At 74.2% G+C, this 50,165-nt stretch carries 40 protein-coding genes and 1 tRNA gene; 13 read left to right on the top strand and 28 right to left on the bottom strand.

Annotated features, from left to right (window positions below):
• Window positions 1-54: 54 nt before the first annotated feature.
• The 7 genes from rho to ACFCX4_RS06195 all read right to left on the bottom strand — a co-directional run bounded on the left by rho (window position 55) and on the right by ACFCX4_RS06195 (window position 10,233).
• Window positions 55-2,166 carry a transcription termination factor Rho gene (rho, locus tag ACFCX4_RS06225; protein WP_376139310.1) on the bottom strand — a complete coding sequence of 704 codons (2,112 nt, stop codon included), beginning with the start codon at window positions 2,164-2,166 and terminating at the stop codon, window positions 55-57.
• Between the two features lie 600 nt (window positions 2,167-2,766).
• Window positions 2,767-3,702 (bottom strand): homoserine kinase, encoded by a 936-nt coding sequence (thrB, locus tag ACFCX4_RS06220; protein WP_376139309.1) that lies wholly within the window; start codon window positions 3,700-3,702, stop codon window positions 2,767-2,769.
• 342 nt (window positions 3,703-4,044) lie between these two features.
• Window positions 4,045-5,142, bottom strand: coding sequence for a threonine synthase (gene thrC / locus ACFCX4_RS06215; RefSeq protein ID WP_376139308.1), 1,098 nt, complete (start codon window positions 5,140-5,142; stop codon window positions 4,045-4,047).
• Window positions 5,143-5,151: 9 nt separating this feature from the next.
• Window positions 5,152-6,444 (bottom strand): homoserine dehydrogenase, encoded by a 1,293-nt coding sequence (locus ACFCX4_RS06210; protein ID WP_376139306.1) that lies wholly within the window; start codon window positions 6,442-6,444, stop codon window positions 5,152-5,154.
• Between the two features lie 139 nt (window positions 6,445-6,583).
• On the bottom strand, window positions 6,584-7,978 hold the full coding sequence (lysA, locus tag ACFCX4_RS06205) for a diaminopimelate decarboxylase (protein WP_376139305.1): 1,395 nt from the start codon (window positions 7,976-7,978) through the stop codon (window positions 6,584-6,586).
• Between the two features lie 87 nt (window positions 7,979-8,065).
• Complete coding sequence (gene argS / locus ACFCX4_RS06200; RefSeq protein WP_376139304.1) at window positions 8,066-9,721, bottom strand: arginine--tRNA ligase; 1,656 nt, start codon at window positions 9,719-9,721, stop codon at window positions 8,066-8,068.
• A gap of 74 nt (window positions 9,722-9,795) precedes the next feature.
• The gene (locus tag ACFCX4_RS06195; RefSeq protein WP_376139302.1) at window positions 9,796-10,233 is read right to left on the bottom strand and encodes a response regulator; all 438 of its coding nucleotides are present in this window, start codon (window positions 10,231-10,233) and stop codon (window positions 9,796-9,798) included.
• 217 nt (window positions 10,234-10,450) lie between these two features.
• Here ACFCX4_RS06195 and ACFCX4_RS06190 point away from each other — a divergent pair.
• A tRNA-Arg gene (locus ACFCX4_RS06190) sits at window positions 10,451-10,522 on the top strand.
• 128 nt (window positions 10,523-10,650) lie between these two features.
• On the opposite strand, the gene ACFCX4_RS06185 is transcribed toward ACFCX4_RS06190, so the two are convergent.
• The 4 genes from ACFCX4_RS06185 to ACFCX4_RS06170 form a co-directional block, all read right to left on the bottom strand.
• Entirely contained in the window at window positions 10,651-11,628 is a 978-nt protein-coding gene (locus tag ACFCX4_RS06185; protein WP_376139300.1) for a trypsin-like serine peptidase, read from the bottom strand.
• A gap of 163 nt (window positions 11,629-11,791) precedes the next feature.
• A complete protein-coding gene (locus tag ACFCX4_RS06180; RefSeq protein ID WP_376139313.1) occupies window positions 11,792-13,303 on the bottom strand; it encodes an MFS transporter in 1,512 nt (503 codons plus the stop codon).
• A gap of 286 nt (window positions 13,304-13,589) precedes the next feature.
• Window positions 13,590-15,314, bottom strand: coding sequence for a DUF885 domain-containing protein (locus tag ACFCX4_RS06175; protein ID WP_376139299.1), 1,725 nt, complete (start codon window positions 15,312-15,314; stop codon window positions 13,590-13,592).
• Between the two features lie 63 nt (window positions 15,315-15,377).
• Window positions 15,378-16,097, bottom strand: coding sequence for a rhomboid-like protein (locus ACFCX4_RS06170; RefSeq protein WP_376139298.1), 720 nt, complete (start codon window positions 16,095-16,097; stop codon window positions 15,378-15,380).
• 179 nt (window positions 16,098-16,276) lie between these two features.
• Between ACFCX4_RS06170 and ACFCX4_RS06165 the strand changes: the two genes are divergently transcribed.
• The gene (locus tag ACFCX4_RS06165; RefSeq protein ID WP_376139296.1) at window positions 16,277-17,041 is read left to right on the top strand and encodes a TetR/AcrR family transcriptional regulator; all 765 of its coding nucleotides are present in this window, start codon (window positions 16,277-16,279) and stop codon (window positions 17,039-17,041) included.
• 120 nt (window positions 17,042-17,161) lie between these two features.
• Window positions 17,162-17,863, top strand: a complete 702-nt coding sequence (locus ACFCX4_RS06160; RefSeq protein ID WP_376139294.1) for an MBL fold metallo-hydrolase — start codon at window positions 17,162-17,164, stop codon at window positions 17,861-17,863.
• On the opposite strand, the gene ACFCX4_RS06155 is transcribed toward ACFCX4_RS06160, so the two are convergent.
• The 7 genes from ACFCX4_RS06155 to ACFCX4_RS06125 all read right to left on the bottom strand — a co-directional run bounded on the left by ACFCX4_RS06155 (window position 17,819) and on the right by ACFCX4_RS06125 (window position 24,765).
• Window positions 17,819-19,018: a serine/threonine-protein kinase gene (locus tag ACFCX4_RS06155; RefSeq protein WP_376139292.1), complete on the bottom strand. Its 1,200-nt coding sequence runs from the start codon at window positions 19,016-19,018 to the stop codon at window positions 17,819-17,821. The two genes, ACFCX4_RS06160 and ACFCX4_RS06155, sit on opposite strands and share 45 nt — an antisense overlap.
• 117 nt (window positions 19,019-19,135) lie before the next feature.
• Entirely contained in the window at window positions 19,136-20,119 is a 984-nt protein-coding gene (locus ACFCX4_RS06150; protein ID WP_376139290.1) for an ABC transporter substrate-binding protein, read from the bottom strand.
• A gap of 36 nt (window positions 20,120-20,155) precedes the next feature.
• Entirely contained in the window at window positions 20,156-20,908 is a 753-nt protein-coding gene (locus ACFCX4_RS06145) for an amino acid ABC transporter ATP-binding protein (RefSeq protein ID WP_376139312.1), read from the bottom strand.
• A 53-nt stretch (window positions 20,909-20,961) separates the two neighbouring features.
• The gene (locus ACFCX4_RS06140) at window positions 20,962-21,972 is read right to left on the bottom strand and encodes an amino acid ABC transporter permease (RefSeq protein WP_376139289.1); all 1,011 of its coding nucleotides are present in this window, start codon (window positions 21,970-21,972) and stop codon (window positions 20,962-20,964) included.
• Between the two features lie 34 nt (window positions 21,973-22,006).
• Entirely contained in the window at window positions 22,007-22,957 is a 951-nt protein-coding gene (locus tag ACFCX4_RS06135) for an ABC transporter substrate-binding protein (protein WP_376139288.1), read from the bottom strand.
• Window positions 22,958-23,089: 132 nt separating this feature from the next.
• Window positions 23,090-23,602, bottom strand: coding sequence for a GNAT family N-acetyltransferase (locus tag ACFCX4_RS06130; RefSeq protein ID WP_376139286.1), 513 nt, complete (start codon window positions 23,600-23,602; stop codon window positions 23,090-23,092).
• Window positions 23,599-24,765, bottom strand: coding sequence for an LLM class flavin-dependent oxidoreductase (locus ACFCX4_RS06125; protein WP_376139284.1), 1,167 nt, complete (start codon window positions 24,763-24,765; stop codon window positions 23,599-23,601). The genes ACFCX4_RS06130 and ACFCX4_RS06125 overlap by 4 nt, the downstream gene beginning before the upstream one ends.
• Window positions 24,766-25,483: 718 nt before the next feature.
• Between ACFCX4_RS06125 and ACFCX4_RS06120 the strand changes: the two genes are divergently transcribed.
• Together ACFCX4_RS06120 and ACFCX4_RS06115 are read left to right on the top strand one after the other, a co-directional pair.
• Window positions 25,484-26,566, top strand: coding sequence for an amino acid ABC transporter permease (locus tag ACFCX4_RS06120; protein ID WP_376139283.1), 1,083 nt, complete (start codon window positions 25,484-25,486; stop codon window positions 26,564-26,566).
• Window positions 26,563-28,497, top strand: coding sequence for an FAD/NAD(P)-binding protein (locus tag ACFCX4_RS06115; protein ID WP_376139281.1), 1,935 nt, complete (start codon window positions 26,563-26,565; stop codon window positions 28,495-28,497). The genes ACFCX4_RS06120 and ACFCX4_RS06115 overlap by 4 nt, the downstream gene beginning before the upstream one ends.
• A 137-nt stretch (window positions 28,498-28,634) precedes the next feature.
• Here ACFCX4_RS06115 and ACFCX4_RS06110 read toward each other — a convergent pair whose 3' ends face one another.
• Window positions 28,635-30,404, bottom strand: coding sequence for a protein kinase (locus ACFCX4_RS06110; RefSeq protein WP_376139280.1), 1,770 nt, complete (start codon window positions 30,402-30,404; stop codon window positions 28,635-28,637).
• 187 nt (window positions 30,405-30,591) lie between these two features.
• On the opposite strand from ACFCX4_RS06110, the gene ACFCX4_RS06105 reads away from it, so the two are divergent.
• Both ACFCX4_RS06105 and ACFCX4_RS06100 read left to right on the top strand, forming a co-directional pair.
• On the top strand, window positions 30,592-32,838 hold the full coding sequence (locus ACFCX4_RS06105) for an FdhF/YdeP family oxidoreductase (RefSeq protein ID WP_376139279.1): 2,247 nt from the start codon (window positions 30,592-30,594) through the stop codon (window positions 32,836-32,838).
• A gap of 31 nt (window positions 32,839-32,869) precedes the next feature.
• Window positions 32,870-33,475, top strand: coding sequence for a CatB-related O-acetyltransferase (locus tag ACFCX4_RS06100; protein WP_376139278.1), 606 nt, complete (start codon window positions 32,870-32,872; stop codon window positions 33,473-33,475).
• 16 nt (window positions 33,476-33,491) lie between these two features.
• Here ACFCX4_RS06100 and ACFCX4_RS06095 read toward each other — a convergent pair whose 3' ends face one another.
• The 3 genes from ACFCX4_RS06095 to ACFCX4_RS06085 form a co-directional block, all read right to left on the bottom strand.
• Window positions 33,492-33,977: a DUF6879 family protein gene (locus tag ACFCX4_RS06095; RefSeq protein WP_376139277.1), complete on the bottom strand. Its 486-nt coding sequence runs from the start codon at window positions 33,975-33,977 to the stop codon at window positions 33,492-33,494.
• Between the two features lie 185 nt (window positions 33,978-34,162).
• On the bottom strand, window positions 34,163-34,747 hold the full coding sequence (locus ACFCX4_RS06090; protein ID WP_376139276.1) for a hypothetical protein: 585 nt from the start codon (window positions 34,745-34,747) through the stop codon (window positions 34,163-34,165).
• 48 nt (window positions 34,748-34,795) lie between these two features.
• Entirely contained in the window at window positions 34,796-36,559 is a 1,764-nt protein-coding gene (locus tag ACFCX4_RS06085; RefSeq protein WP_376139275.1) for a C40 family peptidase, read from the bottom strand.
• 336 nt (window positions 36,560-36,895) lie between these two features.
• Here ACFCX4_RS06085 and ACFCX4_RS06080 point away from each other — a divergent pair, with 336 nt between their 5' ends.
• Together ACFCX4_RS06080 and ACFCX4_RS06075 are read left to right on the top strand one after the other, a co-directional pair.
• Window positions 36,896-38,086 carry an anion permease gene (locus ACFCX4_RS06080; RefSeq protein WP_376139274.1) on the top strand — a complete coding sequence of 397 codons (1,191 nt, stop codon included), beginning with the start codon at window positions 36,896-36,898 and terminating at the stop codon, window positions 38,084-38,086.
• Window positions 38,087-38,115: 29 nt separating this feature from the next.
• Window positions 38,116-38,370: a hypothetical protein gene (locus tag ACFCX4_RS06075; protein WP_376139273.1), complete on the top strand. Its 255-nt coding sequence runs from the start codon at window positions 38,116-38,118 to the stop codon at window positions 38,368-38,370.
• Window positions 38,371-38,449: 79 nt separating this feature from the next.
• On the opposite strand, the gene ACFCX4_RS06070 is transcribed toward ACFCX4_RS06075, so the two are convergent.
• Both ACFCX4_RS06070 and ACFCX4_RS06065 read right to left on the bottom strand, forming a co-directional pair.
• Window positions 38,450-39,997: an MDR family MFS transporter gene (locus tag ACFCX4_RS06070; protein ID WP_376139272.1), complete on the bottom strand. Its 1,548-nt coding sequence runs from the start codon at window positions 39,995-39,997 to the stop codon at window positions 38,450-38,452.
• 146 nt (window positions 39,998-40,143) lie between these two features.
• The gene (locus ACFCX4_RS06065) at window positions 40,144-40,617 is read right to left on the bottom strand and encodes a MarR family winged helix-turn-helix transcriptional regulator (protein ID WP_376139271.1); all 474 of its coding nucleotides are present in this window, start codon (window positions 40,615-40,617) and stop codon (window positions 40,144-40,146) included.
• Between the two features lie 111 nt (window positions 40,618-40,728).
• Here ACFCX4_RS06065 and ACFCX4_RS06060 point away from each other — a divergent pair, with 111 nt between their 5' ends.
• Window positions 40,729-41,820 carry an ABC transporter permease gene (locus tag ACFCX4_RS06060; protein WP_376139270.1) on the top strand — a complete coding sequence of 364 codons (1,092 nt, stop codon included), beginning with the start codon at window positions 40,729-40,731 and terminating at the stop codon, window positions 41,818-41,820.
• A 36-nt stretch (window positions 41,821-41,856) separates the two neighbouring features.
• Here ACFCX4_RS06060 and ACFCX4_RS06055 read toward each other — a convergent pair whose 3' ends face one another.
• The 4 genes from ACFCX4_RS06055 to ACFCX4_RS06040 all read right to left on the bottom strand — a co-directional run bounded on the left by ACFCX4_RS06055 (window position 41,857) and on the right by ACFCX4_RS06040 (window position 47,022).
• Complete coding sequence (locus tag ACFCX4_RS06055) at window positions 41,857-43,077, bottom strand: ROK family protein (RefSeq protein WP_376139268.1); 1,221 nt, start codon at window positions 43,075-43,077, stop codon at window positions 41,857-41,859.
• Complete coding sequence (locus ACFCX4_RS06050; protein ID WP_376139267.1) at window positions 43,070-43,630, bottom strand: GtrA family protein; 561 nt, start codon at window positions 43,628-43,630, stop codon at window positions 43,070-43,072. The genes ACFCX4_RS06055 and ACFCX4_RS06050 overlap by 8 nt, the downstream gene beginning before the upstream one ends.
• A gap of 64 nt (window positions 43,631-43,694) precedes the next feature.
• Entirely contained in the window at window positions 43,695-46,094 is a 2,400-nt protein-coding gene (gene lon, locus ACFCX4_RS06045; protein ID WP_376139265.1) for an endopeptidase La, read from the bottom strand.
• A 148-nt stretch (window positions 46,095-46,242) separates the two neighbouring features.
• Entirely contained in the window at window positions 46,243-47,022 is a 780-nt protein-coding gene (locus ACFCX4_RS06040; RefSeq protein WP_376139264.1) for a rhomboid-like protein, read from the bottom strand.
• Between the two features lie 547 nt (window positions 47,023-47,569).
• Between ACFCX4_RS06040 and ACFCX4_RS06035 the strand changes: the two genes are divergently transcribed.
• The 3 genes from ACFCX4_RS06035 to ACFCX4_RS06025 form a co-directional block, all read left to right on the top strand.
• A complete protein-coding gene (locus ACFCX4_RS06035; RefSeq protein WP_376139262.1) occupies window positions 47,570-48,307 on the top strand; it encodes a response regulator transcription factor in 738 nt (245 codons plus the stop codon).
• An 84-nt stretch (window positions 48,308-48,391) separates the two neighbouring features.
• Entirely contained in the window at window positions 48,392-49,522 is a 1,131-nt protein-coding gene (locus ACFCX4_RS06030; protein ID WP_376139261.1) for a sensor histidine kinase, read from the top strand.
• 300 nt (window positions 49,523-49,822) lie between these two features.
• Window positions 49,823-50,165, top strand: a 343-nt coding sequence (locus ACFCX4_RS06025) for a hypothetical protein (RefSeq protein WP_376139260.1), incomplete at its 3' end; no start/stop codon positions are given.

Raw genomic sequence — 50,165 nt, 5'->3', positions numbered from 1 at the left:
CGCTCGCGCGGGCCGGGGCTCGGATGCCGTCGGCGTCTCCCTGCGGGAGGACGCTCAGTCGCCGGACCCGGGGGTCGTCTTGGCGATCTGCATCAGGAACTCGGCGTTGCTCTTGGTCTGCTTCATCTTGTCCAGCAGCAGCTCGATCGCCTGCTGCGAGTCGAGGGCGTGCAGCACCCGGCGCAGCTTCCAGACGATGGCGAGCTCCTCGCTGCCGAGCAGGATCTCCTCCTTGCGGGTGCTGGAGGCGTCCACGTCGACGGCCGGGAAGATGCGCTTGTCCGAGAGCTTCCGGTCGAGCTTGAGCTCCATGTTGCCGGTGCCCTTGAACTCCTCGAAGATCACCTCGTCCATCCGCGAGCCGGTCTCGACCAGCGCGGTGGCCAGGATGGTCAGCGAGCCGCCGTTCTCGATGTTGCGCGCGGCGCCGAAGAACTTCTTCGGCGGGTACAGCGCGGTCGAGTCGACACCACCGGACAGGATGCGGCCGGAGGCGGGCGCCGCCAGGTTGTAGGCACGGCCCAGACGGGTGATCGAGTCCAGCAGGATCACCACGTCGTGGCCCAGCTCCACCAGGCGCTTGGCGCGCTCGATGGCCAGCTCCGCGACGGTGGTGTGGTCCTCCGCCGGGCGGTCGAAGGTCGAGGAGATGACCTCGCCCTTCACCGACCGCTGCATGTCGGTGACCTCTTCCGGACGCTCGTCGACCAGGACGACCATCAGGTGGCACTCGGGGTTGTTGTGGGTGATCGCGTTGGCGACCGCCTGCAGCACCATCGTCTTGCCGGTCTTCGGCGGCGCGACGATCAGACCGCGCTGGCCCTTGCCGATCGGCGACACCAGGTCGATGATCCGGGTGGTCAGCACGCCCGGGTCGGTCTCCAGGCGCAGCCGCTCCTGCGGGTAGAGCGGGGTCAGCTTGTTGAACTCGGGACGGCCGCGGCCGCTCTCCGGGTCCATGCCGTTGACGGAGTCCAGCCGCACCATGGCGTTGAACTTCTCGCGGCGCTCGCCCTCGCGCGGCTGGCGCACCGCACCGGTGATGGCGTCACCCTTGCGCAGGCCGTTCTTGCGGACCTGGGCGAGCGAGACGTAGACGTCGTTCTGGCCCGGCAGGTAGCCGGAGGTGCGCACGAACGCGTAGTTGTCGAGGATGTCGAGGATGCCCGCGACCGGGATCAGGACGTCGTCCTCGCCGATCTGCGGCTCGGTGCCGGTGGTCTCGAAGCCCTCGCGGCGGCCGCGGCCGCGGCGGTCGCGGTAACGGCCCCGGCGGCCGCGGCGGCCGTCACCGTACTCGTCGTCGTCGAAGCCGCCCTGCTGCTGCGCCTGCGGCTGGGCCTGCTGCTGGCCGCCGCTCTGCCGGGCCGGCTGGCCCTCGCCCTGGGCGCCGGCCTGCTGGGGCTGGCGCTCGGTGCGCTCGGTGCGCTCGGGGCGGTCAGCGCGGTCCCGGCGGTTGCGGCGGTCCCGGCGCGACTCGCGGCCGTCGCCGTCCTGGGCCTCGGGGGCCTCCTGGCGGCCCTCGCGCTCGCCGCCCTCGCGGCGGTCGCGGCGCTCCCGGCGGTCGCGGCGGGTGGTCTCGGCGCGGCCCTCCTCGCGGTTCTCGAAGGCGCGGGCGCCCTCGGGACGGGCCTCGGCCTGCTTGGCCTCGGTCACCACGGCGGCGGGCGCCTCGGCAGCGGTCTCGGCGGCCGGGGCGCCGGCGGCCGAGGTGGCCCGACGGCGGGTGCGCTCGGTGCGGGCGGGCGCGGCGGTCTCGGCGGCGGCCTGGACCGGGATCTCGATCTGGGCCTGCGCCTCGGCGGCGGCGGGGGCCTCGGCCCGGGCCGCGGCGGCCTTGGTGGTGCGGCGGGCCGGCTTCTCGGCCGGCTCGGCGGCCTCGGCCTTGGCGGCGCTGCGCTTGGCGGCCGGAGCGGCCGCGGTGCCGGCGAGCAGCGGGTCCCCGCCGCTCTTCTCCTTGATGGTCTCGATCAGCTGGCTCTTGCGCATGCGTCCGGTACCGGTGATGCCAAGGTCCGCGGCGAGCTTCTGCAGCTCCGCCAGGACCATGCCGTCCAGGCCCGCGGCGGCGGTACGGCGGCGCCGCGCCGGGGCCGCGGGGGCGGCGGCTGCGTCCGGCGCCTCGGCGTCCGGGCGCGCGCCCATCAGATCGGTGGTGTCGCTCACTAAGGGTCCTTCCCTGGAGCGGACGTCGGCCTGTCTGGCTCGGCGACCGGTTGTGCTGTCCTGACCAACGCTCGACTGCGTCGGTCCGAGGCGGTGATCCCCCGAATGGCGCTGTGCCAGTCGGGAGAGAGCTACGAGGTGCGGTGCGTGAAGCACGGTGGTGCTGAGTGGCGTGGCGGGACGGTCGTCCACCGACCCTCCCCCGGCCGCCGGCCGGAGGTCGCCCCCACGCTGCCTGCGAATCCCGGGCCCCCGGCGCGTGATGGCGGCCCGTGCTCCGCCCGTCCTGGCCTCAAGGTGGGAGGCCGCGGGTGGGAGTCAGGTGCCGTCACGGCTTCGGGATGCGGCCGCAAGTCGCGCAGGCAGGCTGCGTACGCGCTGCGGTGGGCTCCCGGAGAATCGTCGCCCCGTGCATCGCCGGGACTCCGCTGGTGCGGAGTGCTGGGATCGGGACGCGGCGCACCGGGCCCCGGAGGGCACCTGGTGCAGCAATGAGGTTAACACTACCGACCCCCTCAGACATTCCCCGGCCTTGCCCTTGCCAATCGTGTCCGGGCGGGCCGGGCCGGCGGGCCCGCCCGGGCACCACGGACGGAACGGTCAGACGTCCAGCGGGAGCACGGTGGCGCCGGTCCGGTCGAGTTCGAGCCGGTGGGCGGCGAACACCGGGCCGCCGGTGCCGTGGTCGCCGGCGAAGTCCAGGACCTTCTGCACGCCCGCCTCGTCGGTGAGCGCGAGCACGGTCGGACCGGCCCCGGAGATCACGGCCGGCACGCCCTCGGCGCGCAGGGCGGCCACCAGCGCGGCGCTGTCCGGCATCGCGGAGGCCCGGTAGTCCTGGTGGATCCGGTCCTCGGTGGCGGTCAGCAGCAGCTCCGGCCGCCGGGTCAGCGCCTCGACCAGCAGCGCGGACCGGCCCGCGTTGGCGGCGGCGTCGGCCAGCGGAACGGTTCTCGGCAGCAGGCCCCGGGCGGTCTCGGTGAGCACCTCGACGGCCGGGACGAACACCACCGGGACGACCTCGGCGGACGGCTCCAGGGCGATCGCCCGGGCGGTGTCCTCCTCGGTCCACGCCACGGTGAAGTTGCCGCGCAGACAGGCCGCCACGTTGTCCGGGTGGCCCTCCAGCTCGGAGGCGAGGGCCAGCAGGGCGTCGTCGTCCAGGGCGGTCGGACCGCCGATGGTGACGGCGCGGGCGGCGACGATCCCGGCACAGATCGCGGCGGACGAGGAGCCCAGGCCGCGGCCGTGCGGTATGCGGTTGGCGCAGACCACCTCAAGGCCGCGCGGCTGGCCGCCGAGGCGGTCGAAGGCGGCCCGCATCGAGCGGACCAGCAGGTGGCGCTCGTCGCGGGGCAGCGTGTCGGCACCCTCGCCGGCGATGTCGACGGAGAGCCCGGAGTCGGAGACCCGGACGACCACGTCGTCGTACAGACCCAGCGCGAGTCCGAAGGCGTCGAACCCCGGGCCGAGGTTGGCGCTGGTCGCGGGAACCCGGACCCGGACGGCGGCGGCACGGAACGCAGGACCGGCCATGCGGTGGACTCTCCTGGGGAAATCGGGCGGCGCGAAGCGCGTCGGTGCGAGGGGGTGGGGAGCGGGCCGCGGGCCCCGGCCGGGGCGGACGGTCACAGTCGGTGGTGCGGTCCGCGACGGGACCGGACCCGGGGCATGTGCCACACGGCCGCACCCAGAGTATCGAAGAGAGGTTCCACAGCGGTACACCCCGTGGGGCTTCGATCTGGTGTGTTGCCGCTTCTGGCCGGAATCCATGCCGGAATCGGTTCGGAATACGCGGCGGAATTGACACAAAAGTGTCAGTCGAGAACGCGACCGGGCCGACCCCCGAAAGGGGGGGTCGGCCCGGTCGAGGGGGCGTCAGTCCAGCAGTCCGAGGCGCTCGGCGGCGGCCTCCGGGTCGATCGGGACGATCTGCGGCTGCGGCGCGCCGGCCACCGCCCAGTCCGGGTCCTTCAGGCCGTTGCCGGTCACGGTGCAGACGATCCGCTGGCCGGGGTCGACCAGGCCTGCCTCCGCCTTGGCCAGCAGGCCGGCCACCGAGGCGGCCGAGGCGGGCTCCACGAAGACGCCCTCCTGGGAGGCCAACAGCCGGTAGGCGGAGAGGATCTGACGGTCGGTCACCTTGTCGATCAGGCCACCCGACTCGTCCCGCGCGGCGAGCGCGTAGTCCCAGGAGGCCGGGTTGCCGATCCGGATCGCGGTGGCGATGGTCTGCGGCTTGAGCACCGGGGCGCCGTCGACGATCGGGGCCGAGCCGGAGGCCTGGAAGCCCCACATCCGCGGCGTGCGGGTGGCCAGGCCGTCGGTGGCGTACTCGCGGTAGCCCTTCCAGTACGCGGTGATGTTGCCCGCGTTGCCGACCGGGAGCACGTGGATGTCGGGCGCGTCGCCGAGCATGTCGACGATCTCGAAGGCGGCGGTCTTCTGACCCTCGATGCGGACCGGGTTCACCGAGTTGACCAGCGCCACCGGGTACTTCTCGGACAGTTCACGCGCAAGGGTGAGGCAGTCGTCGAAGTTCCCGTCCACCTGGAGGATCTTCGCGCCGTGCACCAGCGCCTGGCCCATCTTGCCGAGGGCGATCTTGCCCTGCGGGACGAGCACCGCCGACACCATCCCGGCCCGCACCGCGTAGGCGGCGGCCGAGGCCGAGGTGTTGCCGGTGGAGGCGCAGATGACGGCCTGGGCGCCGTCCTCCTTCGCCTTGGAGATGGCCATCGTCATGCCGCGGTCCTTGAAGGACCCGGTCGGGTTGGCGCCCTCGACCTTGAGGTAGACCTCGCAGCCGGTGCGCTCGGAGAGCACCTGGGCGGGGACCAGCGGGGTGCCGCCCTCCAGCAGGGTGACCACGGGGGTCGCCGCGCTGACCGGCAGGCGGTCCCGGTACTCCTCGATCAGGCCCCGCCATTGGTGGGTGTGGGTGCCTCGGGCGGCGTTCTCGGCAACGCTGCTCATCATCTGTTCCTATTCCCCTTCGACCCGCATGATGCTGGCCACGTCGCGCACGCTGTCGAGTGCGCGGAGCTTGTCCACCGTCGCCGACAGCGCGGCGTCGGTGGCGCGGTGGGTGACCACGACGAGCGAGGCGTCGCCGTCGCGGCCCTGCTGGCGCACGGTGTCGATGGAGACGCCGTGCTCGGCGAAGACGGAGGCGACCTGGGCGAGCACGCCCGCGCGGTCGTCGACGTCGAGGCTGACGTGGTAGCGGGTGACGACCTCGTCCATCGGCTTGGCCGGCAGCTGGGTGTAGACCGAGTCACCGGGGCCGGTGGCTCCGGCGAGCTTGTTGCGACAGACCGCGACGAGGTCGCCGAGGACCGCGGAGGCGGTGGGCGCGCCGCCCGCGCCGGGGCCGTAGAACATCAGCCGGCCGGCCGCGGCGGCCTCCACGAACACCGCGTTGTACGCCTCGCGGACCGAGGCCAGCGGGTGCGACAGCGGGATCATCGCCGGGTGGACGCGCGCGGTGACCGACTCGCCGTCGGCCGCCCGCTCGCAGATCGCCAGCAGCTTCACCACGCAGCCCATCGCCTTGGCGGAGGCGATGTCGGCGGCGGTCACCTCGGTGATGCCCTCGCGGTAGACGTCCGCCGCGGTCACCTCGGTGTGGAAGGCGATGCCGGCCAGGATCGCGGCCTTGGCGGCGGCGTCGAAGCCCTCCACGTCCGCGGTCGGGTCGGCCTCGGCGTAGCCGAGCGCGGTGGCCTCCTCCAGCGCCTCCGAGTAACCGGCGCCGGTGGTGTCCATCTTGTCGAGGATGAAGTTGGTGGTGCCGTTGACGATGCCCAGCACCCGGTTGACCCGGTCGCCGGCCAGCGACTCGCGCAGCGGGCGCAGCAGCGGGATCGCGCCGGCCACCGCGGCCTCGTAGTAGAGGTCGACGCCGGCCGCGGCGGCGGCCGCGTGCAGTTCGGTGCCGTCCTTGGCGAGCAGCGCCTTGTTGGCGCTGACCACCGAGGCACCCTGCCGGAAGGCCGACAGGATGAGGTGTTTGGACGGCTCGATGCCGCCCACGACCTCGATCACCACGTCGATGTCGCCCCGGTTGACCAGAGCCTCGGCATCGGTGGTGAGCAGGTGCTCGGGCACGCCCGGGCGGACCCGCCCGGGCCGCCGGACCGCGATGCCGGCGAGCTCGACCGGCGCGCCGATGCGCGCGGCGAGGTCGGCGGCGTCTGTCGTCATGATGCGCGCCACCTCGGAGCCCACCACACCACAGCCCAGCAACGCCACCTTCAGCGGCCGCGTACGCATCATCCGACTCCGCTCTGCATTCATCGTGCTTCGGTCGTTCCGGCGGGATTTTCGGGGGCCCGCCGGACTTTCGGTTCCCACCAGTCTCCGGGACTTTCCGTACGGATCTACGGTCGTTCCATGATCTGAGACGAGGATTTCGTCATCCGATATCCAGACGCAGGAGATCCTCCTCCGTCTCGCGCCGGACGATCACCCGGGCCGCGCTGTCGGCGACGGCGAGCACGGGGGGCTTGAGGGCGTGGTTGTAGTTGCTCGCCATCGAACGGCAGTAGGCGCCGGTGGCGGGCACCGCGATCAGGTCGCCGGGGGCCAGGTCGGCGGGCAGGAAGGCGTCCCGCACGACGATGTCGCCGGACTCGCAGTGCTTGCCGACCACCCTGACCAGCATCGGCTCGGCGCCGCTGGTGCGCGACACCAGGGCCACCGAGTACTCGGCGTCGTACAGCGCGGTGCGGATGTTGTCGGACATCCCGCCGTCCACGCTGACGTAGGTGCGCAGGCCCGCCAGCGCCTTGACGGTGCCGACCTCGTACAGGGTGAACGCGGTCGGGCCGACGATCGCCCGGCCGGGCTCCACGCTCAGCCGGGGGGCGGTCAGGCCCGCGCCGGCGCACTCCCGGCGCACGATCCCGGCCAGCGCGGCGGCGATCTCGGCCGGCTCGCGCGGGTCGTCCTCGCTGGTGTACGCGATGCCGAGGCCGCCGCCGAGGTCGATCTCGGGCAGCTCGACGCCGTGCTCGTCGCGGATCTCCGCCAGCAGGCCGACCACCCGGCGGGCGGCCACCTCGAAGCCGGCGGTGTCGAAGATCTGCGAGCCGATGTGCGAGTGGATGCCGCGCAGTTCGAGGGTCCCGCCGTGCGCCAGCACCCGGCGGACGGCCTCGGCGGCCGCTCCCCCGGTGAGCGAGAGGCCGAACTTCTGGTCCTCGTGCGCGGTGGCGATGAACTCGTGGGTGTGCGCCTCGACGCCGACCGTGATCCGGATCAGCACCGGCTGGCGGACGCCCTGGCGGCCGGCGATCGCCGCGAGCCGCTCGATCTCCTCGAAGGAGTCGACCACGATGTGCCCGACCCCGGTCTTCACCGCGTGTTCCAGCTCGTCCACCGACTTGTTGTTGCCGTGCAGCGCGATCCGCTCCGCCGGCATCCCCGCGGCCAGCGCCACGGCCAGCTCGCCGGGGCTGCACACGTCGAGGTTGAGGCCCTCCTCGTGCAGCCAGCGCACGACCGCCTTGGAGAGGAACGCCTTGCCCGCGTAGAAGACGTCGGCCTCCGTGCCGAACGCCTCGCGCCAGGCCCGGGCCCGGGCCCGGAAGTCGGCCTCGTCCATGACGTACGCCGGGGTGCCGAACTCGGCGGCCAGCCGCTTGACGTCGACGCCGCCGACGGTGACCACGCCCTCCTCGTCACGCGCGACGGTGCGGGACCAGACCTTGGGGTCGAGCGCGTTCAGGTCGCTGGGCGGCGCCTGGTAGTGGCCCTCGGGCAGGACGTCGCCGTGCCGGGGGCCTGCGGGGTGTGCGGAGCGAGACATGTCGTTGGTTTCCTCGACCTATGGCGAGGGGCGGCGACGGTCCGCGTTGACCGTCCGCCGCCCCCGCTGTGCACATGGGGGTGGTGCCTACATCCGCTCGGGCGCCGAGACGCCCAGCAGCGTCAGGCCGTTCGCGATCACCGTGCGTGTCGCGTCGGCGAGCCAGAGCCGGGCGTGCGTGAGGTCGGTGACCTCCTCGTCGCCCTTCGGCAGGATCTGGCAGTTGTCGTAGAAGCGGTGGTACGTGCCCGCCAGCTCCTCCAGGTAGCGCGCGACCCGGTGCGGCTCGCGCAGCTCGCCCGCGGTCGCCAGGACCCGCGGGAACTCGCCGAGCTGGCCGAGCAGGTCGGACTCCCACTCGGTGGCGAGCAGCTCGGGTTTGAAGTCGGCGGAGCGGGTGATGCCCAGCTCGCCGGCCTTGCGCTGCACCGAGCACATCCGGGCGTGCGCGTACTGGACGTAGAAGACCGGGTTCTCGTTGGTCTGGCTGGTCAGCACGTTGATGTCGAGCGTGATGGTGGAGTCGGTGGAGGACCGCGCCAGGGTGTAGCGGGCCGCGTCCACGCCGATCCACTCGACGACGTCGTCGATCGTGATGATGTTGCCGGCCCGCTTGGACATGCGGACCTCCTCGCCGTCGCGCAGCATCTTCACGAACTGGCCGATCCGGACCTCGATGTTGCGGTCCATGTCGTCGCCCGCGCAGGCGGCGATGGCCTTGAGGCGGTTGACGTAGCCGTGGTGGTCCGCGCCCAGCATGTAGACCGACACCTCGGCGCCGCGGTCCCGCTTGGAGAGGTAGTAGGCGGCGTCGGCGGCGAAGTAGGTGGTGTCGCCGTCGGCCTTGACCAGGACGCGGTCCTTGTCGTCGCCGAAGTCGGTGGTGCGCAGCCAGATGGCGCCGTCCTGCTCGAAGACGTGGCCCTGCTCGCGCAGCCGCTCGATGGCCTGCCCGACGGCGCCGGAGTCGTGCAGCGACTTCTCCGAGAACCACACGTCGAAGTGGGTGCCGAACTCGTCCATCGAGCGCTGGATCTCGGCGACCATCAGGCGCAGGCCCTCGGTGCGGAAGACCCGGAGCTGCTCGTCCTCGTCCTTCTCCAGCAGGCCCGGGACGGCGGCGGTGATCGCCTCGGCGATGTCGGCGATGTACTCGCCGACGTAGCCGCCCTCCGGCACCTCGCGGCCGTTCGCGGCGGCCTGCAGCGAGGCGGCGAACTTGGTGATCTGCACGCCGGCGTCGTTGAGGTAGTACTCGGTGGTGACGTCGGCGCCGGAGGCGCGCAGCACCCGGGCCAGCGAGTCGCCGACCGCGGCCCAGCGGACGCCGCCGATGTGGATCGGGCCGGTGGGGTTCGCGGAGACGAACTCCAGGTTGATCTTCAGGCCCTTGAGCGCCTCGTTGCGGCCGTACGCGGCGCCCGCCTCGACGACGGTGCGGGCCAGCTCGCCCTGGGTGGCGGTGTCCAGGGTGATGTTCAGGAAGCCCGGGCCGGCGATGTCGACCCCGGTGACGCCGGTGATCCCGCGCAGGCGGGCGGCCAGGACGTCCGCCACGGCTCGCGGCGGCCGGCCGGCCGGCTTCGCGAGCTGGAGGGCCACGTTCGTCGCGTAGTCGCCGTGGTCCCTGTTCTTGGGCCGCTCGATCGTCACGTGCTCGGGCACGGCGACGGCCAGCTCGCCCGCCTCGACGGCGGCGCTCACTGCGGCCTGGACTGCCTGGGAAAGCTCTGCGGGGGTCACGACGCCAAGCGTAGGCGAGAGGGGGAGGGCGCCCGCCACCCGGTTTGCCGGTTGAGACGTCCGGGGCGCCGCGCTCAGCCCCGATCGCCGCCGTCTGTTCGCTGAGGGCGAAACCTGTTCGCCGCTCCGTCGCCCCGGCCGGGACGCACCAGCCGCCGCACCAGCGCGACCAGGTCCGCCGGGTCGAAGGGCTTGCCGAGGTAGCCGTCCACCCCGACCGACTCCCCCAGATCGAGGTCGGCGGGCGTGCACGCGCTCACTATCGCGATCGGCAGCCGCCTGGTCCCGGGCGCCGCCCGCAGCCGGGCCGCCGTCCGCAGGCCGTCCAGCCGCGGCATCATCACGTCCAGCGTCACCAGGTCGGGCTTCACCAGGCGGACCACCTCCAGGCACTCGGCACCGTCGGCGGCGGTCACCACCTCGAAGCCCTCAAGCTCCAGGTTGACCCTGATCAGCTGGCGGATCACCTCGCTGTCGTCCACCACGAGGACCCGCCCGGACACTCCCGACACCTCACCGAGGGTATCGGCGCCCCCGCCGCCCCGTCCGGCCTTTGCCGACTTCCGCCCCGCCGCCGGGCCGTGCCGCCCGTCACGCCGCGCCCCGCGGGGCCGGCCGCGGGGCGGCCCGCACGGCCCGGCGGACCACCCGGAAACCCGTGCACGGAGCACGCCCGGAGCCTGGTAGTGTTCTCCACGTCGAAGCGAACGCGACGACAACACCGAGCAAGCCCCCGTAGCTCAGGGGATAGAGCACCGCCCTCCGGAGGCGGGTGCGTAGGTTCGAATCCTACCGGGGGCACTTCGCAGGAAGTGCCGAAGAGGCCCAGGCCAGTGGCGATTTGCCACCGGACTGGGCCTGTTTCGTTCTCCGGACTCCCCCGCCTCCTCCCCCGTGCCCGCGCTCCGGCCCTCCCGCCCGGCGCCCCGTCAGGACGCGGCGGCGACCGCGTCGGCGTAGAGCTCGGCGATGGTGTGGTCGAACAGGGCGCTGTAGGAGGTGTCCGGGGTGTCGCCGCCCTCCTGGTGGCCGCCGACGACGCCGACGACGCGGCCGGTGGCGGTGGAGATCCAGGGCCCGCCGCTGGTGCCGCCCGGGTAGCCGGGGCAGTCGATGACGCGCTGGCGGGCGCTCTGCCGGCCGGTGGCGTTGGTGCACAGCAGGGGCTGCTCGGTGCCGGCGGGGTAGCCGTAGAGGCGGACGGCGGTGCCGAACGGCTCGTCGGTGCCGAGGGTGTTGCCGCCGACCACGTCCTCGATCCGGCGGCCCTCGCCGTCGGCGGCGGTCTCCAGGATCGCGAAGTCCTCGTCCTGGTCGCCCTCCCGGGACCAGCCCTCGGTGGTGTGCACGGCGGTGACCCGCCAGGTGCCGTACGGGGCGAGGCCGTCGCGGTAGCCGGGGACGAAGGTGACGCCGGCCGGGTCGTCGAGGCAGTGCGCGGCGGTGAGCAGCAGGTTGCCGGCGGGGCTGTGCAGCACGCCGGCGGTGCAGAAGTGGTGGCCGGCGCCGACCGCGCCGCTGAACAGGGCGCCGACGGTGGCCGCTTCGGGGGTGGCCGGGGCGACGGCGGTGGTGCCCGGAGGGCCGTCGGCCCGGGCGGAGGCGGAGGCGGCCCCGGAGGCGGCCCCGGAGGCGGACGGGGACGCGGCGGCGGCGGCGGTGGTGGCGGGGCCGACGACGGCGGTGGCCGCGGGCTCCGGAGCGGCCGGAACGGCCGGGGCCGCCGCGGGGCTCTGCGCGGGGGCGGTCGCGGGAGCCGTCCCCGGGGAGGCGACGGCCGTGGCGCGGGGGGTCATGCTGTGGCTGCCGACGACGACCGCCGCCACGGTGAGCGCGGAGAGGGTCGTGGTGACCAGGGTCGGGCCCAGCAGACGGCGTCGTCGGGTGCGGCGGCGGTGCTGGCCCATGCCTGATCGGCTCCTGCCCTGGTCGGCGGCGGTGCGGGGACGGTTCCGACTATGGCGTTCGGAGCTGGGAGGGCCGTGATGCGCGGCTGGGAACGGCATGAGAATTCAGCCGGTCGCCCCCGCCCCGGACGTCACGGGGGCGGGGGCGGCCCGGCGGCGCCCGTCAGGTGGCCCGCTGCCGCTGGTGGGCGGGCGCCTCCTGCGGCGCGGGCGCCGGGGCGCCGGCCCCCTGCGCCCCGGACCCAGCGGCGCCCGCCTCCGCCGGCCCCGCCTGGGCGGCTCCGCCGACGGCCCCGGTGGCCTCCGCCGGCCCCGGCCGGTGGTCGATCATCACGAAGGCGACCAGCGCGGCCAGCAGCAGGATGCCCATGGCCACCCAGGTGGCCACCACGTATCCGTGCACCGCGCCCTGGGCCTGGACGGCGGGATCGCCCGCCCCGGCGGCCCGGGCGGCCAGCCAGGTCGCGGTGGCGCTCGCCGCGATGGTGTTGAGCAGCGCCGTGCCGAAGGAGCCGCCGACCTGCTGCGCCGAGTTGATGGTGGCCGAGGCGGCGCCGGCCTCGTTCGGCGCGACGCCGAGGGTGGCCAGGCTCATCGACGGCATGAAGATCAGGCCCATGCCGAAGCCGAGCAGCAGCTCGGCGGGCAGCACCATGCCGGCCCAGGGGCTGTCCACCTTCATCTGGGTCAGCCAGGCCATGCCGGCGGCGGCCAGCAGCAGCCCGGGCCCGATGAGGTTGCGGGACGGCACGCGGGTCATCAGCCGGGCCGCGAAGCCGGTCGAGCTGATGACGATGGCCGCGGTCATCGGCAGGAAGGAGACCCCGGACATGACCGGCGAGAAGTGCTTGATGACCTGGAGGTAGTAGGTCAGGAACAGGAACAGGCCGAACATGCCGATCATCGCCAGGCCGACCGAGAGCGCGCCGCCGCCCCGGTTCCGCTCGGCGACGATGTGCAGCGGCAGCAGCGCGTGCGGGGTGCGCTTCTCGACCAGGACGAACACCGCGAGCAGCAGCACGCCGAGCCCCAGCGAACCCAGCACCAGCCAGTCGACCCAGCCCCGGGTGACCGCCTCGGACATGCCGAACACGATGGCGAGCAGACCGCCGCAGCCGAGCAGCGCGCCCGGCAGGTCGAGTCTGGTCCTGGTGCCCTTGGCGATGTGGTCGCGGGTCAGCACGGAGAACGCCGCGAAGGCGGTCACCACCGCGATCGGGGTGTTCACGAACAGGCACCAGCGCCAGTTCAGGTACTCGGTGAGCAGGCCGCCGAGGAGCAGGCCGATCGCGGCGCCGCCGCCGGCGATCGCGCCGAAGATGCCGAAGGCGGTGCTCCGCTCCTTCGGGTCGGAGAAGGTCGTGGAGAGCAGACCCAGCGCGGAGGGGGCGAGCAGCGCGCCGAAGGCGCCCTGGAGGGCGCGGGCGGCGAAGAGCATGGTCGGACCGCCGGCGGCGCCGCCGAGCGCCGAGGCGAGGGCGAAGCCGAGCAGGCCGACCGTGAAGACGCGTTTGCGGCCGAAGAGGTCGCCCAGGCGGCCGCCCAGCAGCAGGAGTCCGCCGAAGGCCAGCGTGTAGGCGGTGATCACCCACTGCCGGTCGGCGTCGGATATCCCCAGGTCCTTCTGGGCCGACGGGAGGGCGATGTTCACGATGGTGATGTCGAGGACGATCATCAGCTGGGCGATGGCGATGACCGCCAGGGCCCACCAGCGACGGGGGTCCGCCGTTCCGTGAGCGGTGGCGGCTTGGGCTTGGACAGACACTGGGGGCGCCTTTCCGGAAGGGTGCGGAGAGGTCACGCAGTCGCCTTCAAGCCAAACGCGCGGTACCGCGAATGGCAAGGAAAAAGCTCGCCAAATCGGTTGAAATGGGACCAAAGAACCAGGACGGCCGGGACCGGGGCCCGAGGCCCCGGGACCACGTCCCCGGAACCCCGGGCCGCCCGGCCCGGCCTCCGCGCTACAGGGCCGACAGCTCCGCGACCAGGTCGTCCAGGCCCAGTGAGCCCTGCGACAGCGCCGCCATGTGCCAGGCCTTGAGGTCGAAGACCCGGCCCCGCGCCTCGTGCGCGGCCCGGGCCGCGGCCCGCCCGCGCAGCCAGGCCCGCTCGCCCAGCTTGTAGCCGATCGCCTGGCCGGGCAGGCCCAGGTAACGGACCAGCTCGCTGTCCAGGAAGTCGGCGGAGAGCCCGCAGTAGAGGCCGAAGAACTCGCGCGCGGCCTCCGGCGAGACCGGCGCGCCCGGGCGGTACGGCGAGTCGGCCGGGAACTCCAGGCCGGCGTGCATGCCGATGTCGACGATCACCCGCAGCGCCCGCATCATCTGGGCGTTGAGGTAGCCGAGCCGGTGGCCCGGGTCGGTGAGGTAGCCGAGCTCGTCCATCAGGCGCTCGGCGTACAGCGCCCAGCCCTCCAGGTTGGCGCTGACCCCGCCGAGGCTCACCTGGTAGGTGGAGAGCCGGTCGGCGACGTAGTTCCACTGCGCGAGCTGCAGGTGGTGGCCGGGGACGCCCTCGTGGTACCAGGTCGAGACGAGGTCCCACTCCGGGAACCGCTCGCGGCCCAGGGTGGGCAGCCAGGTCCGGCCCGGGCGGGTGAAGTCCAGCGAGGGGGCGGTGTAGTACGGCGCGGCGGCGCTGCCGGCCGGGGCGATCCGCGACTCGACCCGGGTGATCGGCTCGGCCAGGTCGAAGTGGACGCCCTGGAGGTCGGCGATCGCGCCGTCCATCAGGCCCTGGAGGAACTCACGGGCGGCCTCGGCGCCGGTGCGCGCGGGACCGTCGGTCTCCAGCCACTTCATCGCCTCCATCGGGTCGGCGCCGGGCAGCACCTTCCCGGCCTCGGTGCGCATCTGCGCGAGCAGGTCGTGGAACTCCTGCCAGGCCCAGGTGTAGGCCTCGTCGAGGTCGAGGTCGGCACCGGTCCAGTAGCGCACCCAGCGGGCGTAGCGCTCGCGGCCGACCGGGTCGGGGGTGCCGGCGGCGGCCGGGCCGTAGACGTCGCGCAACCAGTCCCGGAGTCCGGCCAGCGCGTCGGCGGCGGCCACCGCGTGACCGGCCAGCTCGGCGCGCACCGCCTCGGGGGCCTCCCGGACCAGCTCGCCGAACCAGCCGCCCGGGGTGTCCCCGGTCAGCCACTCGCCGAGCTGACCGGTCACCGTGGTGACCTGGCGCGGGCCGGAGAGCAGGCCGCGCCCGATGCCCTCGGCGAGGGTCTCGCGGTAACCGGCGAGCGCCTGCGGCACCCGGGCGAGGCGGCGGCCGAGGATCCGCCACTGCTCCTCGGTGTCGGTGGGCATGAGGGTGAAGACGTCGCGGACGTTGTGCAACGGGGAGCCCAGGTTGTGGACGGCCCGGTAACGCTCGCCCGCGTCGTGGACGGCGAGTTCGGCGGTGAGCCGCTCGCGCAGCAGGCGGGCGCAGCGCCGCTCGGCCTCGTCCCGGGCGGTGCCGGCCGCCTCGGCCGCGTCCAGCGCGGCCTCGGCCGAGTCGAGCCGGGCCAGCGTGGCGCGGCCGAGCTCCGCGATCGCCCCGGCGCCGGCCGGGGAGAGGTCGGGGAGCCGGTCGTCCTCGGGGTTCAGACCCAGGTACACCGCGGTCAGCGGGTCGAGTTCGGCGAGGTCCCGTACATAGGCGTCGGCGACACTGCGGGGTGTGGTGCCGTCGGAGCTGATCAGTTCAACCATCCGGACATCATTGCGTGGCCCGCGCCGTTTGCAAGCCCCTATCCGATGGCATGGACCGGCCAATCAGCGGGCGGCCGGCCCCGGTCGGCCGCCCGGGCGCCGGACCCGCCGGCGGCGCAGCGCACGGCCCGGGTCCCAGCGCGGCCGTCCGTGTGCGAAGTGGAAGAAGGAGAGGCCGATCAGCGCGGCGCTGAAGTGCCCGAGGTCCGTGAAGGTGTGCGAGAACACCAGCGGAACCAGGTAGAACACCACCACCCCGCCGCCGTAGAGCCACCGCCAGCCGCCGGCGAACCGGTGGGTGAGCACCGCCGCCACCCCGGCCAGGGCGTAGGAGACCCCGACGTCCACCGTCTCGGCCATGCTCCGGTGCAGCACGCCGCGGACGATCCCCCAGGCCACCACGCCCTCGCTCACCAGGGTCGCCAGCACGTGCGCGGTCGCGGCCACGACGAACCACCGCGCGGTGCCGAGCCAGCGCTCGGCGTTCGCGTGGAACAGCGTGAACAGCACCGCGTACAGCGGCCAGCTCGACGTCCCGGTCCACAGCGCGCTCGCCACCAGGGCGTGCACCGGGCGCGAGCGCAGCTGCTCCAGATTGGTCGAGCGGGCGGCCAGGAACCAGTCGAGGGTGCGCGGGTCCATCCGGGCCACCAGGAAGCTGGTGACCGCCAGGACCAGCAGCCACAGGTAGGTCCCGGGTGCCGAGCGGATCCACGCCCACAGCGCGCGCGGCGCCCCGCGCAGCCGGCGCGCCCGGGGCGGCCGGTCCAGCGTCTGCGCCATCCGGCGGGCCTCCTCGGTGCGGCGGCGTGGTGCGTCCCATCCTCGGGCGGGGCCCCGCGGGCCGCCTCCGGGGCGGGTCGCCCGGGGGTCGCGCGGCCCCGGGACGGGCGCAAACGCCCGTTCGGAAGATCGGTGCAGACCCGGCACCGATCCGGCCGGGGGCCACTACGCTGACCGCCATGGAAGCCAGCTCAGTGCCCGTCCCGCCCGCCCCGGAACCGGCCCGGCCGCGGCGCGCCGGGTACCGGCGGCTGCCGGTGCAGCAACGGCGCGAGCAGCTGATCGCGGTGGCCCTGGAGCTGTTCGCGCACCGGCCGCCCGAGGAGGTCGGGCTGGACGACGTGGCGGAGGCCGCCGGGGCCTCCCGGCCGCTGGTGTACCGCTACTTCGCCGGCGGCAAGCAGCAGCTGTACGAGGCGGCGCTGCGCAGCGCCGCCGAGGAGCTCACCGGCCGCTTCACGGTGCCGGCCGCCGGGACCCCGACCCAGCAGCTGTCCGCCGTGCTGGAGCGGTACTTCTCCTTCGTGGCCGAGCACGACGCCGGGTACTCGGCGCTGCTGCGCGGCGGCTCGGTGGTGGAGACGGCCCGCACCTCGGCGATCGTGGACGACGTCCGGCGGGCGGCACTGCGGCGCACGCTGGGCCACCTCGGGGTGCGGCAGGCCGGGCCGCGGCTGACGCTGCTGGTGCGCTCGTGGATCGCGGTGGTCGAGGGGGCCTCGCTGAGCTGGCTCGACGAGGGCCGGACGCTGCCGGTGGACGAGCTGCGCGAGTGGCTGGTGGACCAGTTCGTGGCGATGGCGGCGGCGACGGCGCTGCACGACCGGCAGACCGCCGGGGTGCTGGCCCTGTTCCTGGCGCTGGAGGGCGCCGACTCGCCGCGTACGGCGCGGCTGCGGGCCGTCCTGGCGGCGGCGCCGCCGCCGGAACCGGCCGACGGGTAGCGGACGGGCGGCCGACGGACGCAGGGGGCCGCGGGCCGGAGCAGTCAGCCCCGGGCGAACACCGTCACGCCCCGGGCGAACAGGCGCGTGACCGGCCGCCGGGCGGCGCAGGATCCGGTCATGGAGATCACCCGGATACGCCCCGAACTGACCGCCGTCACCCTGGCCTTCGGCACCGCCTACCTCTGGCGCGACGACGACGGCACGCTCACCCTCGTCGACACCGGCATCGCCGGGCAGGCCGACGCGATCGAGGAGGCGATCCGCGCCGTCGGCGCCGACCCGGCCGCGCTGCGCTCCGTCGTGCTCACCCACCACCACGAGGACCACGCCGGCTCGGCCGCCGAGATCGCCCGCCGGCTGGACGCCGAGGTGACCGCCCACCGGCTGGAGGCCCCGGTGGTGCGCGGCGAGCGGGAGCCGGCGCCGTTCGTGCTGAGCCCCTTCGAGGAGGAGCTGCGCGCCGCCCTGCCGCCGCTGCCGCCCGCCCCGCCCTGCCGGGTCGACCGCGAGGTGACGGACGGCGAGGTGCTCGGCTTCGGCGGCGGCGCGGTGGTGGTGCACGTGCCCGGCCACACCGACGGCTCGATCGCCCTGCACCTGCCGGCGGCGGGCGTGCTGTTCACCGGCGACCTCGCCGCCAACGTCGGGCACCGGACCACGCCCGGCGTGTTCAACACCGATCCGGCGCTGGCCCTAAAGTCCTTCCGGCGGCTGGCCGCGCTGGAGGCCGGCACCGTGCTGTTCGGGCACGGCGAGCCGATCGCCGAGGGCGGCTCAGCCGCCCTGCGCCGGGCCGTCGAGCAGCTCGGCGAGGAGTAGCGGGCGGTCCGGTTCGGGCCCGGCCCCGGCGTTCCCGCGCTCCCAGCGCTCCAGGTCGCGCCCGACGTCCTCGCGGGCCCGCGGGTGGCCGTCCAGCGCGGGCAGCAGCTCGCGCAGCAGTGCCACGGCCGCCCCGGGCCGGCCCGAGCGGGCCAGCCAGAGGGCCAGGTCGTGGCAGGTGCGCAGGGTCCGCGGGTCGGTCGGACCGAAGGCCCGGGCGAACTGCGGGATCAGCGCGACCAGCTGCTCGACGGCCCGCTCGGGCGAGCCGGCCGCGCCGCGCCGCCAGGCGTCGTCGGCCTTCTGCCGCAGCGCCTCCGGGTCGGGCCCCGTCCTGAGGTCGCGCCGCAGCCGGCGGCGGACCTCGGCGGCGTCGGCGGGCCGGTCGTCCGGCTCCTTGGCGAGCATCTGCAGGATCAGCCGGTCCAGCGCCGGGTCGGGGGTGCCCGGGGCCTGCGGCTGTTCGTTGAGGTGCGCGAACATCATGCTGTAGGGCGAGTCCGCGGTGAACGGGCGCCGGCCGGTGCACAGCTGGTAGAGCACCACGCCGAGCGCGTAGAGGTCGGCCCGGCCGTCGATGGCCGCCCCGGACCAGCACTCGGGCGCCAGGTAGGCCGGGGTGCCGACGACCACCCCGGTGGAGGTGAGTTCGCCGGCGCCCTGGGTGAGCAGCCGGGCGATGCCGAAGTCCAGCACCTTGGCCTCGCCGCTCTCGCTGATCATGATGTTCTCGGGCTTGATGTCCCGGTGCACCACGCCGTTGCGGTGCGCGGCGTCCAGCGCCTTGCAGACCTGCCGGACCCACCGCAGGGCGACGGACAGCTCCGGGGTCCCCCGATCGCGCAGCAGCGCGGCGAGGGAGGTGCCCCGGACCAGCTCCATCACCAGGTAGTGGGTCCAGCGGGAGCCGTCCATCACCCGCCCGTAGTCGAACAGCGTGACGATGTGCGGGTGGGAGAGGGCGCCGGCGGTCCTGGCCTCGCGGATGAACCGTCCGACCGCCTCCTCGTCACCGGCCTTCTCGTCGGAGAGCACCTTGAGCGCGACCCGGCGCCCGATGGTGTCGTCGTGGGCGGCCCAGACCACGCCGAACCCGCCCTGGCCCAACTGCCGCTCCAGCCGGTAGCGGCCGCCCACGACGTCGCCCGCCTTCATGCGCCTTCCCCCAAGTCCGCCGGATCCGAGCACCGTTCATGCCGACCGGGTCAGGTTAGCGGCGGGTGGCGGCGTTCGGGTGAACGCCCCCGGTCCCGGGCGGCCCGGGGGCGCGGCTCAGGTCTTGGGCAGACCGACCGGGTTGATCTCGGAGCTCTGCACGGCCTCCGCGTCCAGCCCCCAGCGCTTCAGGACCTGGGCGTAGGTGCCGTTCCTGATCACCTCGTTGATCGCCCCGTTCAGCGCCGGGACCAGGCCGGCGCCCTTCTTCGTGGTGGCCGCGATCTTGCCGAGCACCTCGGCGCCGCCGCCCGAGTAGGTGCCGATCACCTCGGTCTCGCCGGTCTGCACGGCGTGGAAGGCGAGTACCGGGTTGGGGCCGACGTAGATGTCGATCCGGCCGGAGGAGAGCGCCAGGTAGTAGTCCGAGGACGACTGGAAGTACTTGATGTCGGCCGGCTTCAGACCGTTCCTGACGTTCTCCTCGTTCCAGGCGACGATCAGCTTCTCCTGGTTGGTGCCGGAGGAGACGGCGACGGTCCTCCCCGCGATGTCCTTGGCTCCGGTGACCTTCCAGCCGGTGCCCTTCTTGGCCTCGAAACCGAGGATGTCCAGGCGGTAGGTGGCGAAGTCGTACTTCTCCTTGCGGGCCTCGGTCACGGTGATGTTGGAGATGCCGACGTCGTACTTGCCGCTGTCCAGGCCGACGAAGATGTTCTCCCAGGACACCGGGTTGAACTCGACCTTGAGGCCGAGCACGTTGGCGATCAGGGAGGCGAGGTCCGGCTCCACGCCGATGATCGTCTTGTCGTCGTTGGCGTAGAAGTCCAGCGGCGGTGTGGTGCCGAGCGAGTCGACCACCGTGAGTGTGCCGCGCTTTCTGATCTCCTCCGGCACGAGTGCCGCGATGGCGTCCACCTTGGGCGTGGTCACCCGGTTCTGCTCGGGCGTCAGGTTCACCGTGGCGCCGTTCGGCGCGGTGCTGCCCTTGGCGGGGGCCAGCTCCGCCGCGGCGTCGGAGGATCCTCCGCAGGAGGCCAGGGTGAGGACGGCGGCGAGCGCGGCGGCGGCGGTCACGAGGGCGCGACGGGGTAGGGACATGGCGGGACTCCTGCCGGTGGGAGGGGGTTCGGTGGGTCAGAGGACCTTGGCCAGGAAGGCCTTGGTCCGCTCGTGCTGCGGCGCGTCGAGGACCGCCTGCGGCGTGCCCTGCTCGACGACGGCGCCGCCGTCCATGAAGACCACGGTGTCGGCGACCTCGCGGGCGAAGCCGATCTCGTGGGTGACCACGATCATCGTGGTGCCGGCCCGGGCGAGGTCCTTGACGACGTCGAGCACCTCGCCGACCAGCTCCGGGTCGAGCGCCGAGGTCGGCTCGTCGAACAGCAGCACCTTCGGGTCCAGCGCCAGCGCCCGGGCGATCGCCACCCGCTGCTGCTGGCCGCCGGACAGCTGGCGCGGGTAGACGTCCGCCTTCTCGGCCAGCCCCACCCGCTCCAGCAGCTCCAGGGCGCGGGCCCGGGCCTCGGCCTTCGGCCGGCCCAGCGCGCTGACCGGCGCCTCGACCAGGTTCTCCAGCACGGTCAGGTGCGGGAAGAGGTTGAAGTTCTGGAAGACGAAGCCGATGTTGGTCCGCTGCCGCAGGACCTCGCGCTCCCTGAGTTCGTGCAGCCGGTCCCCGGCGCGGCGGTAGCCGATCAGCTCGCCGTCGATCGCGACGAAGCCCCGGTCGACCTTCTCCAGGTGGTTGATCGAGCGCAGCAGGGTCGACTTGCCGGACCCGGACGGACCGAGCACCACGGTCACCGAGCCGGCCGGCACGTCGAGGTCGACGCCGCGCAGCACCGCGTTCGTGCCGAAGCTCTTCCACAGGCCGCGGACCTGCACCATGGGCGGCTGCGGGGCGGTGCCGCCCTCGACGGCGGGTTCCTTGGCGAGGGTGGTCACGAGCGTCCTCCGGGAGCGGTGGCGGGGGCGGTGCGGGAGCGCGGGCCGCGGACGAGGGCGCGGGCCCGCTGGAACGGGGTGGGCGGCGGTGTGCGGTCGGCGCCGCGGGCGAAGTAGCGCTCCACGTAGTACTGGCCGATCGACAGCACCGTGGTGAGCAGCACGTACCAGACGGTGGCGACCATCAGCAGCGGCACCACCCGGCCGGTGCGGCCGTAGACCACCTGCACCTGGTAGAAGAGCTCGCCGATGGCCATCACGTAGACCACCGAGGTGCCCTTGAACAGCGAGATCACCTCGTTGGCGGCGGCCGGCAGGATGCCCCGCATGGCCTGCGGCAGGATGATCCGCCAGGCCTGGCGGAAGCGCGGCACGCCGAGCGCGGTGGCGGCCTCGCGCTGGCCGGGGTCCACGGCGATGACGCCGCCGCGGATGATCTCGGCGGCGAACGCGGCCTGGTGCAGCCCGAGGCCGAGCACGGCCGCACCGAGCGCGCCCAGCACGCCGACCGTCTCGAAGTCGCCGAAGGTCGGCCCGAACGGGATGCCGATGCCGAACCGCTTGTAGAGGTAGGAGAGGTTGAACCAGAAGACCAGCTGGACGATCAGCGGGATCGAGCGGAACACCCAGACGTAGGCCCAGGCGACGGTCTGCAGGATCCTGCTGCGGGAGAGCCGCAGCGCGGCCACCGCGGCGCCGAGCACGAAGCCCAGCACGGTGCCGTAGACGGTGAGCTCGACGGTCCGGCCGACCGACCGCAGGATGGTGTCGGCCGAGAAGAAGATCCGGAAGGTGGCCCAGTCCCAGCCGGGGTTGGTGGCCAGGCCGTGGGCGAACTGGGCGAGGACGACGAGGGTGACGAGGCCGGCCGCCCAGCGCCAGGGGTGCCGGGCGGGGACGGTGCGCAGCCCGGCCAGTTCGCCGAGGTCGAGCGGCGCGGACGGGCCGGCGGCGCCGGGTCTGCCGCCGGGTTTCACGAGGGCTTCGGTGGTGGTGACGGTGCTCATGGGGGACTCCTCCCAAGGGGCCCTGGACAGGGGGTCACTTGTGCTCGGGCGGGCTGATCTGGGACTCCTTGACGGCCGAGTCGGTCACCCCCCACTTCTTGAGGATCCGCTCGTACGTCCCGTTCTTGATCAGTTCGTTGACGGCCGCCTGGAAGGCCGGGGTGAGCGGGGAGCCCTTCTTGAACGCGAAGCCGACGTCGAGGCGGTGGAACTCACCGAGGAACCTGATGCCCGAGGCCTCCTGGGACGCCTGGTAGCGCAGGCCGTTGATGGTGGACATGGTGATGTCCACGCGGCCGTTCTGGAGGCTGGTGAGCGTGGAGCCGTTGTCGCTGAACGCCTTGACCTCGAAGGGCTGCTTGCCGGCGTCGGTGCAGACGCTCTTCTTCGCGTTGAGCGTCGTCTCGAAGGTGGTGCCGGCGCCGGTGCCGACGGTCAGCCCGCAGAGCTGGACGAGGTCGGTGACCGGCTGGATCGAGGTGTTGTCCTTCTTGACCGCGAAGCCCTGGCCGTCGTCGATGTAGGTGACGAAGTCGATCGTCTTCAGCCGGGTCTCGGTGACGCCGAAGTTGCCGGTGCCGACGTCGTACTTGCCGCTGCCGAGCGCGGGCAGGATGGTCTCGAAGGACGCCTCCTCGCGCTGCACGGTCAGCCCGAGCAGCCTGGCCACCGCGTCGGTGAAGTCGATGTCGATGCCGGCGGCCTTCTTGGTGGCCTGGTCCGCGTAGAAGGCGGACGGCGGGGCGCCGATCGAGGCGCCGAACCTGACGGTGCCGGCCGAGCGGATGTCGGCGGGCAGCAGCGCGGCGGCGGTGTCCGACTTCTTGAGGCCGGAGACGAGGTCCTCCGCGGCGGCGGAGACGGCCTGCTGTCCGGGAGCCGTCCCGGACGCCGTCTTCGGGTCCGAGCCGCACGCGGCCAGCGCCAGGACCGGCAGCAGGGCGGTGGCCGCGAGCAGGCGGCGGCGGACGGTGGTGGTTCTCACGGGTGGGGTGCCTTTCCGTGGTGCTTCGGTCGTGGAACGGGCGCCGGGGCGCCGGGCGCGGGCGGGTGCGGGCCGGGCCGCCGGGGCGGGTGCCCGGGGCGGGTGCCCGGGGCGGGTGCCCGGGCCGGACGCTCAGGCCAGGCGCTTCTCGAACGGCAGCGGGCCGATGGTCAGCGGGTCGGCGGCGACGTCGAACAGCGGGGTGTAGCCGTTGACCAGGTAGAGCCCCCTGGCCTCGGGCTGGCGCGGACCGGTGGTGAGGTAGATCCGGTCGTAGCCGACCGCGGCGGCGGCCCGCTCCAGTTCGGCCAGCACCCGGGTGGCCAGGCCCCGGCGGCGGTGCGCCGAGTGCGTCCACATCCGCTTCACCTCGGCCGTCCGCTCGTCGTAGCGCTTGTAGGCGCCGCCGGCCACCGGCTCGCCGTCCTCCAGCAGGAGCAGCAGGACGCCGTGCGGCTCGGTCCAGCTCTCCACCGGGTAGCGGGTCATCTCCTCGTGCGCGCCGGGCCCGTAGCGGCGGACGTACTCCTCGGTGAGTTCGCGCACCAGCGGCTCGGCGAGCGGGTCGTCGATGCGCACCCGGCGCACCTCGAAGACCGGGGCCGCCGCGGCGCCCGCGCCGTGGGCACCGCCGGTAGCGCTCACGCCTGCACCGCGATCAGCTGGTGCCGGTCCCGCTCCGCCCGGGCCGAACGGTCGGCCTCGGCGGCCGCCCTGGCCGCGTCCCGCTTGGCGACCTCCTCGCGGACGATCGGGATGACGTGGCGGCCGAAGTCGATCGCGTCGTCCACCAGGTGGTAGCCGCGCGCGGAGAGGATGTCCACGCCCAGGTCGTAGTAGTCCAGCAGCGCCTGGGCGACCGTCTCCGGGGTGCCGACCAGCGCGTTGGAGTTCCCGGCCCCGCCGGTGGCCGCGGCGGTCGGCGTCCACAGCGCCCGGTCGTAGCGCTCGCCCGCCTCGGCGATCTCCACCAGGCGCTGGGAGCCCGTGTTCTCGGGCCGGGCGTCGGCCGGACGGCCCCGGCGGAGCGGCTCACCGCCCTCCCGGCGGGCCCGGATCGCCTCCACCGTCCGGTGCGCCTTCTCCCAGGCCAGCTCCTCGGTCGGCGCGATGATCGGCCGGAAGGCCACCTGGATCCGCGGCACGTCGCTGCGCCCGGCGGCCCGGGCCGCCTCCTTCACCCGCCCGATCTGCTCGGCGGTGCGGGCCAGCGGCTCCCCCCAGAGGCAGTAGACGTCCGCCTCGGCGCCGCCGGCCGCGTACGCGGCCTCCGAGGATCCGCCGAAGGAGACGCCCGGCCGGGGCTCCTGCACGGGGAAGACGTCGGAGACGAAGTCGTTGAAGCGGTAGTGCGCGCCCTCGTGGTCGAACGGCTCCCGGCTGGTCCACGCCTTCTTGACGATCCCGATGTACTCACGGGTGCGGGCGTACCGCTCGTCCTTGGTGAGGAAGTCGCCCTCGCGCTGCTGCTCGTGGTCGCTGCCGCCGGTGATGAAGTGGACGGTGAGCCGGCCCTCGCTGATCCGGTCCAGGGTGGCGAAGGTCTTGGCGGCGAAGGTCGGGTACGAGACGTTCGGGCGGTGGGCGAGCAGGAGCTGCAGGCTGTCGAGGCGGGAGGCGATGAACGCGGCGGCGGGCGCGGGGTCGGGGGCGCCGGAGCCGTAGGCGAACAGCACGCGGTCCCAGCCGTGGTCCTCGTGGGCGCGGGCCAGCCGCAGGGTGTACTCGCGGTCGAAGGCGGCGGTGGTGCGCGCGCTGGTCTCCGTACCGTCGGCGGTGGCGGCTATGCCGAGGAATTCGACGGGCATGGTGGTGGAACCTTTCGGGTCGTGCGCGGTCCGGTGGGCTGCGGGTGGGCAGACCGGAGACGGCCCTGGCGAGGTGCGGCCGGGCCCTGGTGCGGAGGTACGTGGTGCGGAGGAACGTGGTGGCCGGCGGTGCGGCGCCGGGTGACGCGGTGCGGGAGGGCGACGGCGGGCACGTGACGGCCCGCGGGTGGGCGGAGGAACTGCCGGAGCGCAGCGGTGCGGGAAGGAGGGGGGCGGCGGCAGCGCGCTGATGACGAACCGTCAGGAAGCGACGGCTCTCCCGGCCCGGGACGGGGCACCGAGGGAGGTCCCTCCGGAGGAGGGCGGGGCCGGAAGGACGGCCCGCTGCCGGGTCAGCCGCGACACGCCGCGGACCACACCCGACCGAAGTCGATGTGGTCGCGGGTGACCAGTGGCTGCTCGGCGTACATGGGCTCAAGTTGAACAGCGAACCGAGCACGGCGTCAACCACCCTCCATTACCGCTCTGTTGCGATCTCCTGTCGCCCCGCGACACGTCCGCCCGCCCCGGCCGCCCGGCCGCGCCGCACCCTTGACACCGGCCGATCGCTCACGCGTACGATCGAAAGCGGAGTGCAGTGCATCGCCGGCCGTGTTGAGGGACGCGGACCGGCCGCCACGGCCGTACGTGACCACGCCGTACCCCGCCCGGCGCGCCCACCCGCGCGCGACCCCGCACTCCCGCCTGGAGCCTCCGCATGGCCACCCCGCCGGACGTCCTGCCCACGCCCGCCCTCGCCAAGACCTCCGCCGCCCCGCCCGCGACCGCCCCCCGGGACGGCGCGGCACCCGCCGGCACGACCCCCGACGCCACGACCGCCACCGCCCGGATCGTCCCGCGCCGCCGCCCCGGCCAGTGGGTGTCCGCCGCCGTCGCCCTGCTGCTCTTCGCGATGGTCGTCAACTCGGTGGCCCGCAACCGGGCGTTCCAGTGGGACGTGGTCGCCGACTGGTTCACCGCCGCCTCCGTCATGAACGGCCTCACCCTGACCCTCTGGCTGACCGCCGTCACCCTGGGCCTCGGTTTCGTGCTCGGCACCGTGCTCGCCACCATGCGGCTCTCCTCCAACCCGGTGCTGCGCACGCTCAGCTGGGTCTACATCTGGATCTTCCGTTCCACCCCGGCCCTGGTGCAGCTGCTGCTCTTCTTCAACATCGGCGCGCTCTACCCGACCCTCGGCCTGGGCATCCCCTTCGGCCCGGAGTTCCTCACCGTCCGCACGGTCAACCTGTTCGGCCCGACCCTCACCGCCGTCGTCGGCCTGACCCTGCTGGAGGCCGCCTACGCCGCCGAGGTGGTCCGCGGCGGCATCCTCTCCGTCGACCGCGGCCAGCTGGAGGCGGCCTCCTCGCTCGGCATCGGCCGGTGGCGGGTGCTGCGCCGGATCGTCGTCCCGCAGGCGATGCGCTCGATCGTGCCGACCGCCGGCAACATGCTGATCGGCGCGCTCAAGGGGACCAGCATCATCAGCGTGCTGGCCGTCTCCGACCTGCTCTACTCCGTCCAGCTGGTCTACCTGCAGTCCTACCAGGTCATCCCGATGCTGATGGTCGCCACCATCTGGTACATCGTGATCACCACGGTGCTGTCCGTCGGGCAGTACTACGTCGAGCGGCACTACGCGAAGGGCGCCACCCGGGAGGGACTGCCGCCCACCCCGCTGCAGAAGGCCCGCGCCGCGTACCGGCGGCTGCGCACCGCCGCCGACGCCCCGCCCGACGGTCCCGGCACCGCGGCCGGCCTCCCCGCCGACGCCCCGGCCCGGGGAGCGGCCCGATGAGCGCCACCCTGGTGATCGTCGGCGCCGGACCGCGCGGCACCGGCGTGCTGGAACGGATCGCTGCCAACGCGCCCGCCCTGCTGCCCGCCGACCGGCCGCTGCACATCCACCTCGTCGACCCGCACCCGCCGGGCGGCGGCCGGATCTGGCGCCACGAGCAGTCCCCGCTGCTGCGGATGAACTCGATGGCCGAGGACGTCACCATGTTCACCGACGAGCGCTCCACCATCGACGGCCCGGTCCGCCCCGGCCCCTCGCTCGCCGAATGGGCCTCCGCCGTCGAGGGGTTCGCTCCCTACAGGGAGGTCGCCGACCCGGACGTGCGGGCCGAGCTGAGCACCCTCGCGCCCACCGACTTCCCCACCCGGCGGGCCCAGAGCGCCTATCTGGACTGGGTGTTCCGGCGCGCCGTCGCCGACCTGCCGCCGCACGTCACGGTCACCGTCCACCGGGACACCGCGCACCGGGTCGAGGGCCCCGCCGACGGCCCGCAGCGCGTCCACCTCACCGACCGGGTGCTCACCGCCGACCACGTCGTGCTCACCCTCGGCCACCTCGACTCCGCCCCCGACCCCCGGTACGCCGCCGACGCCGAGTTCGCCGCCCGGCACGGCCGCGTCCACCTGCCGCCCGCCTACTCCGCCGACTCCGCCGCCGACCTCGACCGCATCGCCCCCGGCGAGCACACCGTGCTGCGCGGCTTCGGGCTCGCCTTCGTCGACGTGGTCGCGCTGCTCACCGAGGGCCGCGGCGGACGCTTCGAGCCGGACGGCGCGGGCGGCCTGGTCTACCGGCCGTCCGGGCGCGAACCCGTCGTCCACGTCGGCTCCCGGCGCGGCGTCCCGTACCACTCCAAGACCGACTACCGGCTGCAGGGCCCCCGCGCGCCGCTGCCGCGTTACTTCGACGCCGCCGCCGTGGACGCCCTGCTCGACCGGCCCGGCCCCCTCGAACTGCGCCGCGACGCCTGGCCGCTGATGGCCAAGGACATCGGGTTCGGCCACTACCACGAGCTGTTCCATGCCCACCCGGAACGCACCGCCCTGCCCTGGGCGGAGTTCCTGGCCGGCTACGACGCGCACGGCTGGGACACCCCCGCGCTGCGCGACCTGGTCGACCGGGCCGTCCCCGACCCCGCCGACCGGCTCGACCTGGACCGCCTGGACTTCCCGCTCGCCGGCCTCGAACTCGGCTCCGCCGAGGCGCTCCAGCGGCACCTGCGCGACTACATCACCGGGGACGCCGACCGCCGCGCCGACGCCGCCCACAGCGCCGACCTCGGCGCCTTCCTCGCCCTGCTCTCGCTCTTCGTCCAGCTGCCCCGGCTGCTCGGCTCCGGCCGGCTCACCGCCCGGTCGGTGGCCGAGGAGGTCGACGAGTGGTTCTTCGGCTACTTCAGCTACCTGGCCTCCGGCCCGCCCGGCTTCCGGCTGCGCCAGCTGCTCGCGCTCTCCGAGGCCGGGGTGGTCCGCTTCCTGGGTGCGGGCATCCGGGTCGAGCGGGACGCCGCCACCGGTACCTGGCGGGCCTCCGGCGCCACCGTCCCCGGCCACACCGTCACCGCCACCGCCCTGGTCGAGGCCTACCTGCCGAAGCACGTGCTGGCCCGCACCCGGGACCCGCTGCTGCGCGACCTGCACCGCACCGGGCGGATCGTCGAGGAGGTGGTCACCGACCCCGAGTACACCCACCACTCGGGCCTGCTCACCATCCGCCCCGGGGACAGCCGCGTCCTCGACCCGGCCGTCGCCCCGGACCTCGACGGCGGGACGCACCCGCGCCGCACCGCGCTCGGCCCGCACACCAGCCTCCGCGCGGCCGCCGCCTTCGCCCGCCCGCGCACCGACTCCCCCGGCTTCCGCCAGAACGACGCGGCCGCCCGGGCCCTGCTCCGGGCGCTCGCCCGGACGGAGGAGGCGGTCCCGGTCTGACCCCCCGGCCCCCCTCGGCCGGGGGCCGCACGGCGGGCAGCGGGGGCGGCCTCCGCCGTCCGGGCCGCGGACGCCCGACGGCCCGGCGGTCAGGCGGCCCGGCGGTCAGGCGGCCCGGCGGTCAGGCGGTCAGGCGGTCAGGCCGGGTACAGCTCGGCCACCAGGTCCTCCGGGGTCACGCACCACGGCGCCCGGAGGACCCGCTCGGCGAAGCCGTCGAACCCGGTCGCGGTCCCCAGTGCGGCGAGGCAGGTGTCCGCCTCGGCCGGTGAGGCGAACCGGCCGTCCCGCAGCCGGCGGACCAGCTCCAGCACCTCCCCGCGGCCGGCCGCGGGAGGCCGGCCGCGGCCCTCGCCGAGGGCCGCCCGGTAGGCGTCGAGCCGCCCCCGCGCCTCGGCCACCCCGGCCGGCGGGACCCCCGGGACGGCCTCCGCCCCGGCCACCAGCTGCGTCTGCATCCGCACCGCCGTCACCACGTACCCGCTCTCGGCGACGCACCACACCAGTTGGTGGCGCGCCGCCAGGACGTCCGGGTCGTCCGGCCCCAGGGCCCGCGCCAGGTCGTCCACCACCGCCGTCAGCAGCCGGATGCCGAGATCGAGGTCACCGGTGCGGCCGACGTACCAGGCGAAGTCCCGCCAGACGCCCAGGGTGTCGCGGTCGGCCGGGCCGAACAGCTCGGCGCTGGTCCGGCCGACGGCCTGGAGCAGGCGCGCGGCGTCCGCCGGATCGGGTGCCAGGTACGCGTTCAGACGCCCCCTGCGCAGCTCCTCGCGGACCGGGTCGGGGCCCGGCGGGGGCGTGGGGGCGAGCGGCGGGCCGGGCGGGCGCGGCCGGCCCGGGGCCGCCCGGGCCGCGGCGAAGGCCGGGTGGACGGGCAGCACCGTCCCCGGGCCGCCCGGGGCGACCTCGACCGCCCAGTACACCACCGCCTGCGCGACGCCGTGCGAGCCCGGCCCCGGCAGCGGCCCCGGCCCCGGTACCTGCACCGGTTCCGGCGGTGGCACCGGCCCCGGCGGTCCGGCCGGTGCCACCGGCGCCCGCTCCGCCGCCCCCGGGGACCGCTCCCCCTCGTCGAGCACCCGGGCCAGCTCCGCCAGCCGCCGCTCCACCGCCCGGGCGTCTGCCGGCCGGCCCGCCGGGTCCTTCGCCAGCAGCTCCGCGACCAGCCCCGCCAGCTCCCCCGGCAGCCCGAACCGCGCCGGATCCAGCGCCGGCGGCGGCTCGTTGAGGTGCTGGTACATCAGCACCGGCGACGAGTCCCCGCCGAACGGCCTTACCCCGGTGCAGAGTTCGACCAGCACGCAGCCGAGCGCGTAGAGGTCCGCCCGGCCGTCCACCCGGCCGCCCGTCCAGCGTTCCGGTGCCATGTACGCCGGGCTCCCGATGAGCGTCCCGGTGGTGGTCAGCCCGCCCGCCCCGGTGTCCAGCTGCGCGATGCCGAAGTCCAGCACCTTCGCCGCACCGGCCTCGGTGACCATGATGTTCTCGGGCTTGATGTCGCGGTGCACCATCCCCGCGTCGTGCGCGGCGGCCAGCGCCGAGCAGATCTGCCGGACCCAGCGCAGGCTCTGCGCCGGGTCCGGCGGGCCGTCCCTGAGCACCGCCGTCAGGGTGCGGCCGACGAGCAGCTCCATCACCAGGTACGTCACCCGGCGCCCGGCCAGCTCGCCCTCGCCGAGGTCGTGCACGGTGACGATGTGCGGGTGCGAGAGGTTCCCGGCCGCACAGGCCTCCCGGACGAACCGGAGCGCGGCCTTCTGCTGGTCCTCGCCGTGGTGGTTGATGACCTTGACCGCCACCGGACGCCGCATCCGGGTGTCGAAGGCCCGCCACACCACACCGAAGCCGCCCTGGCCCAGCCGCTCGATCAGCTGGTAGCGCCCGTCGAGCACGTCGCCCGCCATCACCCGCCCCACCCCCCGCCCTCTCGAAGCAATCGAACCCTATCCACGCCGTCCAACGCGCTCCCCCTCCCGTTCCTCCCGCCTCCTCGCCTTCGCCCCTGCCGCGGCCGGCCCCCCGGGTGCGAGGATGACAGCAGGCCCCGCGACGGCGCGGGGGCCGCCGCACGCCCAGCCGAGGAGCGCAGTCATGGCCAAGCAGGCCCCGCAGAGCGACCCGGCGCAGGACGCCCCCCGGGTGTCCGCGCCCCAGCACGCGGCCGCCGGGCTGACCGCCGTCGGCCACAGCCTGCGGATGGCCACCGAGCAGATGGGCGCCCGCCGCACCCTCAGCACCCTGCTCAAGGTCAACCAGCCCGACGGCTTCGACTGCCCCGGCTGCGCCTGGCCCGAGCCCGGGAAGACCCACACCGCGGAGTTCTGCGAGAACGGTGCCAAGGCCGTCGCCGAGGAGGCCACCGAGCGCCGGATCCACGCCGAGTTCTTCGCCGCCCACCCGGTCGCCGAGCTGGCCGGGCGCTCCGGCTACTGGCTCGGCCAGCAGGGCCGGCTCACCCGGCCGATGCTCCTCGACGAGGGCGCCACCCACTACACGCCGGTCTCCTGGGACGACGCCTTCGCGCTGATCGCCGAGGAGCTGAAGGCGCTGGACTCCCCGGACGGCGCGGCGTTCTACACCTCGGGCCGGACCAGCAACGAGGCCGCCTTCGCCTACCAGCTGTTCGCCCGCCGGCTCGGCACCAACAACCTCCCGGACTGCTCCAACATGTGCCACGAGTCCTCCGGCTCGGCGCTCACCGAGACGCTCGGCGTCGGCAAGGGCAGCGTCGGTCTCAAGGACCTCTACCAGGCCGATCTGATCATCGTCGCGGGTCAGAACCCGGGCACCAACCACCCCCGGATGCTCTCCGCCCTGGAGCGCGCCAAGCGCGCCGGCGCGACGATCGTCAGCGTCAACCCGCTGCCCGAGGCCGGGCTGGAGCGGTTCAAGAACCCGCAGCAGGCGCGCGGCCTGGTGGGCCACGGCACCAGACTGACCGACCTCTTCCTGCAGATCCGGCTCGGCGGCGACCTCGCCCTGTTCCGCGCCCTCAACCAGCTGATCGTCGAGAAGGACGCCGTCGACCACGCCTTCGTCGACGAGCACTGCCACGGCTACGAGGAGTTCGCCGCCACCGGACTGCCGTGGGCCCAGATCGAGGAGCTGGCCCGCCTGGTCCTGGCCTCCCGCAAGGTCATCGTCTGCTGGGCCATGGGCCTCACCCAGCACAAGCACGCCGTACCGACCATCCGCGAGGTGGTCAACTTCCTGCTGCTGCGCGGCAACGTGGGCCGCCCGGGCGCGGGCGTCTGCCCGGTACGCGGGCACAGCAACGTCCAGGGCGACCGCACCATGGGCATCTTCGAACGGCCGTCCACCGCCTTCCTGGACGCCCTCGGCCGCGAGTTCTCCTTCGAGCCGCCGCGCGAGCACGGCCTCGACTCCGTCGACACCATCCGGGCCATGCGCGACGGCCGGATCGGCGTGTTCTTCGCGATGGGCGGCAACTTCGTCGCCGCCACCCCGGACACCGCGGTCACCGAGGCGGCGATGCGCCGCTGCCGGCTCACCGTGCACGTCTCCACCAAGCTCAACCGCTCGCACGTGGTCACCGGCGCCCGCGCCCTGATCCTCCCGACCCTCGGCCGCACCGACCGGGACGTCACCGCGCACGGCGCCCAGTTCGTCAGCGTCGAGGACTCCATGGGCCAGGTGCACTCCTCGCGCGGCGGCCTTCGCCCGCCGGCCCCGGGGCTGCTCTCCGAGACCGCCATCGTCTGCCGCCTCGCCCGCGCCGTCCTCGGCCCCCGGGACACCGTGCCGTGGGAGGACTTCGCCGCCGACTACGACACCCTGCGCGACCGGATCGCCCGGGTCGTCCCCGGCTTCGAGCACTACAACGACAAGGTGCGCCGCCCCGGCGGCTTCACCCTCCCGCACGGCCCGCGCGACTCCCGCACCTTCCCCACCGCGACCGGGAAGGCCAACTTCACCGTCAACCCGCTCACCGCCCCCGAGGTGCCGGAGGGGCGCCTGCTGCTCCAGACGCTGCGCTCCCACGACCAGTACAACACCACGATCTACGGCCTCGACGACCGCTACCGCGGTATCAGGGGCGGGCGCCGCGTCGTCCTGGTCGACCCCGCCGACGCCGCCGGGCTGGGGCTCTCGGACGGCCAGTACGTCGACCTCGTCAGCGAGTGGAAGGACGGCGTGGAACGCCGGGCCCCCCACTTCCGCGTCGTCCTCTACCCGGTGGCCCGGGGCGGCGCCGCCGCGTACTACCCCGAGACCAACGTCCTGGTCCCGCTGGACTCCACCGCCGACATCAGCAACACGCCGACGTCCAAGGCCGTCGTCATCCGCTTCGAGCCCGACAGCGGCACCGGTGCCTGACCGGGCGCCCGACCCGGCGGTCCTCCACCCGATGCCGGAGCAGCCCCGGGTGGTGCTGCTCCGGCCGCTGGTGACCTCCCCGCTCGTCGAGGTGGGCGAGTTCACCTACTACGACGACCCGGACGACCCGACCGCGTTCGAGACCCGCAACGTGCTCTACCACTACGGGCCGGAGCGGCTGGTCATCGGCAGGTACTGCGCGCTGGGCACCGGCGTGCGGTTCATCATGAACGGCGCCAACCACCGCACGGACGGCCCGTCGACCTTCCCGTTCCCGATCATGGGCGGTGCCTGGGCCGACCACTTCGACCTCCTCACCGGCCTCCCCGGCCGGGGCGACACGGTGGTGGGCAACGACGTCTGGCTCGGCAACGGCGTCACCGTGATGCCGGGCGTGCGGATCGGCCACGGCGCGATCGTCGCCACCGGCTCCGTGGTCACCGCCGACGTCCCCGACTACGCCGTCGCCGGCGGCAACCCGGCCCGGGTGGTCCGCCACCGCTACGAGCCGCCGGACGTCGCCCGCCTGCTGGCCGTCGCCTGGTGGGACTGGCCCGTGGAACACCTCACCGCCCACGTACGGACGATCATGTCCGGCACCGTCGACGAGCTGGAGGCCGCCGCCCCGGCGCGGTGACCCCGCCGGACCGGGCTCACCCGCCGTACTTCGCCCACCACTCCTCGAACGGCACGGCCCGGGCCATCGCGGCGTCCCGGTACGCCCGGAACCGGGCCGCCTCGCCCGCCTCGGGGAAGTCGACGCCGAGGTACGCGCCGTCGCCGGCGTACCGCGGGGTCGCCACGGTCCCGCCGTCGAACAGCCAGAACTCCGGCACGCCCGCGACGGGGTTCTCCTGCTCGGTGACGTCCAGGACGTAGTACTCCTCGCCGGCCTGCACGTGCCGGATCAGCCCCCACTGGAGGTCGCCCTCGACGCAGGCGCCGAGCGGACGCGTCACCACGTGGACCCGGTACATCCGCTTGCCCGCCCGGCGGGCCGCCATCACGACCCTGGACCAGGCGCCCGTCCGGTACTCCTCCGGCCAGTCCGAACCGTGCTCGCCGGGAATCTCCAGCCGGAACGCCTCCCGGCCGAACTTCGAGAACCAATCACCGGGAATGCCGGGTGAGGTCGACACGACCAGCCTCTCCGAGGGACCACGCACACGAACTTCCTCCGCCCCCAAGACAATCCCGCCACCCACCCACCCCGGTCAACCCCCCCACCCGGCCGCCCGGCCCCGGGCCCACCGGGAGCGGCGGTCGTCCAGGGCCTCCGGCCGGAACGCCGCCCGCTCGAACGGGAAGCCGCAACGGCCGACGGTCAGGCGTAGTACGCGAGGAAGCCGGCGATCAGGCCGGGCGGGTTGGCGGCCGCGGTGGCCTGCTCCTCCCAGCCTGGGCTGTCCATGTCGAACACGACGACGGGCAGCGGGCGGCCGAAGATCCGCTCGACGGTGCCGCTCGCGTTCAGGTCGCGGGCCAGCCCGATCACGCTCTCCTGGAAGCGGCTCCGCAGCAGGTCCGCCTTCAGCGCGGTCCCGGGGTCGTCCAGACGGCGGCCGAGGTCGAAGGGACCGTCGTACCAGAGGCCGAGGCGTGCGGCCTCCGCCTCCCACAACGGCGCGCCCACCGGGTCCCCCGGAACGTTGCCGAGCCGGTCGAAGCCCTCCAGGATCCAGTGGGCGTAGTTCCAGCGCGCCTCGTCGGGCTCGGCCTCCGCCGCCTCCCGGTACCGGCTCTCGGTGTTGTGGCCGATCCCGACGTACGGGTACCGGTCATCGGCGTCCACCCGCCAGACGTCGAGCGCGAGGACGTACACCTCGGACCTCACCCGCCGGGGCAACCGTTCCAGCACCCCCGTGCTCGCCCTCCGCAGGTGCGCCCCGAACGTCTCCGCCGCCGTCATGGGCCCAGGCTCGCACGGGGCCGGGCCCATGACGGCGGCGGGGCCGGGTCAGTTCTGGTCCGGCCCGAGAGTGCCGGAGGCCGAGGCCCCCGAGGAGGCGGACGCCGGGGCGGTGCCGGTGGCCTTGGCGGCGGAGGAGCCGGTGGCCGTGGGCGAGCCGGAGCCGGTGGCGGGGGCCGACGAAGGGGTCTCGGTGGGCGTGCCGGTCGGCGTCCCCGTGGGCGTGCCGGTCGGGGTCCCGGTGGGCGTGCCCGTGGGCGTGCCGGTCGGGGTCCCGGTGGGCGTGCCCGTGGGCGTACCGGTCGGGGTTCCCGTGGGCGTCCCGGTGGGCGTGCCCGTCGGCGTGCCGGGCCCGGTCGGCGCCTCGGTGGGGTTGCCCGGCTCGGCCGGGTTCCCCGTGGGGGTGCCGGTGGGCGTCGCCGGCACGGTCGGCGTGCCGGTGGCGGACGGGTCGGGCGTGCCCGGGGTGCCCGGGGTGCCCGGGGTCGCCGGGACGCCCGGGAGCGCCGGCACGACCGGCGGCACCACGGTGCCCGGCGGGACCGGCGGCTGGTTGAGCGGGCTGGAGGCGATCGGCGTGACCGCGTCCCACCCGGCCGGCAGGTCCGGCACCTTCCAGGTGCCGCCCGCCTCGTCGGCCGCCCCGCTCGGGTCGGGCCGGACGGCGCCGAGGATCGGGTTGGCCCCGATCGGCCCGACCTTGACGTACGAGCCGGGCCGCGGCGCGTGCACGACGAGCCCGCCGCCGATGTACATCGAGACGTGCGTGGCGCCCTCGAAGTAGATGATCAGGTCGCCCGGCCGCAGCTGGTTGAGCGGGACGTGCTGGAGCTGCGCCCACTGCTCCTGGCTGGTGCGCGGGATCGGCTTGCCGGCGTGCAGCCAGGCCTGCGAGGTGAGCCCGGAGCAGTCGAAGACGTCCGGCCCGGCGCCGCCCCAGACGTAGGGCTTGCCCAGCTGGGCGAGCGCGTAGGCGACGGCGGCCCGCCCGGCCAGCGAGGGGGTGCGCTCGCCCTGCCCGAGCACGCCGGAGGCGAGGAAGGCCAGCTGGGCCTCGTCGGCCTTGGCCTTCTCGACCTGCTCCAGTTCGGAGCGCTGGGCGCCGGTGAGCGAGGAGACCAGCTGTTCGACGGCGGCGAGGTCGGCGGCGACCTTGGCCTTCGCGGCGTCCTGCTGGGCGACCAGGGTCTGCGAGGTGCCGAGCGCCTCCTCGTTCTGCTTCTGCAGCACGGTGAGCGCGTCGCGGTCGGAGGTCAGCTTGTTGAGGAACTCGTTCTGCGAGCGGCTGGCGGTGGCGAGCAGCTCGGCGATGGTGACGGCCTCGTACGGGTCCTTGGAGAGCAGCAGCTCGGCGTAGGCCGAGGCGGCGCCGTTGCGGTACTGGGCGGCGGCGAGCTGGGCGGCGATGTCGGTGCCGGCGTCGACCTGCCGCTGCTGGCGCTCCAGCCGGGACTTGAGCTCGGCGAGCGCGGACTGCTGCGCGGCGACCCTGTCGACGGCCGCGTTGTACTGCTCGGTGGCGGCCTCGGCACCCTGGTAGAGCGCGTGCAGCTGGTCGAGCAGCGGGCCGAGGGTGGCCTTGGCCGCGGCGAGGGGGTCACCGCCGGTGTCGGCGACCGGTGCGCCGGGGGCGGTCGCGACGGGTGCCGGGTCCGCCCAGGCCTGGCCGGCGGCCAGTGGCAGCGCGAGCGCGGCGGCCGCGAGGACGGCGCCGCAGCGCAGCGCGGCCCGGACCCAGGCGGGCCGGCCGCCGACCGCCGTGCCCGTCGTCCGTCCGTCCGTCAGTCCCGCACGTCGTGCCGCCCCGCCCATGGCTCCCGCCCCTCCCCGTCCGCCCGCGTTCCGGGGTCCCCGGACCTCCCGAGATCCTGCCATGGGTTACTCACGGGAAACAGACCGCACCCGTACGGGTCGGTGAATTCTTCCGCCCTCCTGTGAGACAGCTCTCAGCAAAACGGGCGAAACGGGCGGATCTCCACTAATGTCCAGCTCAGCGCGGCGGACATCACCTTCCGGAAAGACCCCGGCCACCCCCGGGTCACCATCGGAACCATGATTCAGACCCCAGTTAACCTTCCGTTCACCAAGCGTCCCTAGCGTCACGCACGACACCAACATCAGTGCGACAACTACGACGATTGTTTGGGTATGGAACACATCTCGTTCCTGGTGGCCGTTGTGATCATCACGGCGCTCGCCTTCGACTTCACCAACGGGTTCCACGACACCGCCAACGCGATGGCCACCTCCATCGCGACGGGAGCCCTCCGGCCGAAGGTCGCGGTCACCATCGCGGCCGTCCTCAACTTCGCGGGCGCGTTCCTGTCGGTGAAGGTCGCCACCACCATCTCGGGCGGGATCGTCAACGAGAAGGCCGGCATCCATCCGGAGATCATCTTCGCCGCACTGGCCGGTGCCATCCTCTGGAACCTGCTGACCTGGCTGCGCGGCCTGCCGTCGAGCTCCTCGCACGCGCTCTACGGCGGCCTGATCGGCGCCACCGTGGTCGGTGTCGGTGTCAACGGCGTCAACTTCGACACCGTGGTCAGCAAGATCCTCATCCCCGCGGTCGCCTCCCCGCTGGTGGCCGGCCTGGCCGCCTGGGGCGCCACCAAGCTGGCCTTCGCGATCACCCGCCGGAGCAACGAGAAGGCCGTCGGCAAGGGCTTCCGCACCGGCCAGGTCTTCTCCTCCTCGCTGATCTCGCTGGCGCACGGCACCAACGACGCCCAGAAGACGATGGGCATCATCACCCTGACCCTGGTCTCGGTCGGCGCCCTGCCGAAGGGCGCGCTGCCCCCCACCTGGGTGATCGTCTCGGCCGGCGCCGCGATCGCGCTCGGCACCTACATGGGCGGCTGGCGGATCATCCGCTCGATGGGCAAGGGCCTCGCGGACATCACCCCGCGCCAGGGCTTCGCCTCCGAGTCGGCCGCCGCCACGGTCATCCTGACCTCCTCGCACATGGGCTTCGGCCTCTCCACCACCCAGGTCTGCTCCGGCGGCATCATGGGCGCCGGCCTCGGCGGCCCGAAGGCCGAGCTGCGCTGGGGCCTGGTCCGCCGCATGGTCTACACCTGGGGCCTGACCCTGCCCGCCGCCGCCACCGTGGGCGGACTCGCGGCCTTCCTCGCCGAGCAGGGCAACTGGGGCGTGGCCCTGGTCGGTGCCGCCCTGGTGGCCGGTTCGGGTGCGATGTGGGCCGTCTCCCGCCGCCAGCCGGTCGGCGCGGACAACGTCAACGACACCGACGACGTCACCGCCGTCACCCCGGTGGAGGTGGGCCCGGCCACCGCGCCCGCCGCCCCGACCCCCGCCTCGACCACGGTCGCGGCCTGACCGCCGCCGGCTGAGGAGCTCGCATCACCATGCACATCAAGTGGAACGCCCTGGCCCAGACCGCCGGTGTCAGCTTCGGCATCACCGTCACCGTGGTCGCCGTCTTCGCGCTCGGCATCATGGCCCTCTCCCGCCGCGAGGCCGCGCTCACCGCGCACCGCGAGGCGGCCGGTGCGGACGCCCCGGCGGCCGGCGGCCGGCTGGCCCTGGCCGGCGCGTACGCCTGCTTCGCCGTCTGCGGCGCGGCCGTCCTCTACGGGCTGAGCCTGATCGCGGGCAGGTAGCCCGCGGCACGACGACGGCGGAGGGCCGGGAGTGGATCACCACTCCCGGCCCTCCGCCGTCGCGCGCACCCGCCGGACGTCACTCCTGCCCGGTGCGCAGCGCGGTCTCCCGGATGAACAGCACGGTGACGAAGGCCAGCAGCGCGAACGGCGCCGCCACCAGGAACACCACGCCGACCCCGTGCCCGAACGCGTCGGTGACCAGCGGCACCAGCGGCGCGGGCAGCGCGTGCAGGTCCGGGATGCCGCCGCCGAGCGACCCGCCCGCCGGGACGTGCGCGGCGGCCAGGTTCTCGGCCAGGTAGCGGCCGACCCGGTCGTTCATCAGCGCGCCGAGCGCGGAGACGCCCATCGCCCCGCCCATGGTGCGGAAGAAGGTGACCACCGAGCTGGCGGCACCGAGCTCGGCGCGCGGCACGGTGTTCTGGACGGCCAGCACGAGGTTCTGCATGGTGAGGCCGAGGCCGACGCCGGTGATCGCCATGTAGACGCAGAGCAGGCCGTAGTCCGTCTCCGCCCGGGCGGTGCCGAGCAGGCCGAACCCGACGGCGAGCAGCAGCGTGCCGGCCACCAGGTAGGCCTTCCACTTCCCGTACTTGGTGATCAGCTTGCCGGCGACGGTGGAGGAGACCGCCAGGCCGAGGATCATCGGCAGGGTCATCAGGCCGGCCACGGTCGGGGACTTGTCCCGGGCGAGCTGGAAGTACTGGCTGAGGAAGGTGGTCGCGCCGTACATCCCGATCCCGACCAGGACGCTGGCCAGCGCGGACAGGGTGACGGTGCGGTACCGGAACAGGTGCGGCGGGATGATCGGCTCGGCGGCGCGGCGCTCGACGACGACGGCGAGCGCGCCGAGCAGCAGCCCGCCGCCGACCATCGCCGCGGTCTGCCAGGAGAGCCAGGCGTAGTTCTTGCCGGCCAGGGTGATCCAGATCATCAGCAGGCTGACCGCGCCGGTGATCACCAGGGCGCCGAGGTAGTCGATCCGCACCTTGCGCCGGACCACCGGCAGTTCGAGGGTGCGCTGGAGCACCAGGATCGCGGCCAGCGCGAACGGGATGCCGACGTAGAAGCACCAGCGCCAGCCGAGCCAGGAGGTGTCGACGATGACCCCGCCGATGAGCGGGCCGCCGATGGTGGCCAGCGCGAAGACGGCACCGAAGTAGCCGCTGTACCGGCCGCGCTCGCGCGGCGGGACCATCGCGGCCAGGCAGATCTGGGCGAGCGCGGTGACACCGCCGGCGCCGATGCCCTGGAGGGCCCGGCAGGCGATCAGCTGGCCGGTGCTCTGGGAGAGGCCGGCCAGGGCCGAGGAGGCGATGTAGATGACCAGCGCGATCTGCAGCAGCAGCTTCTTGCTGGCGAGGTCGGAGAGCTTCCCCCAGATCGGGGTGGAGGCGGTGAGGGTGAGCAGCGTCGCCGTGATCACCCAGGTGTAGGCGGACTGCCCGCCGTGCAGGTCGGTGAGGATCCGCGGCAGCGCGTTGGAGACGACGGTCGACGAGAGCACGGCGACGAAGAGGCCGAGCAGCAGGCCGGAGAGTGCCTCCATCACCTGCCGGTGCGTCATCGGTTGGTCGGTCGTGGCGGCGGCTCCGGTCGGGGCAGGCGTGGTGGTGACGGTCATCGAGGTCCTTCGAAATAGTTGCCTGAAGCAACCATAGGGGCGATGGTTGACTTGGGCAACATTCGTCAAGAACAAGTAAAGCCCGGACCGGCACCCCGGTCCGGGCCTCCCGCGCGCACGCCCGCGGCGGACGCCGGCGGCGCGGCTCAGCCGGCCGGCACCGCCGCCTCGCCCACCACGTCGTTGAAGCGGTGCAGCAGCTCCGCGAAACGCACCACGTCGTCCTCCGGCCAGTCGGCCATCAGCTCCCGCACCCGGGCCATCCGGGCCGCCCGGGCCGCCAGGAAGCGCCGCCGCCCGTCCTCGGTGAGCGAGACCCGCGCGGACCGGCGGTCCAGCGGATCCGCCTCCCGGGCCAGCAGGCCCAGCTCCTCCAGCGCCCGGATCTGCCGGCTGATCGTCGCCTTGCCGACCGCGAAGTGCGCGCCGACGTCGGTCACCCGCACCGGCCCGGCCTGTTCGACGTGGCCCAGCAGGCTGTACGCCATGCCCTCCAGCCGCGGGTGGACCCGGCGGGACAGCTCGGCCACCCGGGCCCGGCCGCGCCGGAACAGCACCCCGACCTCGCGCTCCACCGCCAGCAGCGGCTCCTCGTCCCGGTCCTCGTTCGGCGCACTCACCGCGCCAGTATCCCGCAGCGGACCCGGTCCGCCCCGGCGCGGGAGAAACATCCGCGAAACTAGTTCATGCTATTAAGTATCCGGTTTCCCCCGATACGCAAGGAGATGTGCATGACCGCCGCCCCAGGGCAGGGAGCAGGGCCGGCCGGGACCCCGGTGAACGCACCGGAGCCGGCGCCGAGAAAGGGCCTCGCCGCCGAACTGAAGGGCGCGGTCACCCCGCGCGCGGCGCTGCTGGTCATCGGCGTGCTCCTCCTCCAGCTCGGCTTCGTCGTCTCGTACGTCGGTGCGCTGCACCACCCGGCCCCGCACGAGCTGTCGATCGCGGTGGTCGCCCCGCCGCAGGTCGCCCCCAAGCTGGTCCAGGGCCTGGAGTCGGTCCCGGACGATGCCGTGAAGGCCGTCACCGCGCCGGACGCGGAGACCGCCACCCAGCAGATCAAGGACCAGAGGATCTACGCCGCGCTGGTGGTGAACCCGGCGTCCACCGAGGACGTGCTGCTGGTCGCCAACGCGCGCGGGCCGTCCGCCGCCCGGGCCGCCGAGGCCGTCGTCACCGGTCTGGAGAAGGCCCAGGGCCGCACCGTCGTCGTCCAGGACGTCGTGCCGCTCGCCAAGGGGGACGCCAACGGGCTCTCCTCCTTCTACCTGGTGATCGGCTGGTGCGTCGGCGGCTACCTGGTCGCCTCGATCCTCGGCGTCAGCGCCGGCGCCAAGCCCGCCAACACCAACCGGGCACTGATCCGGCTCGGCACCCTGGCGCTGTACTCGGTCGCGGCCGGCATCGGCGGCGCGATCATCGTCCAGCCGGTGCTCGACGCGCTGCCCGGCTCGTTCTGGGCGCTGTCCGCCCTCGGCGCCCTGGTGGTCTTCGCGGTCGGCGCCTTCACCATGGCGCTGCAGTGCCTGTTCGACATCATCGGGATCGGCATCGCCGTGCTGCTCTTCGTGGTGCTCGGCAACCCGAGCGCGGGCGGCGTCTACCCGCCGCCGATGATGCCGCCGTTCTGGCGGGCGATCGGGGCCTGGTTCCCCAACGGCGCCGGTACCGACGCGGCCCGCTCGATCGCCTACTTCGGCAGCACCAACCTGGCCCAGCCGCTGCTGGTGCTGCTGGTCTGGGCGCTGGTCGGCGTCGGCGTCACCTTCGGCGCCGTGGTGCGCCGCCCCTCGCGGATCAGCCGCGAGCTGGTCGACGGCTGAGGCCCCGGCCGGCGGCCCCGGGACCGGCCCGGCGCCTCAGGGGTCGGCCGGCCGCCCCGGGTCGGCGAGCACCGACCGAACCACACCGACCGCGGCCCCCAGCAGGGGGCCGCGGCGGCCCAGCCGGGAGACCGTCAGCCGCTCGTCCGACCAGGGCCGGACGGTCACCCGGGCCGCGAGCTCGCCCCGCATCGCCGGCAGCAGCCAGGGCGCCAGCCGGGCGTAGCCGCCGCCCAGCACCACCTCCGCCGGGTCCAGCAGGTTGACCGCCCCGGCCACCGCGGTGCCCAGCGCGGAGCCCGCCCCGCCGAGCGCGGCCCGCACCTCCTCGTCCCCGGCCCCGGCCCGCTCCGCGAGCAGCGCCACCCAGTCGCCGCGGACGCCCTCCAGACCGGCCGCGCGCAGCACCGCCGACTCCCCCGCGTACTGCTCCAGACAGCCGTGCGCCCCGCAGGCGCAGCGGGGACCGTCCGGCCGCACCGGGACGTGGCCCAGTTCGCCCGCGCAGCCCCGCGCGCCCCGCAGCAGCCGGCCGTCCACCACGATCGCCGCGCCGATCCCGGCCTCCGCGGAGACGTGCAGGAAGTGCTGCGGTCCGCCGCCCAGCCAGAGCTCGGCGAGCCCGCCGAGGTTGGCCTCGTTGTCGGCCCGCACCGGGAGGCCGGCCAGGTCCGCGGCGCCGGCGGCCCGCAGCGCCGGCCGCAGCTCGGCGGCGACCCCGACGTCCCGCCAGCCCAGGTTGGCGGCCCGCCGGAGCAGCGCGCCGTCGGCCCCGACCGGTCCGGGCACCGCCAGGGCCAGCCCGGCCGGCCGCAGGCCCGCCTCGGCGGCGGCCCGGCGGAGCAGTTCGGCGAGGTCGGCCATGACGGCGGCGGGCTGCCGGCCCCGGTTGCGGATCTCCTGGCGGCGCCAGGACCGCACCTCGCCGCGCAGGTCCACCACGCAGGCTCCCAGGTGCTCCACCCCGATCTCGGCGCCGAGGCCGGCCGGGCCGCCGGGGTCCAGCGCGAGCGCGGTGCCGGGCCGGCCGACCTTGCCGCTGGGGGCGGCCGGGCCCTCCTCGACCACCAGGCCCGCCGCGATCAGCTCCTCGGCGAGCGAGGAGACCGCGGCCCTGGTCAGCCCGGTCTCGGCGGCCACCTCGGCGCGCGAGCGCGGGGTCCGCGCGATGACGCCGAGCACCAGCGCCAGGTTGGCCCGGCGCATCCCCTGCTGGCTCGCGGGCCCGGCCGCCCGGAGGCCGTCCGTCTCACGCATCGCCCTCACCCGCTCCGGCTTCCGCCGCGCTCACCTGCGAGCCCGGGCTCCGCCGCGGCCCGTCCGGCTCAGGCTGCTCCACCCGGGTGAAGACCCAGCGCTGCATGGCCCAGAACCGGAACAGCATGGCCACGAAGGTGCCCAGCACCATCCCGCTCAGGAAGTCGGCCAGCTCCTGGGTGACCGGGCCGACCCAGGGCTCGCGCAGGTTCAGCAGGTACCGCGAGGCGATCAGCGGCGAGACGTTGACCGCGACGGCGACGGCGCTCACCAGCACGAACAGCAGCGGTTCGCGGCGCCGCCAGGAGGAGCGGAAGCACCAGCGCCGGTTGAACAGGTAGGAGACCGCCGTGCCCACCACCGTCGCCGCGGTGAGCGCGGCCACCGGCTTGCGCTCCAGCAGGGTGAGCCGCAGCGCGTAGTTGACCAGCAGCGTCAGCGCGAAGCAGCCGCTGCCGACCAGCAGGAACTTCACCAGCCGCCGGTGCCGGACCAGCGCCGGGCGGACCCGGACCGGCACCCGGACCAGGACGCGCTGGGTGAGGGACGGCATCCTCGCAGTCTGGCACGCGCCGCGGTGCCCTTCCCGTCGGACGGGAAGGGCACCGCGGCGGCCGTCAGGCGACGGCGGCCAGCACCTCGGCGGGCTCCAGGGCCAGCTTCAGCACCTCCCGGACGTCCGCGACCGGGTGCACGGTCAGCCGCTCCAGCACCTCCGCCGGGACGTCGTCCAGGTCCGCCTCGTTCCGCTTGGGGATGATCACCGTGGTGACCCCGGCCCGGTCGGCGGCGAGCAGCTTCTGCTTCACCCCGCCGATCGGCAGCACCCGCCCGGTCAGCGACACCTCACCGGTCATCGCCACGTCGGTGCGCACCCTGCGCCCGGAGAGCAGCGAGGCCAGCGCGGTGGTCATGGTGATGCCGGCGCTCGGCCCGTCCTTGGGGACGGCCCCGGCGGGGACGTGCAGGTGCACGCCGCGGTCCCGCAGCGAGGTGACCGGCAGCTCCAGCTCGGCTCCGCGCGAGCGCAGGAAGGAGAGCGCGATGTGCGCGGACTCCTTCATGACGTCGCCCAGCTGGCCGGTCAGGGTCAGCCCGGTGCCGCCGGTCTCGGCGTCGGCGAGCGAGGCCTCGATGTAGAGGACGTCGCCGCCGGCCCCGGTGACCGCCAGGCCGGTGGCCACACCGGGCACCGCGGTGCGCCGCTCGGCGGGCTCCTGGGCGGCCTCCGGCACGTGGTGCGGCCGGCCGATCAGGGCGCGCAGGTCGTCCGCGCCGACCGCGGCGGGCAGCTCGCGCTCGCCCAGCTCGCTCTGCGCGGCGATCTTGCGCAGCACCCGGGCGACCGCCCGTTCGAGACTGCGGACGCCGGCCTCGCGGGTGTACTCGCCCGCCAGCCTGCGCAGCGCCGACTCGTCGACCGTGACCTCGCCGTCCCTGAGCCCGGCCTTCTCCAGCTGGCGCGGGAGCAGGTGGTCACGGGCGATGACCACCTTCTCGTCCTCGGTGTAGCCGTCGAGCCGCACCAGCTCCATCCGGTCGAGCAGCGGCTCGGGGATGGCCTCCAGCACGTTGGCGGTGGCGAGGAAGACCACGTCGGAGAGGTCCAGCTCGACCTCCAGGTAGTGGTCGCGGAAGGTGTGGTTCTGCGCCGGGTCGAGCACCTCCAGCAGGGCCGCGGCCGGGTCGCCCCGGTAGTCGGAGCCGACCTTGTCGATCTCGTCGAGCAGGACGACCGGGTTCATCGAGCCGGCCTCCTTGATGGCGCGGACCAGCCGGCCGGGCAGCGCGCCGACGTAGGTGCGCCGGTGGCCGCGGATCTCGGCCTCGTCCCGGACGCCGCCGAGCGCGACCCGCACGAAGGTGCGGCCCATGGCGCGGGCCACCGACTCGCCGAGCGAGGTCTTGCCGACGCCGGGCGGGCCGACCAGGGCGAGCACGGCCCCGCCCCGGCGCCCGCCCACCGCGCCGAGCCCCTGGTCGGCCCGGCGCTTGCGGACGGCCAGGTACTCGACGATGCGCTCCTTCACGTCGGCGAGGCCGGCGTGGTCGGCGTCCAGCACCGCGCGGGCGCCGGCGATGTCGTAGGAGTCCTCGGTGCGCTCGTTCCAGGGCAGCTCCAGGACGGTGTCCAGCCAGGTGCGGATCCAGGAGCCCTCGGGCGACTGGTCGCTCGCCCGCTCCAGCTTGTCGACCTCCTTGAGCGCGGCCTCGCGGACCTTGTCCGGCAGGTCGGCGGCCTCGACCCGGGCCCGGTAGTCGCCCTCCTCGTCGGCCGGGTCGCCGTTCAGCTCGGCCAGCTCCTTGCGGACGGCCTCCAGCTGGCGGCGGAGCAGGAACTCCTTCTGCTGCTTGGCCACGCCCTCCTCGACGTCCTTGCGGATGGTGTCGTTGACCTCCTCCTCGGCGAGGTGGTCGCGGAGCAGGCCGAGCGCGTACTCCAGCCGCGCGACCTGGTCGCTCTCCAGCAGCACCTTGAGCTTCTGCTCGGCGGTGACGAAGGGCGCGTAGCCGATGTTGTCGGCGAGCTCGCCGACGCCGTCGATGGCGGCCACCCGGTCGACCACCTGCCAGGCGCCGCGCCTGCGCAGCCACTGGGTGGAGAGGCTCTTGTACTCCTTGACCAGCTCGGCGGCGCGCCCGGCCACCGGGGTGCCGGCCGGGGACTCCCGGAACGGCGTGGTCTCCACCCAGAGCGCGGCCCCGGGGCCGGTGGTGCCGACGCCGATCCGCACCCGGCGCACGGCGCGCACCAGCGCGGCCGGGTCGCCGTCGGCCAGCCGGCCGACCTGCTCGACGGTGGCGAGGGTGCCGGCCGCCGCGTACGAGCCGTCCACCCGCGGGACCAGCAGGACCTGGGGCTTTCCGGTGGTGCCGGTGGCCGCGGCGCGCGCGGCCTCGACGGCGGCGCGGACCTCGGTGTCCTGAAGGTCCAGCGGGACCACCATGCCCGGCAGGACGACCTCGTCGTCGAGCGGCAGGACGGGCAGGGTGAGCGGTGTGGACGTCGATGCCATGATCTCTCCCCAGTCAGCGAAGTTGAGTCGACCTGACTAAGGCTGCCGGGGCGCCGGATGTTCCCCCGGCTCCGTTCGCCGTGAGCGAACAGTGAAGGGCCCCTGCCGGTGCTGTCAAAAACCTGTGCGGACGGGCCCGGAACGGGCGTCAGTACGGGCGCGCCGGGGCCGGCGCGGGCCGGGGGAGCTCGGCGGGCCTGGACGCCGCCGCGCGGTCGGGCGCCCGGCCGCGGCGCGGGCGGTGACCGTCCCAGCGGCGCAGCCACCGCCACAGCGCGACCCCGGTCAGCAGCGCCACCGGATGGCCGACCCCGGTGACGAGGTCCCGGTCGGAGGAGATCTGCTCGGCGATGGTCACCGAGGCCAGCGCGAGCGCGGCCAGCCGCCCGGCCGGGCGCAGCAGCCCGGCCAGCGCACCGAGGCTGGCGAGCACGCCGTAGCTGACGCCGATGTCGAGGAGGTCCATCGCGGCCGGCTCCAGCCGCCCGGTCTCCACCGCGACGATCACCACGCCCTGGGAGAGCAGGGTGGCCAGGACGTGCCCGGCGGCGAAGACGGCGGCGGCCCGGGCGGGCCCGACCCGACGCTCCAGCGGGGCCACGGTGAGGGCGAAGGCCCACAGGTAGGGCACCCAGACCGGCCCGGCCACCCAGAAGCCGCTGAGGAGCAGCGCGCGCAGCGGATGCTGCAACAGGTTGTGCCCGTCGGAGCTGGAGGCCTCCTGGAGCCGGAGCACCAGCTCCGGGTCGGCCAGCCCGGCGAAGGTGGTGGTGGCGCCGACCACCGCGAGGTAGCCGAGCGCGAAGGGGTTGCGGCGCGGGGTCGGCACCACGGCCAGCAGCCGGCCGACGGCCCCGGACCGCAGACCGAGCCGGAGCATGCCGTACGGCGGCCCGCCGCGCCCGGCGTACGCCTGCCGCTCCGTCACATCTCCTCCGCTCCGGCGCCGGTGGCCGTCACCCCGTGCGGGTCCAACGTACCGGCCGGTGCCGGTAATCCCGCCCCCGTCCTTTTGTCGTGGTCACGGTACGGGCGGCTCCTGGGAGCCGGCTGGGAGAACACTGGATGCGGCTCCGGCGGAGCGGGGTCGAATTGGTCCAGACCTTCTCCCCCCTCAAGGGCCGCCATCCCCCCTGACCGGCGGCTTGGTACCAACTGATGTGCATACGTACCGTTACGGAGTGAAAAAACGCCGGGTAAGGTATCGGCCCGTGCCCACTTCCGAGTGGGCCCGGCGGCCGGCCCGACAAGCCGGACCGCGGGCCGGAAATGTCCGGTCCACCTGCCGGGAATCACCCACTGTCCGTACGCTGCGAGGTGTGCGGCAGAGGTGAGCGGGGACGCCCGTTCGCCCGACCCGCACACACGACGGGACGGCGGACCCGGCACAGTCCACGACGGAACAAGACTACGAGCGGAGCCTTTGCCATCCCCACAGATGGCCGGCCCGCAGCCCTGGGGGCGGTGGCGTGACCGTGACAGATATTCAGCAGGACAACCAGAACGCCGGCGGCACGGTGAGCAGTCAGCGCAGAGTGCTGGTGGTCGAGGACGAGCCCACGATCGCCGAGTCCATCGCGGCCCGCCTGGGCGCGGAGGGCTTCAAGGTCGCCGTGGCCCACGACGGCCCCGGCGCGGTCGACGGCTTCCACACCTGGCAGCCCGACCTCGTCGTGCTCGACATCATGCTGCCCGGCTTCGACGGCCTGGAGGTGTGCCGCCGGATCCAGGCCCAGCGCCCGGTGCCGGTCCTGATGCTCACCGCGCGGGACGACGAGACGGACCTGCTGGTCGGCCTCGGCGTCGGCGCCGACGACTACATGACCAAGCCGTTCTCGATGCGCGAACTCGCCGCCCGGGTCAACGTCCTGCTGCGCCGCGTCGAGCGCGCCCAGCAGGCCGCCCGCACGCCCGCGCTGGGCAGCCTGCGGTTCGGCGAGCTGGAGATCGACCACGTCCAGCGCCGGGTCCGGCTGGCCTCCGGCGACGTCCACCTGACGCCGACCGAGTTCGACCTGCTCGCCTGCCTGGCCGCCCAGCCGCGGGCCGTGCTCACCCGCGAGCAACTGCTGGCCGAGGTCTGGGACTGGACGGACGCGTCCGGCACCCGCACCGTCGACAGCCACGTCAAGGCGCTGCGCCGCAAGATCGGCGCCAGCTGGATCCGCACCGTCCACGGCGTCGGATACGCGCTGGAGGCGCCGCTCTCGTAGCGGCCGGCCTCCGGACGACGGGCCGCCGGGGGGCCCGTGTCCCGACCGCCCGTGCGCACCCGTGCGGGGGATCACAGGGGAGCAATGACCTTTCCACAGCAACGCAACGGGGATCTCGACGGCAGCCGGCCGCCCACCCTGGCCGCCCGCGCCGCGCAACGGGTCTGGGCCGACATCCGGCCGCTCGACCCGGTCCGCTCGATCAAGGGCAAGCTCGCCCTGCTGGTGATCGTGTCGGTCTTCCTGGCCACCGGCATGGTGGTCGTGGCGATCCGGTCCGAGACCCAGATCCGGATCATCATGATCTTCTCGATGATCGCCTCACTGCTCCTGATGCAGTTCCTCGCGCACGGGCTGACCGCCCCGCTGCGCGACATGACCGCCGCCGCCCGCGCGATGGCCTCCGGCGACTACAGCCGCCGGGTCGAGGTGAACTCGCGCGACGAGATCGGCGAGCTGGCCACGACCTTCAACCAGATGGCGGCCGACCTGGAGGCCGCCGACCGGCACCGCCGGGAGCTGATCGCCAACGTCTCGCACGAGCTGCGCACGCCGATCGCCGCGCTGCACGCCGTGCTGGAGAACGTGGTCGACGGCGTCGTCCAGCCGAACCCGGCGACCCTGGGTGCCGCGCTGGAGCAGACCGAACGGCTCGGCCGGCTGGTCACCCACCTGCTCGACCTCTCCAAGATCGACGACGGCGTGGTCGACCTGGACGCCCGCCCCTTCGAGGTGCGCGAGTTCCTGGACGGCGTGCTGCGCGGGGTCACGGTGGACGGCGCGACGGCCGGCGGGGCGTTCTCCCGGCGCGGCGACGTCCGGCTCGCCCTGGAGGTGAGCCCGATCGGCCTGACCGGCGTCGCCGACCCGGAGCGGCTCCACCAGGTGGTGGCCAACCTGGTCGACAACGCCTGCAAGCACTCCCCGCCCGGCGGCACCGTGACCGTCCGCGCACGGCCCGACGAGGGACCCGGCTCGCTGCTGCTGGAGGTCGAGGACGAGGGTCCGGGCATTCCGGCGGCGGACCGCACCAGGGTCTTCGAGCGGTTCGGCCGCAGCGGCACCGCGACCGCGGCCGGACCGGGCGCGGACGGCGGCACCGGGCTGGGGCTGGCCATCGCCCGCTGGGCGGTGGACCTGCACGGCGGGCGGATCGAGGTCGCCGAGGCCGCCCGGGGCTGCCGGATCGAGGTCCGGCTGCCCGGGCCGCGCTGAGGAGCGGCGGGGCCGGGGCCTCGGGCGAAGCGGACGAATGTTACAGATCCGACACAGAGCTTCGCCCGAGGCCCAAACCCCTCTTTGTCCGCATTTGACCCGCTTTGGCGGGCAGTCGGAACCGGTCGGTTCCCCCCCGATGCCGGTTTCTAACGCACATTTTCAGCCAAACCGCAGGTCAGGACTGTGATCTGGGCGACGCCTGGCCCCCGGGGACTGCGCGATCACTGGTCGGAGGCGTAGCCTTAATCCCCGCTGTCCAAACATCCCAAAAGGAAGCGGAAGAGGGCGGTTGCCGCCGTGTCGCCACAGTCCCCTGAACACCCCAACAGCTCGGCAAGCTCCACTGGCTTCGGCCCCAATGAGTGGCTCGTCGACGAGATCTACCAGCAGTACCTCCAGGACCCGAACTCGGTCGACCGAGCCTGGTGGGACTTTTTCGCCGACTACAAGCCCGGTACCGAGGTGACCCCAGTGACCCAGGCCGCGACCCCGGTCGGCACCACGCCGACCCCCGCCGCCGCCCCCGCGCCCGCCGCAGCTCCGGCCGTCCAGGCCCCCGCCGCGCAGGCCCCCGCCGCCCCGGCCGCGCCCGCGCCGGTGCAGCCGGCCCCGGTGGCCCCCGCGGCCCCGGCCCCCGCGC

The organism is Kitasatospora sp. NPDC056327, from assembly GCF_042261735.1.
Taxonomy (GTDB): Bacteria; Actinomycetota; Actinomycetes; order Streptomycetales; family Streptomycetaceae; genus Kitasatospora.
This window is presented reverse-complemented; position numbering and strand designations above follow the sequence as displayed.

What these genes read in the sequence shown, in the direction of transcription:
- thrB (WP_376139309.1), bottom strand. Translation starts at nt 3,702, where the DNA reads ATGGCCGGTCCTGCGTTCCGTGCCGCCGCCGTCCGGGTCCGGGTTCCC.
- thrC (WP_376139308.1), bottom strand. Translation starts at nt 5,142, where the DNA reads ATGAGCAGCGTTGCCGAGAACGCCGCCCGAGGCACCCACACCCACCAA.
- ACFCX4_RS06210 (WP_376139306.1), bottom strand. Translation starts at nt 6,444, where the DNA reads ATGATGCGTACGCGGCCGCTGAAGGTGGCGTTGCTGGGCTGTGGTGTG.
- lysA (WP_376139305.1), bottom strand. Translation starts at nt 7,978, where the DNA reads ATGTCTCGCTCCGCACACCCCGCAGGCCCCCGGCACGGCGACGTCCTG.
- ACFCX4_RS06185 (WP_376139300.1), bottom strand. Translation starts at nt 11,628, where the DNA reads ATGGGCCAGCACCGCCGCCGCACCCGACGACGCCGTCTGCTGGGCCCG.
- ACFCX4_RS06180 (WP_376139313.1), bottom strand. Translation starts at nt 13,303, where the DNA reads ATGATCGTCCTCGACATCACCATCGTGAACATCGCCCTCCCGTCGGCC.
- ACFCX4_RS06175 (WP_376139299.1), bottom strand. Translation starts at nt 15,314, where the DNA reads ATGGTTGAACTGATCAGCTCCGACGGCACCACACCCCGCAGTGTCGCC.
- ACFCX4_RS06170 (WP_376139298.1), bottom strand. Translation starts at nt 16,097, where the DNA reads ATGGCGCAGACGCTGGACCGGCCGCCCCGGGCGCGCCGGCTGCGCGGG.
- ACFCX4_RS06165 (WP_376139296.1), top strand. Translation starts at nt 16,277, where the DNA reads ATGGAAGCCAGCTCAGTGCCCGTCCCGCCCGCCCCGGAACCGGCCCGG.
- ACFCX4_RS06160 (WP_376139294.1), top strand. Translation starts at nt 17,162, where the DNA reads ATGGAGATCACCCGGATACGCCCCGAACTGACCGCCGTCACCCTGGCC.
- ACFCX4_RS06155 (WP_376139292.1), bottom strand. Translation starts at nt 19,018, where the DNA reads ATGAAGGCGGGCGACGTCGTGGGCGGCCGCTACCGGCTGGAGCGGCAG.
- ACFCX4_RS06150 (WP_376139290.1), bottom strand. Translation starts at nt 20,119, where the DNA reads ATGTCCCTACCCCGTCGCGCCCTCGTGACCGCCGCCGCCGCGCTCGCC.
- ACFCX4_RS06145 (WP_376139312.1), bottom strand. Translation starts at nt 20,908, where the DNA reads ATGGTGCAGGTCCGCGGCCTGTGGAAGAGCTTCGGCACGAACGCGGTG.
- ACFCX4_RS06140 (WP_376139289.1), bottom strand. Translation starts at nt 21,972, where the DNA reads ATGAGCACCGTCACCACCACCGAAGCCCTCGTGAAACCCGGCGGCAGA.
- ACFCX4_RS06125 (WP_376139284.1), bottom strand. Translation starts at nt 24,765, where the DNA reads ATGCCCGTCGAATTCCTCGGCATAGCCGCCACCGCCGACGGTACGGAG.
- ACFCX4_RS06120 (WP_376139283.1), top strand. Translation starts at nt 25,484, where the DNA reads ATGGCCACCCCGCCGGACGTCCTGCCCACGCCCGCCCTCGCCAAGACC.
- ACFCX4_RS06115 (WP_376139281.1), top strand. Translation starts at nt 26,563, where the DNA reads ATGAGCGCCACCCTGGTGATCGTCGGCGCCGGACCGCGCGGCACCGGC.
- ACFCX4_RS06110 (WP_376139280.1), bottom strand. Translation starts at nt 30,404, where the DNA reads ATGGCGGGCGACGTGCTCGACGGGCGCTACCAGCTGATCGAGCGGCTG.
- ACFCX4_RS06105 (WP_376139279.1), top strand. Translation starts at nt 30,592, where the DNA reads ATGGCCAAGCAGGCCCCGCAGAGCGACCCGGCGCAGGACGCCCCCCGG.
- ACFCX4_RS06100 (WP_376139278.1), top strand. Translation starts at nt 32,870, where the DNA reads ATGCCGGAGCAGCCCCGGGTGGTGCTGCTCCGGCCGCTGGTGACCTCC.
- ACFCX4_RS06090 (WP_376139276.1), bottom strand. Translation starts at nt 34,747, where the DNA reads ATGACGGCGGCGGAGACGTTCGGGGCGCACCTGCGGAGGGCGAGCACG.
- ACFCX4_RS06085 (WP_376139275.1), bottom strand. Translation starts at nt 36,559, where the DNA reads ATGGGCGGGGCGGCACGACGTGCGGGACTGACGGACGGACGGACGACG.
- ACFCX4_RS06080 (WP_376139274.1), top strand. Translation starts at nt 36,896, where the DNA reads ATGGAACACATCTCGTTCCTGGTGGCCGTTGTGATCATCACGGCGCTC.
- ACFCX4_RS06075 (WP_376139273.1), top strand. Translation starts at nt 38,116, where the DNA reads ATGCACATCAAGTGGAACGCCCTGGCCCAGACCGCCGGTGTCAGCTTC.
- ACFCX4_RS06070 (WP_376139272.1), bottom strand. Translation starts at nt 39,997, where the DNA reads ATGACCGTCACCACCACGCCTGCCCCGACCGGAGCCGCCGCCACGACC.
- ACFCX4_RS06060 (WP_376139270.1), top strand. Translation starts at nt 40,729, where the DNA reads ATGACCGCCGCCCCAGGGCAGGGAGCAGGGCCGGCCGGGACCCCGGTG.
- ACFCX4_RS06055 (WP_376139268.1), bottom strand. Translation starts at nt 43,077, where the DNA reads ATGCGTGAGACGGACGGCCTCCGGGCGGCCGGGCCCGCGAGCCAGCAG.
- ACFCX4_RS06050 (WP_376139267.1), bottom strand. Translation starts at nt 43,630, where the DNA reads ATGCCGTCCCTCACCCAGCGCGTCCTGGTCCGGGTGCCGGTCCGGGTC.
- lon (WP_376139265.1), bottom strand. Translation starts at nt 46,094, where the DNA reads ATGGCATCGACGTCCACACCGCTCACCCTGCCCGTCCTGCCGCTCGAC.
- ACFCX4_RS06030 (WP_376139261.1), top strand. Translation starts at nt 48,392, where the DNA reads ATGACCTTTCCACAGCAACGCAACGGGGATCTCGACGGCAGCCGGCCG.